Source organism: Candidatus Palauibacter sp., assembly GCF_965208055.1.
Classification (GTDB): domain Bacteria; phylum Gemmatimonadota; class Gemmatimonadetes; order Palauibacterales; family Palauibacteraceae; genus Palauibacter.
On the sequence record NZ_CBDBNY010000004.1, the window covers coordinates 113,459 to 170,409 of the forward strand.

Genomic DNA, 56,951 nt, shown 5'->3' on the forward strand with positions numbered 1-56,951 from the left:
ATTTGCTCCAATAGCCGCCGCCCGGATACCCGCCGCGGATACCCGCCGGATCACTTGCTGGCCCGCGCGTCGACCGGCATAGTGAGACCGCGTATGTAGACCGGCAACGTGTACCCGCGATCCGGAGGCTGAAATGGCAGCGTACATCGTGATTCGAACGAAGGTTCAGGACCCTGAGGCGCACAGCGCTTTCGCGGAGGCCGCGACGGCGCTACTTGCACAATCCGACGGCGAATTCGTCGTCCGGGCCCGCGAGTGCGCCACACTCGAGGGCGAGGCACCCGATGTCGTTGTCGTCCAGCGCTTTCCCGACGCCGCGTCCGCTCGGGCGTTCTATGACAGCGCCGAGCATCAGCAGGCCCTGAAGGGCGCCGGCGGCGCCTTCACCCGAGAGGTCGTGATCGTCGAGGGAGTCTAAGCCCCGGGCGCGGGCCGCGGCGCGAACGCGGCCCGCACCTCCAAGGCCGATGACGAATCAGCCGATGACCGAGCATCGCAGCAGGTTGAAGGTCGCACTGAGAGTGGCCGGCCATCTTGCAGCCATAGTGCTGATCTATCTCATGTTCTCGTTCTCGCTGTTTCTCGGGCTGCAGATTAATACGGTTTACGGGAACATTGGCATGGTCCTGTCCGCCGGAGCAGCCCTGGCATACGTCCTCCGGTGCATCCGAAACCGTTAGACTATCGGAAGCGGGATTATCCCTCGTTTATTGAATCGCCGCTCCTCAAGATCGCGCCCCCGTCGCGTTCGCCGCACGTTGACGCACAACCCGTTATGCCCGACCGTTCACAGGTACGCTGCGAACACGTGTAGTCGACCGCAGCTCAAACCGGAACGGGCATGGCGAAGAAGACCGGCAAGCCGAAGCCAGGGGACGTCGAGTCCATCCTCGAGTGGGCCGAGGAGGCCATCTCCCTCAAGAGGGACGCCCGCATAGCGGCGGATGAAGCCGTGGCGTACGCGGAGCAGGCCCTCGGATTCCGCCCCCGCGAGAGGAACGCCATCCTCCTCGCGAAGGAGGCTCGTCTGGCGCTCATCGAGTGTGAGAGTCACGCGTCCCGGGCCAAGGACCGTCGGTGGGCCGTCGAGTCGCTGGCGCCGCCGCACCGGCGGGAGGGCGCGGAGAAGGTGGTCGAATCCGTGGGACGGGCGGCCCGCGAGGCCCGGGAGCACGCCAGGCGGGCCAGGGAGGCCGTCACCCGGGCGCGCCGCCGCCGGTAGCCCCTCAAAAACCCCCGACTGTGACGACGACATGCCCCGTCTCACGATCAGCTTGAGTCATACCGGATTTCCGGCTCTGGCCGATGGCGCAGCGTCAGGTACTCCTCCATCGTTCCATGCCCAGCCTGTACCGCTCGTATTATCCCCGCGCCCCACTCAACCAACTCCATCGTGGACGTGCAAAAACTTGCGCCTGCGGCGTTGCGCCCTCGAAGCCCGGCGCTTCGGACGGCACGTCATACTTCGCGGGCAACTCATCCTTCGTCGGCGCGGGCTCGCGGATTTATTGAAGGGATACGCCGAGCGCGCGGTAGGTGGAAACATCGAGATCTTCGATCCGCCCGAGAGCAGGCGGAAGATCACCTCCCCAGTCGCGCAGGATGCCCCGAATCACTCCGCTCGCCGGATCGCGAACGATCGAGATCGTACGTTCATCGTCCGCACCGATCGTCACCGTCCCCTCGGGTCCGGTGAGCGTGATCCGATCCAGGGGCGCGCTCGGGACCGTGAAGAAGAAGTACTTGTTGCCGAACTGATCTTCCCCGGGCGTGAATGAGAGGGAGAATTGCCGGGTACCGGCGGCGAACCCATCGACTCGGTACGGCCCCGGCCCGTCCGGGAGACGCTCCACGGAAGTGACCCGGAACGCAGGCTCAATTCGTAGCTCCCCGTCGACGACCCCGCCCCAGATGACGACCAACTCGGCTTCAGACCGCGATGTCGCAAGCTGGGCATCGGTCGCGACGCTGTCCCGGTAGCTGATCACGTCCTGGAAGAAGTAGTCGCTCAGCCAGCCCTGCGCGTAGCAGTATCCCATGATGTCGCGGCGGGTCTCGGGAGAGACCACCGTGCCGTCCCGGAAGTCGTAACCCCATGCTCCGAGGCCCCCGTCCCGGTGCGGGAAGCTCGGATCGGTATTGAGAGGGTCTCCGCAGGGAGCATGAAGCAAATTCAGGTTGTGACCCACTTCATGGGCGAGTTCGGCCATCGACGGCTTACCCATGCTCACCCGCCCACCCAGCCTCGCAATCCCGCGAACGTAGCCGGACCGAGACGCAGCCGCCCCATACCAATACCCGGAGCCTCCCGAGAGGGCACGAACGCCTTCGAGTTCGAGAACGAGTCTCCACTGCCCTGCCAACTTGGTCAGATCGACGGATGTCGCATACGTCTCTCGGGCGCGCGCGCGAAAGTCGGCGAAGGGAAACGCATACCTTAGAAGGCCAACCTCCGGGCTATCGTCGGCAACCGCGTTCGTCCACGCGTAGATCGAGGAGTCAGGGGCCGCCGCCTCCACCACCGGCACCACGGTAAGCTCCATTGGAGGCACCTCAACCACCTCCACCGCTGCAACACCGGAGTCCGGATACCGAGTCTGGCTACCGTCGGCCAACGGCACCGACCCTTCCGGATCCGCCTCCACAACGAATTCGAGACCCGGTTGAATGAATTCCCCGGGGATGACCGCATTGTAGGATCGCTCGAGATCGCCTTCGTCGGCGAGCGTTGCCATTAGGGCTTCCGCCCGATGCAGGGCGGTCCGGTACACTTCCTCCCCCGAGACGTAAAGCACCACGACGACGCTGGGCGAGTAGTAAGCGTCCGGCGCGTGGCTTGTAAGGAACACCCGCAACAGTGCATCACGACCCGCGACCAGCGGAACATCCCCTGCTGGCCGCTGGATGGCCTGCGTGAAGTAAACCAGCGGGAATCGCAATCGTACATTCTGGATGTTCTCGCACAAGGGCCCGCGCACGACATCGACATCTTCGAGCCAGACCCGAAAGCCCGGAGTTGGAGGTATGCAGAGATCCGTGTCCTCGTACTCCAGAACATCCAGTTGCGTCAGACCGGTCATGCTGAACGGAAAATGCCCCTTCAGTCTTGCGTTCCCGCTGATCCGCAGGGCGGTCAGCGCGGTCATGCCGCCGAAACTGAACGGGAGTTGACCCGCGAGATCGTTATCGGTGAGATCCAGGCTCTGCAGCCCGGCCAGCCCCGCGACCGCACCCGGTATCGAACCCGTCAGGCCGTTGTCCGCCAGCGAGATCGACCGCACACGCCCGTCCTCAACCGTAAGCCCATGCCAATTCTCTCGGTCCATCTCGGAATTCCAGCCATCCGTGCGGGTCCAGGATTCGCCGCCGGCAGCGTCGAAGAACTCCCGCAGCACCAGGCGCTCCACCTGATCCGGACCACATTCATCGATCGCCGAGTCCTCGATGCCATCCAGCCATCGGCTGAACTCCTCGTCGATGGGAGCACAGAGTTGCGTCCCGTACGACGAGAACCCGGACAGTTTCTTCAGCCTCACGAGACCACGAGGAAAGAGTCCGGTGAGACCGGGATTAAATACCAGGCTAAGGGTTTCCAGATTGACGAGATTGCCGATCTCGGCAGGCAGCGCTCCTGAGAAATCATTCTCGCTGAGATACAGGCTGCCCAGGGACAGAAGTCCGCCCAGTTCGGGCACGATGGGGCCGCTCAACCCGGCCCGTTGGACTTCCAGGCGCTCCAGGAGCGAGAGCTTCCCGATCTCGGGAGGGAGGGGCCCGGTGAGCTGATTGTCGCCGAGTAACAACCGCGTCAGATTCCCCAGGTCGCCCAGTTCGGGCGGGAGCGGGCCCGTCAACCCGTTATCTGCAAGTTCGAGGGCGTCAACTCGGCCGTTCGGGCCGACCCATACACCGAACCACTCCGACAGCGGCGCCCCGGTCAGCCATTTCTCGTTCCGCTTCCAGGCATCACCTCCGGTGGCGTGATACAGGCGTTCCAGCACCTCCCGATCCTCCGATGGATCGGCAACGTTGACGGACACGGCCGCGGCCTGGGAATCCAACAGCGCCGTCACGGCCGTGGATCCGTTACGCATGGCCGTCACCAATCCCGTCGAGTCCACCGTGGCGACCGACGTGTCGGCGCTCGACCAGGCCGCGCTGACAGCGCCGGGGATGGCGTGTCCGTTCGCATCCGTGAAGTGGGCGGTGAGCTGAACCGCATCGCCGATCCTGCTGAACGCCAGTGTGCGTGGACTTACTCCAAGACCGGTCGGAACCTGCATCACGGTGACGCGCGCCTCCGCCGATTCGCGCCCGGAACGGGCCCTGACCGTCGTCGTACCGGAACCACCGGCTGTCACCAACCCCGAATCATCCACGCTGGCAACGGACGGATTCCCGCTCGACCAGCGGACGACCGCACTGGTGACGACCTCTCCAGCCTGGTTGCGCACCTCCGCGGAGAGCTGAACCACATCGTCGATGGCGGCAAACGTCACCTCGGCCGGAGTGATCGAGATCGTCAGGGACGGTACCGTCGGCGGAGGCGGTGGCGGCCGCGGAGCACCGGGAGACGTTGCGGAGTCTCCACACGAGAGCAAGAGGAGAATCATGCCGGTGCCGACGCCCGCGCCCACTGGTAAATTTTGGATGCGCTCTTTGGGGCGTTGAGTCCCCTGGCCGAGCATCCGTCTCCGTACCATCTCCCGCACCGCTGCTAAACCTGATCTGGCCATCGACGTCCCGTCCCGTGAGTTCGTAGTCGCCTCCGCCGGGCAGAGGCAGAGCGGGCGGGGCGCGCAACTACGGAACGCCGGCCGCAGCTGCCTGGTGCCCGCTAGCAAGTCATGGAAGCCTCCTTGCGAGTTGGTGAGAGGCGAGAACTCCAAGCGACTACCCCCTCGACCCGCAATATAAGCAACCGGATGCGATCTGTGGGCGACATACCTGGTTATGTTGCCGATAATCTGGCCGCAGCCGCGCCAGAGCGTGCCAAGTGCCCCCGAAGAGGAGTGACCGATGACGGAGGATTCCGCCGCGCTGAGGCAACGGATCGAGGCGCTGCAGGAAGGCATCTCCGGCCTGTGCGGAGCCATTATGCGGATCAGCGAGAGCCTCGATCTCGACGCGGTTCTGCAGGAGATCCTCGACTGCGCGCGCGCGTTGACCGGCGCCGCGTTGGGCGCGATCGCGACCGTCTCGGGAGCTTCTTTCTCGGCGAGAAGGAGGACGGACGGGAGTTCACCGACGGGGACGAAGATGTGCTCGTGCTCTTCGCGTCGCAGGCGGCGACGGCCATCGCCAACGCGCGGGCCTACCGGGACGAGCAGCGGGCCCGGGCCGACCTGCAGGCCCTGGTGGACACCTCGCCGGTCGGCGTGGTGGTCTTTGACGCCGGGACCGGCGGATCATGTCGCTCAACCGTGAGGCAAGACCGATCGTCGAGGGCCTGCGGATGCCGGACCGCTCCTTGGAGCAGTTGCCGGAGGAGATAACGTTCCGGCGGGCGGACGGTCGCGAGGTGGGGTCTGGAGTCCTCCTTCGCCTACTGCGGCGGGATACCTTCGGAGCTTCTGTTCGACCAGATGAAGGCGGCGATCGCCACCGACGGTCGCGCGGCGGGCGGTCGGCTGCTGGAGAACGGAGAGTTCCTGCGCTTCAGCCGCCACTAGGGCTTCCGGATCCGGGCCGGCCGGCCGCACCGGGCGAAGACGAAAGGGAGGAAGGTGGAGCACCCGACCGGCTACATCCGGAAGAGCTTTTTCTACAGCCGGGAGTTCGTGTCCGACGCCGACTTCAAATATGTTACATCGCTGTCGGGAGGAGTCCGCGGGAACGTTCTGGGGAAGGGGGGACGCCCGCTCCCGGCGCGCGGCGCCCGCGAAACCTGGCGGCTTCCCGTTCCGTGGGGAGAGTATCCGAGTCTTTGACGAGCGGGGCCGGGACCAGCGGCTCGAGCTCCGCGGCGTCGAGACCGGCGGCACAGCGAAAGGCGGCCGACGCCATGCTTGAGATCCGGAACCTCGTCAAGGTCTACCCCGGCCCCGTCGCCGCCCTGCAGGGAGTGTCGCTCGATGTGGGGCAGGGGATGTTCGGGCTCCTCGGTCCCAACGGGGCGGGGAAGACCACCCTCATGCGCATCGTGGCCGGGCTGCTCGAGCCCACCTCCGGCACGGTCCACTTCGACGGCGAGGACATCGTCGCCGATCCCCGCCGGATCCGGCGGCAGCTGGGCTACCTGCCGCAGGACTTCGGCTTCTACCCGCACCTCACGGGCGAGTCGATGCTGCGCTTCCTGCTCGTCCTCAAGGGGGTGGAGGCGCCGCAGGGGGTGAAGCGCCTCGCCGCGGAACTGCTCGACCGCGTGAACCTGTCCTACGCCGCGAAGCGCAAGGTGAAGGGCTACTCGGGCGGTATGCGGCAGCGGCTCGGGATCGCGCAGGCGCTGGCCGGCGACCCCCGGATCCTGGTCGTGGACGAGCCGACGGCGGGCCTCGACCCGGAGGAGCGGCTCCGCTTCTACCGCCTGCTCGCGGAACTCGCCGAGGACCGCACGGTCCTCCTCTCCACGCACATCGTGGACGACATCTCGGTGCTCTGCCCGCGCGTCGCGATCATGTACGACGGTCGCTTCGTGGCGGACACGACTCCGGCCGAGGCCCGGGGCCGCCTCGCGGGCACGATCTACCAGGGCGCGGTCGCGAAGGAGGACCTCGCCGCAGTCGACCGCGACTACCGGGTCACGCAGGCGCTCCTCATCGAGGGTCGCAACCAGGTCCGCATCCACCTGCCGGAGGGACCGCCGCCGGCCGGTTTCGAGGCGGCCGCCCCGACGCTCGAGGACGCCTACCTCCTCCTCGCCCGGGAGAAGGGAGCCCGGCCCGAGGGATCCCGGCCCGAGGCAGCCGAAGCCGCGCCGTGAACCGGTGAACACGCTCACGCGCTGGTGGGAGGTCTCCCGGCGGGAATTCAGCGCGACGTTCCGCCGTCCGGCCCACTGGGTGCTGCTCGTGATCCTGGGGCTCATGGCGATGGGGCTGTCCGAGGGGGCCGTCACGGTGTCCACGGGCAGTTTCGTGCCCGGCGCCGAGCGGCCCCACATCACCTCGGTCTACAACCAGAGCATGATCCAGGGCATCGTCATGCTTGCGGTCGCGGCCTGGTTCCTGGCGATCTCGTGCGGCATGGTCGTCATCCGCGACCTCGAACTGCAGGTGACCGAGGTCTTCCACTCCACCCCGCTCACGCCCGGGGAGTACGCGTGGGGCAAGTTCTGCGGGGCCGCGGGAGCGTTCGCGGCCGCGTGGCTGGTCTTCCTCGTCGTCCTGGGCTTCTTCGCGCACGTGGTGCAAGGGGCGGGGGGTTCGGAGACGATCGGCCCCTTCCACCCCTGGAACTACCTCTTCCCGACGCTCCTCTTCGGGGTGCCGCAGATTCTGCTCTTCGGGGGCGTCGCCTTCTTCCTCGGCGCCTGGACGCGCCGTCCGATCATCGTCTTCGCCTTCCCCATGGCGTCGGTCCTCTTCACGCTCACCTTCCTGGCCACCTGGTCGCCGGATTGGCTCTCGCCGGACGTGAACCGGCTGCTCATGCTCATCGACCCCTCCGGATTCCGGTGGCTGGACGAGACCTTCCTCGCCGTCGACCGGGGGGTGGAATTCTATAACACGCAGCCGCTGCGGCCCGACGCGGGATTCGTCATCAGCCGGGCGGTCGTCGCGCTGCTGGGGCTCGCGGCCGTAGCGGGCGCGGTGCGCAGCTACACCCGCAGGATGCTGGTCGGCGGCATTGAACTCCGCTTCCTGCGCTGGCTTCGGCGCCGGAAGGCCCCCGCCGTCGCTTCGGCCGCCGCCGCAGGCGCCGCGGGCATTGCGGGCGCAGGCTCCGCGTTGACCCCGGGCGACGCGGCGGCGACGACCCTGACGGGCCTCGGGATGACGACCCGCCCCCTCGGCTTCTGGAAGGGTGCCGGCGTCATCGCGCGGAGCGAGATTCGGGACCTCATGGTGCGGCCCGGGATGTACCTCTTCGTCCCCCTCATCCTGTTCACGGCGATCAATTCGACGCTGTTCACGATCGGTCCCTTCGCTTCGCGCCTCCTGTACACGCCGGGAGGGATGGCGGAGGCCCAGCTCAGCGATCTCAACGTCCTTCTCTGCTTCCTGCTCCTCTTCTACACCGTCGAGTCGCTGCACAAGGAACGCAGCCGCCGCCTACACGAGATCTTCGGCGCCACGGCGGTCGGCACCGGGGCCGTCATTCTGGGGAAGACGCTGGGGAACAGCGTGATGGCGGGCTTCATCCTGCTCGTAACGCTGCTCGCCAACGCGGCCCTTCTCCTCTACCACCAGTTCATCGGCGGGAGCCCCGTGGGATTCGACCTCTTCCCCTTCGTCGCCATGTGGGGCGCCGTCCTCATCCCCACGTTCGTCTTCTGGACGGCGCTCGTCACCGCCCTCTTTTCCCTGCTCCGGAACCGGTACGCCGTGTACGGACTCGGGTTGGCGCTCATCATCTACACGATCTTCGACGTGCGTGCGGGCGACGGGATGACGTGGGTGACGAACTGGCTCGGCCTGGGCGTGCTGAGCTGGAGCGACATGGGCGCCTTCACCCTCCACGGCACTCCGCTCCTCCTCAACCGCCTCCTCTACCTGAGCCTGGTGCCGCTCCTCGTGGCGCTTTCGGTGAAGTGGTACGGCCGGCAGGACTTCGACGCGGTCGGGATCATCCACCGCCTGCGCCCGAAGCCGCTCCTGCTCGGCGCCCTCCGGCTGCTGCCGCTGGCGATTCCCGCGATCGCCCTCGCGTCGATCCTCGCCATCGGGGGCGAGCGGGGCTACGAGGGGGACGCCGCGCGGGAGTGGGCCGACGACTACTGGGAGCGGAACACCGCCACCTGGACCGACTTCCGCATGCCGTCGGTCTCCCGCGTGGACCTCGGTCTCGACTTCGAGCCGAGCGAGCGCTCCGTCGCCGTGAAGGGGGAATACACCTTCTTCAACCACCGCGACCACGCGTACGAGCGGCTTCCGGTCACGGCCGGGCCGTGGGATCCGATCGCCTGGACGCTGGGCGGCGAAGCGTACGAACCCGAGGACCGCTCCAACCTGTTCATCTTCACTCCCGACGCGCCGCTGGCCCCCGGAGACACGCTGACGATCGGCTTCGAGTACGACCGCGTGATGATGGGGGGCTTGAGCCAGGGACCCGGCGGGTCGGGAGAGTTCATCCTCGAATCGGGGATCGTGCTCACCGCCTTCGGGCCCACGTTCGTCCCGGTGCCGGGCTATCTGTCCGGGATCGGGGTGGACGAGGACAACTCGGCCGAACCCCGCGACCACCCCGACGACTTCTACGAGGGAGAGACGGAGCCGCTGTTCGGCTGGGGCGGCGGGCCCTTCACGGTGCGCACCCGCATCACGACGCCCGAGGCGTTCACCGCCAACGGGGTTGGCCAACTGGTGAGCAGCGAGGTCGCCGCCGGCCGGCGCACGGTGGTCTGGGAGACGGACCATCCCGTGACGCTGTTCAACGTGATCGCCGGCAAGTACGACGTGATCGAGGGGGATGGCACGGCGATCTACCATCACCCGGAGCACGACTACAACATCGAGGAGATGTCGGCCGCGCTCGACGCGGCGCGCAGGTACTACTCCGAGTGGTTCTACCCCTTCCCGTGGGACGTGCTCAAGATCTCGGAGTTCCCCGACTACGCGAGCTACGCCCAGGGGTTCCCCACGAACATCTCGTTCAGCGAGGGGAGCGGATTCCTCGCCAGGAGCAGCCCGGTGTCGCACGTCGCGTTCATGGTCGTCGCGCACGAGGCCGCGCACCAGTGGTGGGGGAACCTGCTCGTGCCGGGCGACGGCCCCGGCGGCAACATCCTCTCCGAGGGCATGGCTCACTACGCCACGATGCTCCTGCACGAACAGGTGTACGGCGACCGCTACCGCATCGAGTTCGGCAAGCGGACGGAATCGGCGTACGGCTTCCGCCGCTTCGTCGACGCGGAGCGCGCGATGGTTAAGACGGACGGCAGCCGCGCCGGCGATGGCACCGTCACTTACGAGAAGGGCGCCTGGGTGATGTGGATGCTGCAGCAGGAGATGGGCCGCGAGAACCTCCTCGCCGGCCTCCGCGCCTTCATCGGAAAGTACAACCCGGACCCGGACTTCCCGGTGCTGCAGGACATGCTCGCCGTGCTGCGCGGCTTCGCTCCGGACACGGCGGCGTTCGAGGCCTTCACCGACCAGTGGTTCCACGATGTGGTCGTCCCGGAATACGAGTTCGAGAACGTGACGAAGACCCCGGAGCCTGGCGGCGCGGAGGGGGCCGGCACCGAAACCTGGGTCGTGCGGGGGACGGTCCGGAACGTCGGAACCGGGCACATGACGGTGCAAGTGGCGGCGACGGCGGGCGACCGCTGGTCGGACGAGGGAGACGACGCCCGGCGAACGGTGGTCGCCGCGGACTACCGCGATGCGCGCACCGAGGTAACGCTGGGCGCCGGGGAGTCCGCCGAGTTCGAGATCCGCGCCGGGTTCGACCCCGAGCGGGTGCTGGTCGACCCGGACGTGCTCGTCCTCCAACTCAACCGCGACGACGCCGTCTTCGACTTCTGAAGCCGGCTCGGGCCGACGCGTTCCCGCGGGAACGTAAATTGGTTGCCAAAACGCACACAATGTGTGACGATTGGACGATGTCCGTGCGCTTCGACTGGAACCTGGAGAAGAACCGACAGCTGGCCGAGCGGCGGGGCGTCTCGTTCGAGCGGGTCATCTCGGCGATCGAGCGTGGCGGCCTGGTGGATGTGACGGAACACCCCAACCAGGAGCGGTATCCGGGGCAGAGGATCTACGTCGTCGACATCGACCGGTACCTCTACCTCGTCCCGTTCGTGACCGCCGCGGACGGCACACGGTTCCTGAAGACGATCATTCCCAGCCGGAAGGCGACGCGGAACTACGAGAGGAGGCGGTCGCCATGAACGATCCACTGAGTCCGGAAGAGCGGGAGATCCTTGACAGGTTCGAAAGGGGCGAGTTGCGCCGCGTTGTCGGTGTCGAAGATGAAATGGAGAGCGCGCGACAGGCGGCCCGCGCCACCTTCAGAAAGACCCGGCGCGTCAATCTTCGGGTCACGGAACGGGATTTCGACCTCGCCCACGCGCGGGCGCGGGAGGAGGGGATCCCGTACCAGACCCTGCTTTCCAGCGTGATCCACAAGTACCTGTCCGGTCGCCTGACCGAGACGAGATAGCTTCGCCTATGTCACTGCCGAAACCGCTATCCACAGCCCCAGGGCGCCGAGAATGAGCGCCAGGATGCGATCGATGTACGCTCTGGCCTCCACATAACGATCGGCGACGGTGGGGGCGCTCATGCACGAGGCCAGCGTCGCGTAGAACAGGATCTCCACCAGGAGATGGTTGGCGGCGATGACAAGGCCGTTGGCCAGACTGAGCCCGGCCGGGAAGACCGCTGCGATGACGGCGGCCGCGAAGAGCACCGACTTGGGATTCGACAGGTTGATGAGGAGGCCCTGGAGGAAGGCGTCGCGGTTGGGCGCGGATCGGACGCGCGGGGGCTTTGCGGCGCTCGTCCACATCCGGTAGGCAAGATAGAAGAGATAGAGCGCCCCCGTGGCCCTCATCGAGGCGTACAGCCACGGCAGCGCCTGGAACACCAATCCCAGTCCGGCCGCGGCCAGAAGCGTCCAGGCCGCGGCCATCAAACCGAGACCGGCTCCGACGGCGATTCCCGCGGCACGTCCGGATCGGAGGGTGGCCTGGACGGCCATGAGCAGGGCGGGGCCCGGGCTCGCAATCGCGAACAACAGAGCGACGTTGAACGCGATGAGTTGTCCCGGCGTCATGCGTCGCGACGCCTCATGAACGATTCCTCCAGCGGGCCTCGTTGGCGCGGATCGCGTCCTGGACGAACACGGCCAGCCCCTCCCCGCGCTGCTCGAAGTACGCCTCGAAGCGCGGATCGGCCGTGTACATGTCGGCGAGGTTCCGGTGCATGCCGTGGCTGCACGGATAGAACCAGCGGTCGATATGAAGCCGGTGCGCCTCGGCCAGGTCCATCGCCGCGCGGCCGGCGGCCGGGGCGCCCTCGGCCATCAGCTCGGCCAGCCCGCCGAATACCGTCTCCCCTTCCTCGGTGATCCGCGTCCAGTCCTCCTTGCCGTACGCACGGGTGCGCCGCATCGACTCCTGGTAGGCATCGCTGTGACCCCAGCGCCGCTCGACCTCCTCCCGGTACTGCTCGTGGTCGAACTCCTCCAGTCCCTCGAACATCTCCGTCCTGTCCATTTCCGTTTCCTCATCAATCGCCCTCAGGGCCCGGTCGACCCCTCGGATGATGCTGTCGGTCCTCCGCTGCCGCAGGATCGCATCCCCCCGTCACGGGCCTTCGCTGCTCCTCCGCAGGTACTCGCGCTCCCGTTCTCGCGGCCTCGTAGCTGGCGGCGGTATCCCGGTTCGGGTAGCTCAACCACCAAACAGCTTGAGAGTTGAGGAATTGCGCCCGGTCGGGCTGGGTCGCAGCTTGCTCGTGCTCCCCTTCCAGTCCCCCCCACGCTGTGGTCTTGGTGCTTGGCCGTCGTGTCGAGTTCCCGGGCACCCTCGACGGCGCGCATTATCGGAATCCAACCTGAGACCGGGCGAATGACGACAAGCAAGACGACAAGCAAAGCGAATCACCGACGCATCGTCATTGCCGCCGCGGTCGGGCTGTGCGCGGCGCTGTGGACCTACGCATGCGGCGACGGTACGACGGAGCCTGGAGATGACCAAGGCACGGCAGATGCCCAAGGCACGGCCGCCGACCGGACGGCGCTGGTGGCGTTCTACGAGGCCACGGACGGGCCGAACTGGGTCCACAGCACCAACTGGTTGACCGACGCTCCGCTGATCCAGTGGTACGGGGTGAACACCGACTTCACCGGACGGGTCTCGGGCCTGTACCTCTCCGAGAACGGCCTGACGGGCCCCATCCCGCCGGAGATCGGCAACCTCGCCAGTCTGGAGAGCCTGTACCTCTCCGCGAACGGCCTGACAGGCCCCGTCCCGCCTGAGCTCGGAAGACTCGCCGGCCTGCGTGAACTGTGGCTCCACAGCAACGACTTGACGGACCCCATCCCGCCGGAACTCGGCAGCCTTGCCAACCTAGAACGCCTGTTCCTCCAACGTAACGACTTGACGGGCCCCGTCCCGCCTGAGCTCGGAAAACTCGCCGGCCTGCGAGAACTGCGGCTCCACAACAACGACTTGACGGGCCCCATCCCGCCCGAACTCGGCAACCTCGCCAACCTGACGTACCTGTCGCTCTTCTCCACCGGCCTGACGGGCTCCATCCCGCCGGAACTCGGCAACCTCGCGAATCTGGAGCATCTGGAGCTCTTCCAAACCGACCTGACGGGCTCCATCCCGCCCGAACTCGGCAACCTCGCTAGTCTGCAGGAGCTGAGGCTCTTCTCCACCGGCCTGACGGGCTCCATCCCGCCGGAACTCGGCAACCTCGCTAGTCTGCAGGAGCTGACGCTCTCCTCCACCGGCCTGACGGGCTCCATCCCGCCGGAACTCGGCAACCTCGCTAGTCTGCAGGAGCTGAGCCTCTCCTCCACCGGCCTGACGGGCTCCATCCCGCCGGAACTCGGCAACCTCGCTAGTCTGCAGAAGCTGAGCCTCGTCCAGGTGAGCCTGACGGGCTCCATCCCGCCGGAACTCGGCAACCTCGCGAACCTCCGAACCCTGCTCATCATTTACACCGATCTGACCGGACGGCTTCCCGCAAGCTTCCTGAATCTTTCGCTCGAAGTGTTCCAGATAGTCGGCAACGCGGGTTTGTGCGTGCCCGACACGCCCGCGTTCCGGGCGTGGCTGCGTGGGAACGGGACCGAAGGGGTGGGACCTTTCTGCTCTCCCGGCGTCACGCGGCTGACGAACAACAACGCTGAGGACCTGAGCCCAGCGTGGTCTCCCGACGGCAATAGAATCGCCTTCTCATCCGATCGCGACGACTCCGGTGGGATCTATGTGATGAGGGCCGACGGGGCCAACGTGGGTCGGCTGACAAATGGCGCCGACGGCGAACCTGCGTGGTCCCCCGACGGACGCAGGATCGCCTTTACATCCCTCCGGGGCTTCGACTTCTGGATCTATGTGATGCAGGCCGACGGAACCGGCGTCGTCCGGCTGACGGACAACGCGGAATGGCACGGTGAAGCCGCGTGGTCTCCCGATGGCTCAAGGATCGCTGCCGCTTCCACTCGTACCGATGGCGGAGGAACCGTCTATGGAGTGGACATCTACACGATGGACTCTGACGGGCGCAACATCGTCTGGCTGACGAACGACTCGACCTACAATACCAATGCCCCGGCGTGGTCTCCCGACGGACGCAGGATCGCCTTCCAGTCGTTCCGCGACGGTGACGACGAGATCTATGTAATGAACGCTGACGGCACCGGCGTGGTGCGCCTCACAGACGACGACGCCAGCGACCAAGCCCCCGCATGGTCTCCCGACGGGCGCAGGATCGCCTTCCAATCCGACCGCGACGGTGACGACGAGATCTACGTAATGAACGCTGACGGCACCGGCGTGGTGCGCCTCACAGACGACGACGCCAGCGATCAGGCCCCCGCGTGGTCTCCCGACGGACACAGGATCGCCTTCCAATCCGACCGCGACGGTTCCTTGGAAATCTACGTGATTGACGTGCCCGGTTCGTCCTCGCCATGAGCCCAATTCTCCTCTTCGCGTCGTGGTGCGCGCTACCGGCGAGAGTTGAACTTGGACGAGTACGCATTCCCGCTACTCAATGCCAATTCCCAGCCATTTCGGCACGTTGGAATCAGACATGAACCTCGGCAAAGAATGGCAGATCGTGCAGCCCTGATTGAACTTACGTTACTTCTTGCCGTGGTTCAGGCCTTCGGTGCTCCGCCGTAACGTCAGGGTCAAGGAAGCGAGATTACCGGCGGTATGCGGGCGGCTTCAGAACGTCTGGACACCACGCTCGCGATCTCTGAGCGGATCAAGGAGCAACTGCTCTCATGGGCTGCCGTCGCAATCCCGCAGTTCGAGTCGTTCCTCGAAAGAGAAACCCGGCAGGGAAGGAGCGCGACAGGGAGGGCCCACGCCAAAACGTTCCCGCGGGAACGTGACTCGCGGCGGTGGAGTCAAACGGCGACGCCGGCCTCGGCCCGCAGCACGAGCTCAAGTACGGTTACCATCCCGGCGGAACCGGAAGTAGCGAGGTCGAGGGGCGACTCGCCGTCGAGCAGTGGATGCGGACGCGTCAGGAAGTCGTCGATCCGTCCCACGTCGCTGCGGAATACGCGCGTCACGGCCTCGACGAGATGTTCCGCATCGTCCGATTGAAGGAGCCCGTCGAGGCTTCCCACCTTCGAGGCGGGCAGTTGGCTACATTTGGCCAGACTCTCAATGGCTTCTCTCGCGGGGATCTGCGTGGGGTATCCTAAGGCGCTCGGGAGCCGCGGGGCAGCGTGCCGGGATCGGGGCCCGGCGCCCCGGCGGACCGTGGCAGCGTGTCGACCTCGACATCGGTCGCGCTGGCGGCGCGCGGGAGGGCGGCCCGTGCCTCGAGCCTCCCGACGGCGGCGGAGATCGCCCGACCCGTGGCGTCCCGCGTTCCGAAGCTCCTCAGGACCTCGCGGAGCCGGGGCAGCGCTTCCACGGCGTGGATCTCGGCGAGCGCGTTCGCCGCATGCTTGCCGGAGGATCCCTCGAGCGCGTGGCCGAGCGCGGCGATGATCCCCGCCCTGTATCCGCCGTCGTACGCCTTGAGACGCACGAAATCGCCGCCGAGCGCCGCCCGTACCGTCTCGACCAGTTCTTCTTCGCCCAGTTGCCTCAACGCGCCGGCGACCCCGTCGCGGAACCGCAGGCCGGCGGCCTTCCGCGCGTCACCGAGCAACGGGACGAGAGATGCGACCGCACCGGGGTGCCGAATCTCGGCGAGCGCCTCGACGGCCCGGGATCCGAGCACCGTGTCCTCGTCCCGGAGCACATCGGCGAGGGCCGGGATCGCCGCGGGGTCCCCCAGGCGCCCGAGTGCGGCTGCCGCGTCGCGTCGCGGTCCGTCGCCTTCCCAGAGGACGTACTTGTCCCGGATCCGGCCCCCGGGCGCGCGCAGGCGCCGGATGTGGACGGGGACGTCGTCCGGCTGCGCCTGTCCGTTGTGACCGTCCCAGCAGATGTGCCGCAGGATCTCGCCGAAGAGGTCGAACAGCGTCCGGAGCTGCGCGAGGTCCTTGATTGCCCTCTCCGCCCGGAAGTGGAGTTCGTCCACCCCGTCGGGGAACTTGCTGAACCACCCGCCACGACCCTTGACGGACAGATGGATCTTCGGTTGGGCCTGGATGCCGGCGCGGATCTTCCGGTTGTCGAAGAGACGCCGCAGGCGGCGCGGCGCATCGCCCTTGATCACGAAGTCCCGGTCGAACCGGGGATGGCCGACCTCGATGTCCTGCAGCCCGATCGCCTTCCCCAGCCCGCTCAGGAGGCCGGCCCGGTAGATCTCGAACCTGAACCCCTCCGGATTGAAGTAGGGGGCGCGGATCCTCGTGAACGTCTGGTTCGTCTTGCCGTCGCCCGATGTGTACGTGTCGAGGGTGATGATCCAGTCGCCGGTTGGGGCCTGGACGGCGAACGGGCTGAAGAGGCCTCCTTCGTGGAACTGCCCGTCCACGTCCTCGGCGAGCTGCCGCCACACGTCTCTCCGGCTCGGTCCGAACAGGGCCTTGAGGAGTTTCATCGCAATCGTACCACCGGGTGCTTGACCTTCAGGTCGGTTTTTCGGTGCAGGTCATGTACGGTTACACACAGCCAGCGATTCTCGTCCACGGAATACGTGACGCGCAGGCGGGGCGCGGCGCCCTTGCCGGCTGGCTCCAGCGGCAGCGCCGGGTCCGCCTCGTTGAGGCACAGGCAGAAGGCCCGTTCGCCGGCGGTCTCCGGCACGAAATAGCGGGAGCCGTTGCTGCGCTCGGTCCAGTCGATCGGACGCCCGGCCACGCGTCCGACCTCGCAGATGAAGAGGTTGATGTGCTGCTGGCCGTCGAAGCCGGGGGCGTAGTAGCGCGTCGCGAAGTTGTCGACCGTCGGGAAGCACGTGCCGCCGGGGATGAGCAGTTCGTACTCGGCGTCGGTCTCGGCGCCGGCGTCGTCGCCACCGGGCAGGACGCGAAGCGCGTAGTCGTGGTAGATGAAGTCCTCGACGTGCGCGCCGCCCGCGAAGATGCACGCGCCGCGGGCGACGGCCGCGAAGGGGAGCCACTCGCGCACCTTGTCCCGGCCGAGCACATCGCCCACGACGTTGCGCACCTCCGGCAGGAGCGTCGACCCGCCCTCGAGGATCACATCATCGATGCCGTCGGGGAGGACGCCGTGCCGGGTCCGCAGCTCGGCGAGCAGCGCGTCGAGCAACTCCCGGATCCGCGCGTACAGGCCGTTGGCGGCGAGCAGGTCGCTCAGGACGGGATAGTCCAGCCTGCCGTACGATTCGTTGCGGAAGGTGAAGTCGCCCTCGTTCCCCGCGCTCGCGAGCAGCTTCACGCGCTCGGCCTCCCAGCGGAGCGCGACCTCCCATTCGGGCCAGTCGTGCAGAGCCGAGGGAACGAACCGCTCCAGAATCCAGCGGTCCACGTCGTCTCCGCCGAGTTCCACCGCCTGCTTGGCCAGCACTTCCGCGCGCCCGGTCTCCACGGTGCGCGCGCCGTGGGTCCTCACGACGGCGGCTTCCATCGATCCGCCGCCGAAATCGAAGGCGACGAGGGTGGTGGGGCGCCCGACATCGACGCCGTAGCCGAGCGCCGCCGCGACCGGCTCGTCGAGCGTGCGGAACACGATCCCGGTCGGCCTCCGCCGCAGGCGCGCCCACACGCGCGCCCACCAGCCGCGGTGCTTCAGCCTCCGGATGATCGCCTGCAGCTCGGCCCGGTAGGTCTCGTAGAAGCCGCTCGGCGTGGCGATCGTGATGTCGGTGACTTCTTCGCCGAATCGCGCCTCGAGGGCGCCGATGACCTCCCGCAGGAAGAGCGCCGCGATGTCCTGGGCGGTGAAGATCCTTCCGCCCGCGCGCGCCAGGGCCCGCCCGCTCTCCGTGCCGAGGTAGCGCTTGAAGCCGCGCGCGAAGCCCGTGGCCTGTCCGTCCCAGTTGTAGGTGACGGCCGCCTGCCCGATGAGGACTTCCTCGCCGTCCCGGTCCATGACGCACACGCACGACGGCATGACCGGCGTCTGCGTGACGGGCTCGAGTTTCGCGAGGTCCGGCAGGTTCAGGATGCGCGGCCGGCCGGACCGGTCTTCGCAGATCGTGGTGTTGGACGTGCCGAGATCGATGGCCCAGTGCGTCGACATGGCAGAGATCTTGCGGGCGTCCGGGGGGCGGGGGAAAGGTGGCGTCCCTGCGCCGAGATTTCGCGCCGTTGCCCAAGCGGGCCGCGGCGGCCACACGGTGGCTAGTTCACTCGGAACGTCACCCACTGCGAGACCCAGACCGCGGTCACCTTGTCGCGGTTCTTCGCCGGACTGAACCTCATCGCCGGGACGACCCGGCCCGCCGCCTCGTCGAGCAGCGGGTTACCGGAGGATGTCTTGGTCTCGAACTGCTCGACGATCCCGTCCCCCGACAGGTAGATCCAGAGTTCGACGCGCCCTTCGATCCCGGCGTCCCTCAGCGCCCGCGGGTATTCCCGCTCCAGCACCTGCAGAACTTCGGCTGCGTTCAGGAGGACGGGGGGCGTGTCGTAAGGGATCAGCGTCGGCCGGCCGGACGGGTCGGGGACCCGGGGACGCGGAGGCAGACCCCTGGGAACCCGATCCGGGGTCGTCGGCGCGATCGTGATGTCCGGGGAGATGTCGACGGAGGCGACCCTCGGTCTGGCGGGACGGGCGATCGCTTCCGGCGGAGGCGGAATCCTGACCTCCGGCGGGAGCCTGATCGACTCGATCTCGTTCGTGACGCTCCCCAGGTCCGCGGCCTCGAACGGCTGCACGAGGACGAAGAGTCCCAGGTGAAGAAAGACCGCGGCCACCAAACCGATCCGTGTGCAATGCGGGCTGGCGCGCTTGAACCTGTCGTTCGCGGTGAGCCGAATGCCGGTGTCTTCCATCAGAATCACCTCCCGGTTCCGGGCGGCCTCTTCAGAAGCCCCCGCGCCCGCTTGCCCCTCCGGATTGTCCCCGCCACCACATCTCTGACGGACGTTCCCGCGGGAACGTCACTTTTCGGCTCGATCAGCTCCAGGGGAAGGGGGATTGGCTCGTGGGATGGAGCCGGCCTTCGGCGAACCGTCCGTAGCGGAAGGGTTCGAGCAGCGCCTGCGGGCTGCCCATGAGTTCCTTCGCAACCAGCGCGCCGACGCCGATCATCTTGTAGCCGTGATTGGAGTCGGCGATGAAGTAGACGTTGTCGGCGAAGGTGTCGAACACGGGGAAGCTGTCCGGCGTGAAGCTGCCGATGCCGCCGGACGGCTCCCGCTTCATGAGATGGTTCCGGCCCTCGAAGCGCTTCTGGCAGAAGGCGAGCGCGGCGGTCCACAGGCGGTAGAAGTCCTCGCCGACGACGAAGTCGGGGGAAAGAGGACCGTAGGGGTCGACCGCCACCTCCGAGCCGGGCTTCTCGATCTCATGGGGCATGGCGCCGCCCTGCACGCCGCGGAAATGGAAATCCGGCTTGTAGTAGATCCCCCAGGGGCCTTCGTTCACGAGCCCGCGCTCGTCGCGGAGCGGCTCGTCGGTGTCGACGTGCACGACCGGCGGCAGGCGGCCCGCGTTGTCGGTGAGGGTCCCCGGATCGACGTCCAGCGTGCCCTCCTGCAGCGCCCAGTAGCTCCACGTCGGCACGTCGTGCAGGGCGCCGTCGTGCAGGGCGCCGTCGTGCGGGGCGCCGTCCGGGTGGGCGCCGTCCGGGCGCGCGCCGTCGGGACGCCGAACCCGCGTGACGGCGGGGAGGTCGAGCATGGCCCACTGCCGCTGAACCCATGGACCGGTGGCCACCACGACGCGCTCGCAGGCGATGGAGCCCTGGTCCGTGACCACGGCGGTGACGGCGCCCGACGCATCCCGCTCGAACCCCTCGTGTAGGGCGCCGGTGCGGAGGCGGACGCCCTCGGCGGCGGCCCTGGCCCACAGGCGTCGGAGGGAGGCCATGTTGTTCGCGTACCCGCCGCGGTGCTCGTGCAGCACGCTGGTGATGCCGCGCGCCTGCCAGTCGTCGAAGATGCGCCGCATGTATGCGTGCGATGCCCGGGCGCCCTCGATGAACGTCGAGTCGTAGCCGATGGCCCGCTGCTGCTCGTGGATCGAAGCGACGTCCTCCCGCATCGCCTCGTGGCTGATCTGCAGGTAGCCGACCGGGTGGTACGAGAACCCCGCGGCGTCGCTCTCCCACACGGCCACCGAGTGGGCCATCAGTTCGCGCATGGCGGGCTGGAAGTAGTTATTGCGGATGACGCCGCACGCGATGCCCGACGCTCCGCCCCCGATCCCGGTCTTGTCGATGATCAGGACGTCGCGGCCGCCGCCGCGTCCGGACGCCCGGAGTTCGGAGGCCAGGTGCCAGGCCGTCGAGAGGCCGTGGATGCCCGCGCCGATGATCACGTATTTCGCCTGCGCCTTCGCCGGCCCGTTCGCGTCGCCGTTCGCGTTCCCGCGGGAACGTTTCATCTAGAGTTCGACGACCCGTAGCATCTTCCGCACATTTCCGCCTCCGAGTGCGTAGATCGCCTCGGCATTCGTGTTCATCGGTCGTCTCCCGGCGAAACGCCGTGGCCGCGTCCCGCTTGCCTGAAAGACCCTCGTCGCGTCCTTCTGGTGTTACGCGCACAGACCGCCCGGCGTTCCGCGCGCCGGTCTTCGGCGCTACCGGGAGCGGTCGAAGAACACCCGTTCGGCCAGTCCCCGGAACACGTTCCAGCTCAGGAGTCCGGCCTGCAGCGCGCGCGCCACCGGAAGGCGGTCGAACCCCCAGCGCGCGGCGCGTTTCAGGGCATGGTTCGGATACGCGCGGCGCACGACGTCACCGGGGTGGGGGACGCCGGGCCGGGGGGCCCCGTCGCCCGAGCCGCCCCCGTCGCTCGATCCGTCCACCTCGAGGTGGTCCGCGATCGCGTCGGCGGCGAGCTTGCCGAACCGGTACGCCTGGTGAATGCCGCCGGCGGTGAGCGGCGACACCATGCCCGCCGCGTCTCCGACGAGCAGGACCCGGTCCGCGTGGAAGTTCCTGAGCAGGCCGCCGATCGGGATGACGCCGCCGCGCTTCTCCAGCACCCGCCTCCCGGAAAGCCCGAACAGGCCGTCGATCTTGGCGCTGAAGCGGCGCATGTCCGCGCGGCGGTCGCGATGGAGCGCCAATCCCACCTGCGTGGCCCCGACGCCGGGCACGACCCACCCGATGTAGCCCGGCGCGCACTCGGGATCGATGAAGCAGTGCAGGCAGTCGCCGTCACCCTCGCGCGGTTCGTACTCCCACTCGACGCCCTTGAGGAGCCGGCGGTTGCGGTCCAGGCCGAAGCTCTCGGCCACTCCGGAGCGCGCCCCGTCGGCCCCGACGAGAAACCGGCAGGTCACGCCGGAAGCCGCGCCGGAACCCGCGAGCGTCAGCGGAATTGAGCCTCGCATCGAGCCTCGTGTCGGGCCCGCCGCCGCCGTCGACACGACGCCCTCGTAGGGGGCGCCGAACCGGATCTCGGCCCCGGAGCGGAGGGTCTCGTCGACGAGATGGCGGAGAAGCCCCGCGGTGTCGGTCGCCATGAAGAAGTAGGAATCCCGCTCCAGTTCGACGAAGCGGTGGCTCGGATCGTAGACCCGGACGCGCTGGATGCGGCGGACGAGCGACGCGGGGGCCGCCCATTCCTCCCACGCTTCCCTGACGAGGATCCCGGTCGTGTGGATGCGCTCGCCCGGTTCCGACTGCCGCTCCAGGACGAGAACGGAGAGATCGCGCTCCGCCGCCCGCCGCGCGCAGGCGAGCCCCGCGAACCCGGCCCCCACCACGACAAGATCGTAGTCCGCGGCCCCGCCTGGCGTACCGATGGCCATCAGCGTCTCCCTCGCCGGTCCAGGAGACGTTCCCGCGGGAACGTCGCGGTGGGCTCAGCAGCCGCAGGCGATCTCCGTGCCGGCCCGCGCCTCGTCCCCCTCGGTGGCGTGGCCGTCGCGCTTCCACCAGTCGAGGCCGCCCATGAGTTCGCGCACCTCGAAGCCCAGCGTGAGAAGCTTGAGCGCCGTCTTCGTCGACGCGTTGCAGCCGATCCCGTCGCAGTAACAGATGTAGAGCTTCGACCGGTCGAGCGCCGCCGTCGTCTCGGGGCCGATCGCCCTGTGCGGCAGGTTCACGGCGCCGGGGATGCGCTCGCGGGCGTACGCGTCGGCGGAACGGCCATCGACCACGACGATGGGGTCTCCGCGGTCCAGCGCTTCCTTGACGTCCCACGCGTCGGTCTCGAAGGCGAGCTTCTGCTTGTAGTGGTTCATCTGGTGGTTCATCTAATCGTTGTACCCCGGCGGACGACGCAGTGCAAGTACGGTTCGGTTCCGCGGTCCGGTCTCGACCGTCCGGTCCTCGGGTCCGGTCGCAGATGCCGGGCGGTGGCTACGAGCGGGCGAGGTCGGCCCGCCAGCGGGACAGGCGCTCCGGGCTCAACGCGAACGTCCCGAGGTTCCACTCCGGGCCCCGCTCCGGGGCGCGGTCCGTGCACCAGTCCGCCAGGATGCGCCCGATCACGCCGCAGAACTTGAAGCCGTGTCCGGAGAAGCCCGCCGCGACGTAAACATCCTCGTGGTCCGGGAGCCGGTCGAGGATGAAGTGTTCGTCGGGGGTGTTCGTGAACATGCAGGCCATCATGCGGCGGGTGGGGCCGTTCGCCTCCGGAAACCAGGCCTCGAGCGGCTCGCGCAGGACGGCCTCGTCCTCCGGATGACACTCCCGGTCCAACAGCGTGGGGTCGGCCACCTGCTCCCGCCTGTGGTTGAACCTGCCGATCTTGAACCCCTTGTCGCCGACGTTCGGGAATCCGTAATAGCCGCCGGACGGCGAAATCAGGACGAAAACGGGGAACCGTGCCGGGTCGAAGGGGGCCGCGCGCAGGGGCTCGGTCCACAGCACGACCTGCCGCTCGGGTCGACACAAAGGACGGAGTTCGGGCAGGAGGTGGCCCGCCCACGCGCCGGCGGTGAAGACGAGCTTCTTCGCCCGGTACGAGTCGCTCGCCGTGCGTACCCGGAAGCCGGCGCCGTGCCGCTCCCATGTCCGGACGGCCGAGTGCGTGGCGATCTCCGCGCCGAGCGCCCCGGCCGCCGCGGCGTAGGCCCGGATCGCCGCCTCCGAACGCACGTAGCCGGCGTCGGGCTGAAAGATGGCCCGCATGGAGTCGGGGAGGCGGTAGCCGGGGAACCGGCGGTTCACCTCCGCCGCATCGAGTTCCTCGAAGGGAAGGCCGTGCTCGCGGCACGCCCGCCGCGAGCCCTCGACGATCCAGCTCTCCGGGCGCCCGATGTCGAGGCCGCCCGTGATGCGCAGGATCGACTCGCCCGAAACGTCCTCGAGTTCCCGCCAGCCGCGGTACGCGGCCCGCACGAGCGGCACGTATTCGGCGCCCGCGAAGTAGGCGAGCCGGATCATGCGGGTGAATCCGTGCGAGGAACCGAACGTGTGCGGAATGCCGAACCGCTCCAGCCCCAGCACGCGGCAGCCGCTTCGCGCGAGGTGATAGAGCGCAGCGCTGCCCATTCCCCCCACGCCGATCACGATGACGTCGTACACGGTCTCCCTGTTCATCCGCCACGGGTCTCATGCCACGGGTTCATTCCGCGCAGGCCGTACGCCTCGTAGAAGGGACGGCGAAACATATCCACATCGAGTACACTGTGACTCTCTGCCCGGGCGAGATCCCCGGCAGTGAGGGCACGGCCGCCTGTCGAACCCGGAACCCGGACGCGTCCCATGAACGTCTTCATCAACCTGCCGGTGGAGGATCTTGAGCGCTCCCGCGCCTTCTTCACGGCGCTCAGCTTCGCCTTCGACGACGATTTCTGCGACGAGGCGACCCTCGGCATGGAGATCGGCGGCACCTGCTACGTCATGCTGGTGACGCGAGAGAGGTTCGCCACCTTCACCTTGCGCCCGCCCGCGGACGCGCGCGAGACAACGGAGGTGCTGGTCTCGCTCCAACTCGAGAGCCGCGAGGCGGTGGACGCCTTCATGGAGACAGCCGTCGCGCACGGAGCGGAGGCACTGCGGGACCCGCAGGACTACGGCTTCATGTACAGCCGCGATTTCGCGGACCCGGATGGACACATCTGGGAGCCCTTCTGGCTGGACCTCGACGCCGCCAAACGGGGCGAGGCTGTGTAGCATGGCCGCCGAGATCCAGGAATCCACCTATATCGTACTGCTATCTATGGAACGTGATCGAGGGAACGGATGAAGAAGTCGATCTACAAGGACCTGGTGGCGGCTTCTTCGCGCCCGTTGCTGCTCTCCATCCTGGCGGGCGGCGATTCGTACGGCTACGAGATCATCAAGCAGGTGAAGCGGCTCTCCGCCGGCGACCTGGAGTGGTCCGGCGGGATGCTCTACCCCCTCCTGCACCGGCTGGAAAAGGACGGCCTCATCGAAGGCTACTGGGAGCTCGCCGAGGAAGGACGACCGCGCAAGTACTACAGCCTGACGGCCCGCGGGGAAAAACAGTTGGCGACCGACCGGAAGAGCTGGCGGGCCGTATACGGGACTCTGGAACTGTCCTGGCGAGGCGGCCGTGCACCGGCTGGATGACGGAAATCCGGAGCTGGCGACGGGGCCTTGAGCGCAGGGGATGGTTCTCACGCCGATTGGCGTGTTCAACCTCGTTCGTCCCATCCCGGTCGCGGTCGACGCCGAATTCGTCGTGCACGGGCACCTGGGTCCAGCCTATTGGACATGGTCGGCCTCCTTGGCACTCGCGTCCGTCGCCCTGTGGCTGCGCGACCGCGAGTGGGCCTCTCCCCCACCGAAGCCGTCGCCGAGACCGTCGCCGAGACCGTCGCCGAAGCAATTGCTGGCGTAACCGGGGTTTCTCGAAGAATGATCGGGCTGTCGGCGGTGACGCTCCCCCCGGACCAACTCCTCGCCGCCTTCGCCGCGGAGCATTTCACTCCCCTGCTCGACGCGCCCTCCCACGATGCCGGGAGTTGACCCGGGTCGGCGTCAGTTGTCACCCCTTTGAGCGTGTTCCGCCACCGCCGAAGGTGTGCAGGTCTTGGACCGGGCCGTTCTGTCAGTTCGGCGGTGCGGCGCAGTGGACTGGTCTGCCTGGAGGGTGAAGTCCCGCGTTAGCCTCGCACCCCGTCGCGGGTCAGTCCCGTGACCCGAGGTTATGCTGCACGCCCCGGTCCACCACCTCCACCGAAGGAGAATCGCATAGCGTCGTAACGTGGCCGTCTTGGCTGGTTACGGTCTCGTTCGTGTCGGCGGAGATCCACGAGTTCGAGCGGACGGCCGCGTGTTCCTCGCCCGTCTCATCGATGGCGCGCAGATGGAGAAACTGCATCGAGGACGGTTCCATCTCTTCGCAATGATAGGTCGTGCGGCCGTCGTAGGTGTGCCACCAATGCAGATCCTCGCCCCAGGTCAGCATGTAGGGCCGAAGGGGGTACATCGTCGCGTCTCCGAGGATGCGGCCGACTAGGGTCCCGTTCACGTCGAGACGCCATGCGTAGCCGCCCTCGTGCTCCGTAGCCACGAGAGTAAACCGGTATTCTTCGCCGTCCTCCCACTCGTAAGGCAACATGATGCGCGCGCCGCGCGATTCGTGATTGTCCGTCTCCGCCAGCGCGATGGATGGAACGCTATCGTATCCGGGCGCGTTCCATATGCTGAAGTTCACCACCCGGCCCTGCCGCTCGCCGTAGTAATGCCCGTCAGTCTGGAGGCCGACGTACCCGCCGGCCGGGCCAGCGTCAAACTGGAACGCATAGTAGTGAAGCAATCCCTTATCGTGGAGCGATTCCGGCGGGGATTGAATCGGCTTCATCGTCCACGTCGCACCGGCGTAGGTGCCTTCCGGCATCAAGTAGTCCGAATAGGTGTTCGACGGGGACCACTCCACCGGAGGCGGGGGAGGCGGAGGCGGAGGGGGAGGTGCCACGGGCGGCGGTGGTGGTGGAGACGGCCCAACGCGCGCCGTCTCGCCGCCGCACGCAACCATCAAAAATAACAGCACGAGCGCCGCTCGTCCTCGCCACTGCTCCGGCATCGACCCACCTTACCACATGATTTATGCCCAAAATCATAGGATATGGTCAATCGACAACCGATAGCAACCCGCGCGCCTCCCAAGTTGGGGGGGGGAGCTAGCCGAGCGCAGCATTCACCATCCGCGCCAAATGCACTTGGACGGCGCCTTGTACGGATGGCGCGTCTTCACGCGCGTTGACGCCAAGCAGGAGGTGTGCCTGCGCGTCCCTCTATTCCTACTGTACGGGCTCCTCCTTAACCTGCCGCCGGTTCGCCGCATCGCTGGAGGCGGGGCCGGGGCTCAACGGGGAAGTCCGTGACACCCGAGGGACGGGGACGATGGAGACCACGAACCCAAAGCGCATAGCGCGCCGAGCCTTCCTCGGCGCCGCAGCGGGCCTCGCGCTCGCGGCCACAGGTGTGGCGGGTCGCTTCCGGGCGCCGGCCACGCGGCGCGCCCAGGCCGACCTGTTCGTCATCAACATGCTCGGGGGCATCCGGAACCCGAATCGGCGGGGCTCGCGCGGTCCTCTGGGCGAACATCCCCCGGACGGGCCGCTCACGCTGGACGAACGGGCGCTTGCCGACGCGCTCGTCTCGGGGACGGCCGCCGTCAACACCACGATCGGCTACGTGGCCGGCCCGCAGGACCCGTTCGAATACTCCGTCGGCGACGTCGCGCGCTGGAACCGGATCATCCGAAACCATCCCGATGCCCTCCTCAAGGTCCGGGCTGCGGGCGACATCGAACGGGCCGAGCGGGAAGGCGGGGTCGGCATCATCCAGGGCTTCCAGAACGCGGCCATGATGGGGGACGATGCGGCGCGGGTCGGCGTGTTCGCGGGGCTCGGGGTCAAGATCATCCAGCTCACCTACAACGGCGCGAACCAACTCGGGCACGGATCGATGGTGCCGGAGAACGGCGGGCTGACGGGCTTCGGGCGAGACGTCGTCGCCGAACTCAACGCCACCCGGACGCTCGTGGACCTCAGCCACAGCGGCGAGCGGACCTGCTTCGACGCGATCGCCGCCTCCGCCGCGCCGGTCGCGATCACGCACACGGGCTGCCGGGCGGTGACGGACCTGCCCCGCAACAAGACGGACCGGGAGTTGCGGCTCGTCGCCGAGGGCGGCGGGATCGTCGGGATCTACTTCATGCCCTTCCTCGCGGCGGACGGCATGGCCGTGGCGGAGGATGTGGTGCGGCACATCGAGCACGCGGTGGGGGTGTGCGGCGAGGAACACGTCGGCATCGGCACCGACGGCGGGACGACGGCCGTGGACGATCTCGAGGCGGCCTACGAAGCGACGCGGCGAGAAGTCGAAGCGCGGCGCCGAGCGGGGATCAGCGCCGCCGGCGAGCGTCCCGGCGTCGTGCCCTTCATCCCCGATCTTCAGGGGCCGGACCAGTTCCGGCGGCTTGCCGGCATGCTGCGTGCCCGCGGGCACTCGTCGGAGCGCATCGAGAGAATCCTCGGGCTGAACGCGCTGCGTGTCATGCGCGACGTATGGGGAGAGTGAGAATGTCGGACACGGACACCCGTGGGCGCCGGGGGGCGAAGGCGGCGCTGGGGGCGAAGGCGGCGCTGGCGGCGAAGGCGGCGCTGGCGTCGCTCTGCGCGCTGACCGTTCCCCTCGCTGGCCAGTCCCGGAGCGGGGAACCGCCTCGGAATCCGAACGCGGAGTCCGAGACGACGGTCTATGAAGGCGTGTCCATCCTCGCTGGCACCGGCGCGCCGATCATGCCGGACATGTCCATCGTGGTCCGCGACGGACGGATCGCGGCGGTCGCCCGGACGGACGAACTGTCCCTCGAACACTGGCCCGAGGCCGAAATCGAGGATGCGCGGGGGCTGTTCGTCATCCCGGGACTCATCGAGAGCCATACGCACCTCGCCACGCGCGCGGACCGGGCGGCGGCCGAGTTCGAACTCAACCGCTTCATCTATGGGGGCGTGACGACGGTGCGGGACATGGCGGGCGACGTGCGCGCGCTCGCGGAACTGCAGCGGGCGGCGCTGGTGGGCGAGATCCCGGCTCCGGACATCCACTACGCGGCTCTGGTGGCGGGCGAGTCCTTCTTCGTCGATCCGCGCACGCGGGCCTCCTCGATGGGCGAAGTGCCCGGACGCGTCCCCTGGCTGCAGATCGTCGATGACGCGACCGACCTGGCGGAGACGATCGCGCTGGCCCGGGGCACGTGGGCGACGGGACTCAAGACCTACGCCTCGATCGAAGGTCCCCTCCTCGCGCGGATCGCGGCGGAGGCCCGGCGCCAGGGGATCCCGGTCTGGTCCCACACGCACGTCGGCCCGGCCCTTCCGATGGACGTGGCCCGCGCCGGGGTCGCCTCGATGTCCCACGTGTGCAGTCTGGCGAGCGCCGCGATCCCGGACGAGGTGGTGGCGGAGGCGCTGGCCGGACGCCGTTCCGGCAGGGTCGACGTGGACCTGGACGATCCGCGTATCGACGCGGTGCTCGAGGAGATGAAGCGCCACGGCACGGTGCTCGACGCGACGCTGAAGGTCGGCTTCTTCCGCGAGGAGATGATGGCCGCGGGGGACAGCCTCGCCACGCCACCCGCGCGGACGCCCGACGTCCCGGAAGGGCCGGACGCCCCGCCTCCCGATCCGCGCCGGCGAGGCGTTCGAGCCGCGTGCAGTGCCGAGGAGAGCGTCGAGTTGACCCGCCGCGCCCACGCGGCCGGCGTCCTGATCTCGACCGGAACCGATGCGCCGCCGGCCCCGGGCGCCGAATGGCCGGCGCTACACGATGAGTTGGCCTACCTCCACGACCGCGTGGGCATGCCCATGGAGGATGTGATCCAGGCGGCGACCCGCAACGGCGCGCTGGCGCTGGGCCTCGAGGGGGAGATCGGGACGGTCGAGGCAGGGAAGTACGCCAACCTCGTGTTCCTGGAAGAGGATCCGACCGCGGGGGTCGAGAACCTCAGGTCTGTCAGCTTCACGCTCAAGCGCGGCCACCGCTTCGATCGAGACGAATTCGAACTCGGAACGCAGCCCGACCGCCGGCCGTAGGGCGGGGGCGCAACGCGTGGCCGGTTCGCGATGTCAACGGGTCGGGCGGCCGCAAGAGCACGGAGGGGTCTTGTCATGACGCGATTGCCGAGGCGGATCGGAGTCTGGGGCGCGATCGCCGTGGCGGCCGCAGCCTGCGGCGGCGACGGGCCCGCGACCGACACGAACATTCCCGCTGTCCCCACTTTCGAGGGGACGGTCGATCTCGAGATCGGCGAATTCGAGGGGGATGACGCGTACCTGTTCAGCCGTATCGCTGCCGTGGCGGCGGATCCGCGGGGGCGAATTCTCGTCGTCGACCGGGGCGTGCACGACGTCCGCGTCTTCGATCCGGACGGTGAGTTCCTCTTCCGTGTCGGCGGGGAAGGGGACGGCCCGGAGGAGTTCAGGGGTCCGTGTTGCCTCGGGTTCTCCCCAGAGGGTGAACTGTGGGTGCGGCAGGAGGCGCGCTACACGGCGTTCGAACTGGGCGATGAGGCCGCCACCTACCTCCGCGTCGAGCGGCGACCGTTCGGTGGCCAGGGAGGGGCCGCGCCGGTCACGTTCGACGCCGACGGGAGGCTTGTCGACATCGGCTCCCTGTCGGGTTCCGGCGATGCGTTCGTCCATGGACGCGTCCACGTGAACGCGGACGGGAGCGCGGACACCGTTGTACTGCGGGAGCCGGAAGCCGCGGCGGCAGGCCACCGGACGGTGGTCATCGACATGAGCGGGTTCGCGGAGGGCCTCAGCGGCACCGCCCAGTTGTACCTGTACCAGCCATTCGGGCCGCTGTGGCTGAGGGGCCACGGGCCCGGGGGCGTCTGGGCGAGCGCCTCGCGTTCCGTCTATGAGGTCGAAGTTCACGCCGCCGACGGGTCCGTGATCGAGATTATCGGTCCGTCCGATCCGGGCCCCGGCCTCAGCGCCGAGGAGCGGGACATCGCCCGGAGCCGCCTCGAGCGGGACATGGAGCGGGGTAACCTCGACGAGCCCGCTTTCGGGATCCCGGAGACCAAGGGGCCGCTCGCCGACCTCTTCTTCGACCGGGCGGGCCGACTGTGGGTCGAGAAGGCCGCCGCCGACGGCGCGGAGATGGTCGAGGCGGACGTCTACGAGGGGGCGACCCTCGTCGCCCGCTACCGCTGGCCGAGCCGCGTGAATCCGGGTGCGGCGCCCTGGGCCACGGAAACGGCCCTCTACGGTACGACGACGGACGAACTCGGCATCCAGCGCGCGGCCCGCGTCCGCTTCGAACCCAATCCGTGATCAACCCGGCTTGGGCGTCCGCCGAGCAGGACTACGGCGGCCTGCGAGTGATCGATCCGTTTGCCGAACTCCGCTGAATGAAGGTCGGGCCGGGCGGGCGCATCCTCATCGGCATGCTCGCCGGCGTCGTTCTGGGCGCGGTCCTCGGCGAACGCGTCGCGGCGATCCAGCCGCTCGGCGACCTGTTCATCACTCTCCTCGTGCTGGCCGCGGCCCCCCTCGTCTTCTTCAACCTGCTCGCGGGCCTCACCTCGCTGGTGGACATGCGGACCCTGGGGCGGCTCGCCGGCAAGACCGTCGGCTATTTCCTCACGACGGAACTCGTCGCGCTCTCGCTCGGGCTGGGCGCCATCGCGCTCCTTCGCCCCGGAGACGGGATGCGGCTCGCGGAGCAGGTGCCGGAGACGGTCGCGGAGACGGCGGGCGAGGCTCCGTCCGTGGCGGACGTCCTCCTCGACATGATCCCGACGAACGTCTTTCGCGCGTTCGCCGATGGGAACGTGGTGCAACTCGTCGTCCTCGCGCTGATGCTGGGGATCGCGACCATGGCGCTCGGGGACGGCCCGCGCGCTCGCCTGGCCACGCTGTTCAAGGACCTGGCGGGGCTCTTCCGGCGGCTCGTCCACATGATTCTGTGGATCGCGCCGGTGGGCATCGGCGCCCTCGTCGCGGTCACCGTGGGTCGCTACGGGGCGGAGTTGATCGGCCCGATGGCGCGCTTCCTCGCGGGAGTGTGGGGGGCGCAGATCGTCATCGTGGCCGGGTACATGCTCCTCCTTCGCTTCTTGAGCGACACCCGTCCCTGGCCCTTCCTGCGCGCCACCGGTTCACTGTGGGCCACGACCGCCGCCACGACGTCCAGCCTCGCCTCGCTCTCGGTCGGCCTGGAAACGGCCGGGCGGCTCGGCCTCCCGCGCCGCGTATACTCCTTCGTCCTTCCCCTCGGGGCGCAGCTCAACAAGGACGGGACCTCGGTCATGCTCGCGGCCGTTCTACTCTTCACGGCCCAGGCCGCCGGCGTGACCTTCTCCCCGGCGGACTTCGTCACGATTCTCCTCCTGGGGCTGCTGCTCTCGCACGGCACGGGCGGGGTTCCCGGCGGAGGTTTCGTGGTCGCGCTCATCTACGTGCAGGCGCTCAACCTGCCGATCGAGGTCGCGGCGATCGTCGGCGGCATCTACCGTCTTGTGGACATGAGCAATACGACGGTGAACATCATGGGCGACATGGTCGGCGCGTCTCTCGTCGCCCGTTCCGAGGCGAGGCGGGCATAACGTGAATCCGGAGGCGCCATGAACCCCGACGTGAGAGCGCTCTTCCCGGGGGCGAGCGAGCAGCCCTACTTCGACATCTCGGCGAACTCGCTCATGGCGGAGCCGGTGCGCGCTGCGATCGAGCGGCACCTGGCCGGGAGAACGTCGGGACGTGGCGACAAGACGGCGATGGTCGCGACCGTCAATCGCGCGCGGTCCTCGTTCGCGTCGCTGATCGGCGCGAGTTCCGATGAGGTCGCGATCACGAAGAACGTCTCCGACGGCCTCAACCTGTTCGGCGCGAGCCTTCCGTGGCGGGAAGGGGACAACGTCGTGTTGTGTCCCGCGCTCGATCACCCGAACAACATCTACCTCTGGTACAGCCTCGTCCGCACGCACGGGATCGAGGTGAGGCCGGTCGCGCCGGAGGATGGCCACATCCCGGTGGGGGCGATGGCCGCGGCGATGGACGAACGCACGCGGCTCGTGACGATCCCCAGCATCACGTTCGCCCCGGGGTTCGTGACCGACATGAAGGCGATCGCGGCGGAGGCCCGGAGGGTCGGTGCGCTGACGCTGGTGGACGCGGCGCAATCGGTCGGCGCCCACCACACGGACGTCGGCGATCTGGGCGTCGACGCGCTTGCCGTCGCGGCGCAGAAGGCCCTCCTCTCCGTGTACGGGTTCGGCTTCCTGTATGTGCGGCGCGAGGTGGCCGAGACGCTGACGCCGGTACACGTGGCTCGCTTCGGGATCGAACTCGACGCGCACGAGACCGCGTACTCGGACGACGAACTCCGCTTCCGGGCGGGCGCCCTCCGTTTCGACGTGGGCAACTACAACTATCTGGGCGCGGCGGCGACCGACGCGGCGCTGGACCTCCTCTCGGCCTGGGGCGTCGAGCGCGTCGAGATGCACGTGTGCGGCATGGCGGCCGACCTGGCGAACGGCCTTCTGGACCTCGGCCTGCCGGTCGTCGGGGGGAGGCCGGGACCCCGCCTGGCGCACATCGTGTCGGTCGGCGAGAGCGGCGGCGGACGCCATTACACGGCCGACGACCCCGCCATGAACTCGCTGTACGACCACCTCTCTGCCGCCGGCATCCGCCTCGCGATCCGCACCGGCATGCTCCGCTTCTCCATCGCCGTCTACAACGACGAGACCGACATCAACCGCGTCGTGGAAGCGGCGCGCGAATGGTGTGCGATGACCGGGTATCTTCCAACGCCCGACAAGGCCCCCGGTACTCTTGGGTGAACCGCCCCGCTCGAGTTCCGCACTACAACTGTCGCCACGTCTCGATCCGGTCTCGTAGCGCCCCGACGAACTCGGAAAGAGTCCCGTGTTGCGTTTCAACGCGCCCGGCAATGCGGGCTATTTCAGGCGGGGTCCGGTCGAGAGCTTGCGCCAAGCTCGACAGGGCGGCCCGCGCGGCCTGTGCCGCAACGCTTTGCTGCACGGTTCCTCCAATCGAACGCTGCAGGTGGTCCATCCGATCAACGAGATCAGATTGTGAGATACCGAGGTGGTTTGCGTAGTCTGCGGGGCGCGACCGGATCGCTTCCCACAACCACTGCTCCGGCATTACTTCGCCAGGCAGAAACAACAGCCGGGCCCTCTGCCCGACCTCGTCGCCGGCCGCTCTCAGCGCACCTTCCAAGTCACGGGCGTCACCATCGAGCACAAAGATGAAATCGGCAAGCTTCTTAAACATGCCAAGCGTTCGGATATGACCTGGAAACTCGTCCTTGCCGGTGTCTCGTCCCACTACAACATCTTCGTGTCGCAAGCCGATTTCGACGTTCAGTCGGTCCAGGATCCCGCGGATTATGCCTTCCGCGATGGCGTCCTCGCACAGGATCGAGAGCTGGTTCCGAGACTGTCCGTACAGCGCCTTTTGGAAGATGTCCCGGTGGAGCGGAGCTCGCCGCACCTCACCCGTTACGTCATCTCGCTGGAAGAAAATGCGCGCTTCGGGCGGTACGCTCTCGATGACGACGGAACTGTGAGAGGCCACCACGATCTGTAGATTCTGCCGCAGGGCGCTGCGCTGCAGTTCGAGCATGACCTGCTGCTGCGTGTACGGGTGGAGTCCCGTGTCGATCTCGTCGATCAGGACGAGGGCATTCCGAAGCTCGGAAATATCCTTCGAGATGCGCAGAATTGTGCGCTCGCCTGATGACATGTGGAACTCCGAGTAGCGCGTATCCTCGGTGTCGTCGAGTTCCGCAAAGAGGAGGTCCCGGGTTGGGCGATCGCTGATCACGGCGAGGCTCCGGTAACGCCACGGAAGAATCCGATGCGCAAAGACTAGGAAGTCGGGGGTCAGCGTCTCGGACTCGACCTGCCCTCTGCCGAGCTGGAGGACGCTGCGGACCTCGGACGGGTTGGTGAGGTTGGCCAGCGTCCGCAGGTATACATCCCGCTCCGGCTGTGCACCACCCTTCCGGCCCATGAAGCTCCGATTCCAGCGCTTCCCCCGACGCCACGCCATTGAGAGGCGCTCACTCCTGTGCAGGTAGTAGAACTCGAGCTCCGTCGGCTGAAGCGTATCCGACGAAACTGCGAACTGTCCGCTGGTGAAATTCGGGAACAGGCTGCTGGGAACGAACTCTCTCGCGCCCCGGCCCGGCGGACGGTAGGCACAGGCGCACGAAAAAAGCACAGTCGATTTTCCGCAGCCGTTGGGGCCGGCGAGTACTGACACCGGGTATGAGAACGGAACTCGGAGATCACGCACGTTGCGGAGTCGCTTGATCCGAACTTCCTCCAGAGTATCACTGCGGTCCGCGCTCCTGGCCCGCAGCGCGTCCCATACTTCACGCAATTCTCGGTCGATCAGAGACACCGTCGCCTCGGCTTGGACGCTGCTTGGTTGATCCTGGTCATCTGCCCTCCGCCTGTTCAGCTTGGAACATGTAGGCTGTTCCGCGCCCTCGGGCTAAGATAAGCCTTCCACGGGCGCCTTGCCCGCGCCGGCCGGGGCGGGATGAGCGGCAAGGATGCTATCTTTGGGACGGTGCCGTGCCGGGGAGGTCGAAAGCCAGTATTGGAGACGGAGTCGTTCCATGCCAAGTTGGGAAACCCGTGCGGCGGTTGAGCGTGACCCGGAACGGGTCAGCGGAGCCTGGGTGTTCGCAGGAACAAGAGTCCCCGTACGCGCCCTCTTCGAGAACCTGAAGGAGGGAGCCTCGATCGAGCAGTTTCTCGATTGGTTCCAGGGTGTTGAGCGGTGGATGGTCGAGCGCGTCCTCGAACATGAACTTGAAGCGCTGGCAGACTCTGCGCATGGATAGCGTTTCCCCCGATTTGCCGAAACTCGATCGACGTGCGTTCATGGCCGCGGCCTCGGCGCTGGGGCTGGGAGCCACGGCGCTTCCGGCGGCCCTCTGGGCGCGCACCGGAGATGGGCAGGAGGCGCTGACCAAGGCCGACATCTCCGCCGCCGCGCGGGTCGCCGGGCTGGAGTTCACGGACGAGGAACTCGATCTCATGGTGGAGGACCTCAACGGGACGCGAGAGAGCTACGACGAGTTGCGCACGGTCGAGATCCCGAACTCCGTCGTCCCCGCGCTCCACTTCGAACCCGCGCTGCCGGGTTTCCGCTATCCGGCGGGGTCCAGCGTCTTCCGCTACACGCGCCCACGGGGGCTCGAGCGACCGGCGGACCTCGACGCGCTCGCGTTCGCGCCCGTCACGGAGTTGGCCGAACTCGTCCGCTCCCGCCAGGTGACGTCGGCCGAACTCACGGAGATGTACCTGGGACGGCTGAAGGCGCACGGGGAGACGCTCGAGTGCGTGATCACGCTCACCGAGGAACTCGCCCTGCGGCAGGCGGCGCGCGCGGACGCGGAAATCGCGCGCGGATACTACCGGGGGCCGCTGCACGGGATCCCGTGGGGGGCGAAGGATCTCCTCGCCGAGGATTCCTACCGCACGACCTGGGGCGCCAAGCCGTACGAGGACCAGCACATCCCCGATGACTCCACCGTGGGCCGGCGGCTCGAGGAGGCGGGCGCGGTGCTGGTGGCGAAGCTCACGCTGGGCGCGCTCGCGCAGGGAGATCGCTGGTACGGCGGGCAGACGAGGAATCCGTGGAACCTGGAGCAGGGGTCCAGCGGGTCGTCCGCGGGCTCTGCTTCGGCGGTGGTCGCGGGGCTCGTCGGGTTCACGATCGGGAGCGAGACGCTGGGTTCGATCGTCTCTCCCTCCACCCGCTGCGGCGCCTCCGGGCTCCGGCCCACCTTCGGGCGCGTGAGCCGGGCGGGGGCGATGGCGCTCTCGTGGTCGATGGACAAGCTGGGGCCGATCTGCCGCAGCGTGGAGGACTGCGCCCTCGTCCTGCAGGCGATCCACGGCGCGGACGGGATCGACCCCACGGCGCGCGATGTGGCGTTCGACTGGGACCCGGACCGGCCGCTCACCGACCTCCGCGTCGCCTGGGTGCCCCCGGCCTTCGAGGCGGAACGGGAGGACGAGGAGTGGAAGGCGTTCGACGAGGCCTCGCTGGAAGTCGTGCGCGGGCTCGGGATCGACCCGGTGCCGCTGGAGCTCCCCGACGACATCCCGTATCGGGCGATGCGGATCATACTCAGCGCCGAGGCGGGGGCCGCCTTCGACGAACTCACCCGGAGCGGCCGGGATGACCTGCTCGTGCGGCAGACGCGCGGCGCGTGGCCCAACACCTTCCGCAAGGCGCGCATGATCCCGGCGGTGGAGTACATCCAGGCGAACCGGCTGCGCACGATCGCCATGCACCGCTTCGAGCGGGCGATGGAGGGGATCGATGTCGTCGTCACGCCGAGCTTCGGGGGGTCGATGCTCCTGCTCACGAACCTGACGGGGCACCCGCAGGTCGTGATCCCCAACGGGTATCGCTCGGAAGATGGAACGCCGACGAGCGTCTCGTTCGTCGGCAAGCTGTTCGGCGACGCGGAAGCGCTGCGGCTCGCCAAGGCGGTGCAGGACGCGACGGAACACCACCTGCGGCGTCCGCCACCGTTCTCGTGAGCGCCGCAGCCGCGGACGGGACCGGGGCCGGAGCCGCGAACGGGGCGGGGAGGATGATCGACCTCCGCAGCGACACGGTGACGCGCCCGACGGAGGCCATGCGGGCGGCGATGGCGGCGGCGCCGGTGGGGGACGACTGCTACGGGGACGACCCGACGGTGCTCGAACTGGAGCGGCGCACCGCGGAGATCCTCGGCAAGGAAGCCGCCATGTACGTGCCGACGGGCACGATGAGCAACCAGCTCGCCCTGCGCGCGCACACGGAGCCGGGCGACACCGTGCTCATCGGCCCCGGAGCGCACATCTGGTTCGGCGAGGGGGGCGCGCCGTCGCCGATCTCCGGGGTCGTCATCCGGCCGCTCGAGGGCGACCGCGGCATGTTCGACGCGGCGACGCTGCGGGCGGCGCTCAACCTCGACATGGGGACCGTGCGCGCGCGCATGCAGTCGCCCGTGCGGCTGGTCTGCGCCGAGAACACGCACAACGGGGCAGGCGGCGCCGTGTGGCCCCTCGACCTCCTGCGCGAGATGCTCGCCGCCGCGCGCGAGGCCGGTCTCGCCACCCACCTCGACGGCGCCCGGCTGTGGAACGCGACCGCGGCCAGCGGCATCCCCGAGGCCGAATTCGCGGTGGGCTTCGACACGGTGAACGTCTGCTTCTCCAAGGCGCTCGGCGCCCCGCTGGGTTCAGCCCTCGCCGGCCCGGCGGACCTCATCGAGCGCGCCCGCCGCTTCAAGCAGCTCTATGGCGGAGGCTTCCGGCAGGCGGGGATCGTCGCCGCCGGCGCCCTGTACGCGCTCGAACACCACCGCGAGCGGCTCACACGGGATCACGCCCGGGCGAGGAGGCTGGCCCGCGGACTCGCCGCGATCCGCGGCCTGGAGGTCGACGTCGAAGGCGTGGAGACGAACATCGTCCGCTTCCGGACGACTGCGGTCGACGCGCCGGAGTTCGCCGGGCGCTGCCGGGAGGCGGGAGTCCTGCTGAACGCCTACAACCGGCGGGATCTGCGGGTCATCCCCCACCTCCACACGACGGACGGCGATGTGGCGGACGCACTGGAGGTCTTCCGCCGGGCCGCCGCCTAACAGCCCTCGCCGAGCTGCCCTCGCCAGCAGCCCTCGCCCTAGCTGCCCTTGCCGAGCGCGACGGCGACTTCGGCCTCGATCGCCTGCGTGATCTCGTCCGACCGATCCGAGCCGAGCAGGACCGCGATCCAGCGGGTGGACTCGTTCGTCCCCAGCACGATGCGGAACATCACCGTGAGCGGCACCGACAGCAGCATCCCCACAGGTCCCAGGACCCAGCCCCAGAAGACGAGCGAAGCGAAGACGACGAGCGTCGACAGGCCCACGCTGTACCCCATGACCTTGGGCTCGATGAGGTTGCCCCAGACGACGTTGACGACGAGGAACCCGGCCGCGGCGGCCACCGCCGTCCCGACCCCCATCGTGAGCCACGCCACCACCACCGCGGGCACGGCCGCGATGAAGGACCCGATGTTGGGGACGTAGTTGAGCAGAAACGCGAGCACTCCCCACAGCAACGGGTAGTTGACGCCCAGCACCGCCATGAGCCCCGCGACGCAGAGGCCGGTTCCGATGCTGACGATGGTCTTCAGCACGACGTAGCGCCGGACCGCGGTCCCGACCTTCTCCCAGTTCTCCCGCGCCTCCGTCGCATCGGCCTCGCCGAAGGCGACCCGAACCTTGGTGGGGAATCCCGAGATCTCGAGCAGCATGAAGACCATCGTGAGGATGATCAGGAACCCGTTGGCGAGGATGAACCCCAGGTTCTCGACGAGCTCCCGGATGAGGCCGAGCATCCAACTCGGCGAGATCGAGATGAGTTCGTCGGCATCGAGCACGGGCGATTGGAGCCCGAACCGCACCATGTAGTCGCTCAGCGTGGCCTCCACCGCCTCGATCTGCTCCGCGAAGAGCCTGTCGAGTTGCGCCTCCGTGCGTCCGAGTTCGACGACGGGGGTCGCGATCAGGCCCCCGGCCACCGTCCCGAGGGCGAGGATGACGAGCACCAGGGCGAGGACCGCGACGGACTTGGGAATCCGGTGGTTCGTCATCCATCGGAGCGGCGTGGAGCACAGGATGGTGAGAAAGAGCGCGAGCACGAAGGAGACGATCAGCGGCGCGGCGGCGCGCATCCCGGCCACGATGATGACGAAGGCCGCCAGGTTCAGGAGGATCCGGTGTACTCGTGTCGCGTCGTCGCGCATGGAACGAGGGTGCGGGCCGGAGCGGATCGGGGCAACCCCGAAGATCGCCGCATCGTCGTTGCAGTGCGCGCCTTTCCGCGGATACTTTCGACCGTTCCCTCGTGACCGCGAAAGAGAGAAGCGCTTGATCGAACCGAAGATCCGTGTGCTCGTGGCCAAGCCCGGGCTCGACGGCCACGACCGGGGTGCGAAGGTGATGGCCGCTGCCCTCCAGGACGCGGGGATGGAGGTCATCTACACGGGACTCCACCAGACGCCGGAGATGATCGCCGCCACCGCGCTCCAGGAGGACGTGGATGTCGTGGCGCTCTCGATCCTGTCGGGGGCGCACATGACGCTCTTCCCGCGCGTGAAGGCGCTCCTCGATGGCCAGGGGATGGACGGGGTGCTCCTCACCGGGGGAGGGATCATCCCCGCCGAAGACGTGGAGGCGCTGACCGACCTCGGCGTCGGCCGCCTCTTCGGTCCGGGAACCTCCACCTCCGAAGCGGTCGCCTACATTCGCGCGTGGTTCGAGGAGAGCGGGCGCGAAGCCTCCGGGGCGACAGGCTAGCCGCGGCCGGTGGGCGATAACGACGACAGCCGGATGGGCGCGCTCGTGGCCGAACTGCGCGAGCTCGAAGCCCGGATCCAGCGCGGCGGCGGGGAGGAGCGCGTGGCTCGGCAGCACGCGCAGGGCAAGCTCACGGCCCGCGAGCGGGTCGACCTCCTCATCGATGATGGCGGCGGCTTCCTCGAGATCGGCCTCCTCATCGCGCACGACCGGTACGACGGCAAGGCGCCGGCCGCCGGCGTGGTGACCGGGGTGGGCGAGGTGTGCGGGCGCGAGGTCGTCGTCGTCGCGAACGACCAGACGGTGAAGGCCGGAAGCTGGTGGCCCGAGACGATCACGAAGATCCTGCGGGCGCAGGAGATCGCGATGCGGTGCCGCGTGCCGATCGTCTATCTCGTGGATTCGGCCGGCGTGAACCTGCCGTATCAGGGCGGGGTCTTCCCGGGGCAGTACGGCGCCAGCCGCATCTTCTACTACAACTCGATCATGCGACACTACCTCGAGGTGCCGCAGATCTCCGCCGTGATGGGCCAGTGCATCGCGGGGGGCGCCTATCTTCCCGCCCTTTCGGACGTGATCGTGATGGTGGAGGGGACGAGCTTCATGGGTCTCGGAGGCCCGCACCTCGTGAAGGGGGCGACGGGGCAGGAGGTCGAAGCCGAGGAACTCGGCGGGGCGCTGATGCACAACCGCGTGAGCGGCGTGGCCCACTACCGCGTGGAGGACGACAACGCGTGCATCGAGAAGGTCCGTTCGCTCGTCGCCGGACTCCCCGCCGGCCTCCGTCCGGGCCCCGCCATCGAAGCCCGGGACGCGGCGCGCCCGGCGGAGGAGGCCTACGCGCTCCTGCCCGGCGACCACCGCCAACCCTTCGACATGGAGGCGGTCCTCGAGACGATCCTCGACGAGGGTCCATTCGAGGAGTTCCAGGCGGACCGCGCGCCGGAGATGCTCACGGGAACGGGGCACATCGATGGCTTTCGGGTGGGGGTGATCGCGAACCGGCGGGGCATGTTCCGGGGCGAGGCCGGCGAACCGCCGAAGTTCGGCGGGATCGTGTACACGGAGAGCGCGGAGAAAGTGGCCTACTTCATGGACCTCTGCGACCGGCACGACGCGCCGCTCGTCTTCGTGCAGGACGTGAGCGGGTTCATGGTCGGACCGAAGGCGGAGCAGTCCGGGATCATCCGGGCGGGCGCGCGCATGGTCGAGTCCATGGCGACGGCCCGCGTGCCGAAGATCGTGCTAACGGTCAACCACGCGAGCGGGGCGGGGTACTATGCGATGGCGGCGCAGGGGTTCGATCCCGACTTCATCTTCACGTGGCCGACGGGGCGGATGGCGGTGATGGAGGGGGAGGCCGCCGTCCAGGCCGCGTTCGGACGCAAGCTCGAGGAGGCGGCGGGGGGAGACCTGGATGAGGAAACGGCCGCCGCGGTCGAACGGACGCGGAAGAATTACGAGGAGCAACTCGATGCGAAATACGCGGCGGCGCGCGGGTTCGTGGACGCGATCCTGACGCCGGAGGACACGCGGGCGGTTCTCTCGCTCGCACTGCGCTGTTCCCTCGGCAACCCGGGCCCCCATCTCGGACCCTTCACCCTCCCGGACAGCCTGTGAACGAACGACCTGGGGCGACGGAAGCCCTCGCGCTCGAAGACGCATCCGCCGCGGTGGGACTCGAGGAGCGGCCGCTCCCGGCCCGCGCCGGGCTCCATGGCGACCGCCGGGTGCGCGTCGCCTCCGGGCAGGGGTTCTGGGGAGACTGGCAGGAGGCGCCCAAGCTGCAGGTGCGGCGCGGCGCGATCGACTACCTGATGCTCGACTACCTGGCCGAGATCACGATGTCGATCATGCAGAAGCAGCGGGACCGGGATCCGGCCGCCGGCTACGCGCGCGACTTCGTGCCCCTGATGGACGATCTCATCCCCGACCTCCTCGAGAAGGAGATCCGCGTGGTCTCGAACGCGGGCGGGGTGAACCCGGAGGGGTGCCGGGCCGAACTCGGATTCGCGTTCGCGGACGCGTCGCTGCCGCGCCGGCCCCGGGTGGCGGTGATCACGGGCGACGACCTGATGGACTCGCTCGACGACCTCCTCGCCGCGGGACACGAACTCCGCCACATGGAGACGGGCGAGCCGCTCTCCGCCGTCCGCGACCGGGTGGCCGCCGCGAACGCGTACCTCGGCGCCGAACCGATCATCGAGGCGTTGCGGCAGGAGGCGGACATCGTCGTGGCCGGGCGCTCGACGGATACCGCGCTCACCTACGCGCCGCTCATGCACGAGTTCTCCTGGCCGGCCGACGACTGGGACCGGCTCGCGCACGGGGTCGTCGCCGGACACATCAACGAATGCGGATGCCAGGCCTCCGGCGGGAACTCGCTCGTCGACTGGCGGGAGATCGACCTCACGCTTCCCGGCTATCCCATCATCGAAGCGGAAGCGGACGGGACCTTCGTGGTGACGAAGCACCCGGACCTCGGCGGGCGGGTGACCTGGGCCACCGTCGCGGAGCAGGTCGTGTACGAACTCGGCGACCCGCGGGAATACATCACGCCCGACGTGATCGCGGACTTCTCGACCATCCGTCTCCGCGACCTGGGGAAGGACAGGGTCCGGGTCGAGGGCGTGGCCGGCCGGGCGCGCACGGACAAACTCAAGGTTTCCATCGCCTACCACGATGGCTTCAAGGCCGTGGGCGACCTTACCTACGCCTGGCCCGACGCGGTGGACAAGGCGCGGCGCGCGGACGAGATCCTCCGGGGTCGCCTGCGGCACCTGGGGCTCGAGTTCGACGAGATCCGAACGGAACTCGTCGGCGCCGGCGCGTGTCACGGGCCGCTGGCCGGCGCCCCCTCCGACGACCTGCCCGAGGTCACGCTGCGGGTCGGCGTCCGCAGTCCGGACCGCCACGCCGTGTCACGCTTCAGCCGGGAGATCGCGCCCCTCATCCTCGCGGGTCCGCCCACCGTCACGGGCTTCGCGGGCGGCCGTCCCCGGGTGCAGGAGGTCGTCGCCTACTGGCCCGCGCTCATCGACCGCGGGATCGTGGAATCCAACGTGAAAGTGGAGACGATGGAACTGTGAGGCTGGAACTGTGAGGCTGGAACCGTGAGAGTGCGCCTGAGAGAGATCGCGTTTGCCCGTTCGGGAGACAAGGGAGACACGGCGAACGTGGGTCTTATCGCTTTTCAACCTTCCATTTATCCGTTTTTGGTGAAGGAAGTTACGGCCGAACGTGTGAAGTATCACTTCAAGGGCATCTGCGAGGGCGAAGTCGAGCGTTTCGAGCTTCCCAACCTGCGGGCGCTCAACTTCCTCCTCCACCGCGCGCTGGGAGGGGGCGGGACCGTATCGCTCATGCTCGATGCCCAGGGGAAGACGTTCGCCACCGCCCTTCTGAGGATGGAGATCGACGTGCCGGACCATCTCCTGAACCGGCCGGCGGACTGAGCCACGGTTCGGGGACTCCGAGGCGACCATGTTCGAATACCTCGAGATCGAGATCGACGAACGGACCGGCGTGAACCGGATCCGTCTCGACCGCGCGGACCGCCGCAATGCGCTGAGCGGGGCGCTCGTCGCGGAAATGAAGGGGGCGCTCGCGCTCGCCGAGGCGGACGCCCGGGTGCGCGCGATCGGGATCGGTGGACGCGGCCCGGACTTCTGTGCGGGCGCCGACCTGGCGGAAGTGCAGGCTTCGGTCGAGGAAGGGGTCATGGCTAGCCTGCGGGAGGCGGAAGCGCTGGGCGAACTCTTCACGCTCCTGAGGAAGCTCTCGAAGCCGGTCGTCGCGATCGTGCACGGCCGCGCGCTGGCCGGCGGGTGCGGCCTCGCGACGGCGTGCGACCTCGTGCTCGCGGCGGAGAGCGCCCGCTTCGGCTACCCGGAGGTGCGGCTCGGCTTCGTGCCCGCCATGGTGACGGCGATCCTGCGCCGGAACCTGGGAGAGAAGCGGGCCTTCGAGTTGATGTCGCTCGGGGACACGATCGATGCCGCGGAGGCGTCGCGGCTGGGCCTCGTGAACCGGATCTACGCGGACGCGGAGTTCGAGGCGGAAAGCTCGCGCTTCCTGGCCGAACTCGCCGGGCGCAGCGCCTCCGCGCTCGCGCTCACGAAGAAGCTGCTATACGGCACGGAGGGGCAGAGCTTCGAGGCCGCGGTCGCGACCGGAGCCCGCGTGAACGCCCTCGCCCGCATGACGGACGACTGCCGGGCGGGGATCGACCGGTTCCTCAACCGCGGCGGAACCCGGGAGAACCGGGAGACAGAGGAGACGGCATGAGCGAGCGGCGCGTGGCTTCGGCGGCGGGGTCGGCCTTCCTGTGGCGGGTCGGGGCGCTCGCCGCCGGCGCGTCGGGCATCGTCCTCCTCACGACGGACGGGGCGCCGCTCACGCTCGCCGTCCTCCTGCTGATCGCGGCGCTCGCCGCGGCGGGCGTCCTTCTCGGGAGCGGCGCGCACGAAGCCGCGCACGAAGCCGAAATCGAGGGCCCGCTCGACCTGAGCGCGCGCCTCGGCCTCGGGCTGCTCGGCGGATTGCTCGGCGCCGCGGTCTCCGCCGCGGCGCGCTCGGTGGTGGCGACGTTCGGCTCCATCGGAGCGCTGAGCATGGGACTGACCTCGGGGTGGACCGGGGCGGAGTTCCTGTCGCACCTCGGAAGCGGCGCGGTCTGGGGCCTCATGCTCGGGGTGCTCTACACCCGCCTGTCCGGGTCGCCGGCCTCTCGCGGCGCGCTGTTCGCCCTGGCGCCCACCCTCTACGTCGTCATCCGACTCGCCGTCGGCGAGCCCGCGCTCGACTTTGCGAGGGGGGAACTCCCTCTGGTGTCTGCGCTCGCGCTCTACGCGGGGCGGGGCGTGTTCGCCGTCTTCTCCATCCTTGCGGTCCACGTGCTGTGGGGGGCGATCGCCGGCGCGACGCTGGGCTGGGGAGAAGCGGGCGACGAGACGCCGGTCGCCCGCCCGATCGACGAGTGAACCGCGATTGGTGGCTGCGGCTGCAGATCGGACTCGGCCTGGCCGGGGGCGCCACCTGGTTCATCGGCGCGCTCACGGAGCAGGACTTCGTGGCCGGCGCGGGCTGCGGCCTCCTCGTGGCCGCCGTCGTTCTCCGCCTGGGACGAACGAAAGCCTGACCCGGCCCCCGCCGGCCCCCCGCCCCGCGGGTGCGGCCGGCGGCGCTCGCGCCGACTGACCGTTGATCTCCCGTTGATCTCCCGTTGATCGGACCGCGCATCGAAGGGTGTGAATACCGACGAAAGCACCCGCGCGCGTCGCGCCGCGGGCACCCTCCAGGACGCGCGTGACCTCCTGAAAGACCGGTTCGGCTACGACGACTTCCGTCCCGCGCAGTCGCGCGTGGTGGAAGCCGTCCTCAGCGGCCGGGACACGCTCGCGGTGCTTCCGACCGGCTTCGGCAAGTCCGTGTGCTTCCAGATCCCGGCGCTGCTGCGTCGGCGGACGACGCTCGTCATCTCGCCGCTCATCTCGCTCATCGAGGATCAGGTCGCCGGCGCCGCGCGCCGGGGCATGCGGGTGCTCGGCTGGACGAGCGCCACCCCGCGGGAGGAGGTGAACGCGGCGCTCGAGCGCGCCCGTCGCGGCGAACTCGACCTCCTGTACCTGGCGCCCGAACGCCTGGAGAACCGCGCGGTCTGCGATCGCCTGCGCGAAGTCGGGGTGGGGGGCATCGCCGTCGATGAGGCGCACTGCGTTTCCCAGTGGGGGCACGACTTCCGCCCGTCGTACCTGCGGATCGGGCGCGCGAGGCGGCGGATGGGGAACCCGCCGCTGACGGCTCTCACCACCACCGCGACGCGGCGGACGCGGCGCGAGATCGAGCGGTTCCTGGGGATGGAAGGAGCGATCCGCATCTTCGTGCCCTCGAACCGCCCGAACCTCCGCTACTCCGTTGAGATGGCCCCCGATGCGCGCGAAGCCTATCGGCGCGTGCGGCGCGAGGTGGCGGCGTGCCGGGGGGCGTCGGCGGTCGTCTATGCGCGCACGCGCGGCCTGAGCGCGCAGCTTGCGATCGCGCTCTCGAGGACGGGGGTGCCCAGCGCGCCCTACCATGCGCGTCTGCCGATCGAGCGACGCCAGGCGACGCAGCGGGCCTTCCTGGACGGGAGCATTCGCGTGGTCTGCGCCACGACCGCGTTCGGCATGGGGATCGACCACCCGCATGTGCGTCTCGTCGCGCATCTCGGCGCCCCGGGGTCGCTGGAGGAGTACGTCCAGGAAGCGGGTCGCGCCGGCCGCGACGGCGAACCGGCGCGCTGCGCGATGGTCGCGATCCGCGAGAATCGCCGCCGCGCCCTTCCGTTCGGCCGGCGCGAGCGCCCCCGGCCGGGCCGCCCGCCGCCCGGCTCCGACCGGGCCGCCGTCGACGCCGAACGGCGCGCCGCGATGGGGGCCTACATCGAGACCGCCGCCTGCCGCCGGGCGGCGATCGCCGCCTACTTCGGCGAACGCGCTCCGGTCTGCGACGGCTGTGACAACTGCGACGGCGCCCGGACCGCGTCCGCGCACCCCGCTGAACGGAGCGTCAGAACGACCACGACACGCCGAAGATGGCGATCACGGGGAGGGAAGCGAGCGGAGCGGGGCGCGTGAGGGGCTGGTCGGACGTGGTCTGATAGAAGAGCGCGTCCCGGCGATCCAGCGCGTTGAGCACTCGCACATAAGGGGCGATCACGACGGACGAGCGGCCGATGCTCGCGACCCAGCGTCGCGAGATCTCCGCGTCGAGCCGGAGGTACGAGTCCTCCGGCGCCCCCGAAAGCACCGGCAGGGGATCGTCACCGCTCGGGGCGTCCGTCTCCCCGGGTCCCGCGGTCACGGACGCGAAGGACAGACCGGCTCCGTACGCGAGCCGGATGCCGAAGTCGAACTCGCGGACGTCCGAGGAGAGTCCGCCGCTCAGGAGTTGCCGGCCCACGACCGGCGTCTCTTCATCCGGATCGTTCGTCCACACGAACGCGATCGAGTAGCCGATCCAGCCCCGGACCGGGCCCTCCTTTGCCTGCAACCACAAGTCCCCGCCCCAGGAGTAGAGTTGATTGGCGTCGGGGAGATCGTCGAAGGACTTCGCGTAGGCCTCGATACCGACATCGACGCCGTTCTCGAGCGAGTCCTCGAATCCGAGTACGAAATGGGAGGCTCCGGCGATACTGGACCCGGGCGTCGACGGCGGGAGCTGGCCGGGATCCAGCGTGGGCAGGATCTCGCCGATGGTGGGTCCGGTGAGGTCTCCGGAGAGGATGGATTCGGGTCCGCGCACCACCTGAAAGAACCTCCCGGCGGAGAGGCGGATGTCCGCCGCGTCCGTGATGTGCCAGGTGACGGTGCCCCGCGGCGCGAACTTCGCGCGGCGGGAGGGCGCGAAATAGCTGGCCCGGACCCCTCCCCTCACTTCGACTTCCGGGGCCAGCTCCCAGATGGCCTCGCCCCACCCGGCCACCACGTCGGCGCGCCGCACGGCGTGGGACACGTCGTGCGCCGTTCTGCCGCCGAGGACCGTCCGCCGGTCCACCACGGTCTCGTAGGAGTCGAAGCCGCCGCCCGCGGCCCAGCGAATTTCGCGGCCTCCCGACTCGAACAGCGCCTCGGTGCGCGTGCGAACGGTTCGGGCGATGACGTCCGCGAAGGAGACCTCGAAGTCCAGTTCCTTGTCGCGCGGCAAGGGCAGACCCGTGCCGAACCGTCCGTGAGCGCCTCTCAGCGTGAACGTGCCGTCGGCCAGCGGGAGGCGGTAGCTCGCGGACCCTGCGAGGTTGCCCCAGTAGGCCGACTCCACCGCCCCGGTGTCCTCGAGCCGTCCGATGTCGAGCAGCACGGACTCGCGGTTCCAGAACCCCGTGGCCGCGAACTTTCCGGGCCCCAGACGATAGTCGAGCCGGCCCAGGAGGTCGCCGTACCCGTACGGCATTGCCGGCTCGTTCGTGATGATGGGATAGCCGAGTCCGTGAAGCGCCCGGCCGCTGAGGAGCACGCGCCCCGCCGGTCCGACCGGGCCCTCCGCCCGCAGCGTGCCGCCCAGGAGGTCGGCCGCGCCGGCGACGCGGAAGTTCTCCGCGTCTCCCTCCCGGATCTTGAGGTCGAGGACGTAGGAGAGTCCCCCGTCGTAGCGGGCCGGCGTCCCGCCGATGTAGAGGGATGCCTCGTCCAGCACGCCGTCCGGAAACGCGTCCAGGAGGCCGCTGAGGTGGAACGGCGCGTAGACCGGCGCGCCGTCGAGCAGCACGAGCTTGAGGTCCGACGCGGCGCCCCGCACGTAGAGCACGCTCGTCGGGTCCGCGGGATCGATGCCCGGCTCGTCCAGCGTCAGACCCGCCTCCGCCACGCCGGGGGACGAATCCAGCGCGCGGAGTTCCGTTTCTCCCTCATCGCGGAACCCGGCGCGGGTGAGGCCGGGAGCGGGCAGCCGCCGTGCGACGATGTGTGCGAACAGGCTCGGCATCGCGACGGGCCGCCGCTCCAGGGCCAGATCGAGCGGGACGCCGTCGCCCGCGGGGACTACGACGCTGGTCGCGAGCGGGTCGCGATCCAGCGCCCGCGCGACGAGAAGGATGGGTCCGGGCGGAAGCCCGTCCGCCCGGTAAAAGCCGTCGTCGTCCGTAATCAGGAACCAGGAAAACGCGGGAAAGCGGATTTCCACCGAAGCGGCCGCGATCGGCGTCTGGGTCTCGGCGCGCAGCACACGGCCGAAGACGGCCCCGACGGCCGGCACGTCTTCCGAGGGAGGGGGGGGCGGGGGATCCTGAGCGAGCACCGGCGGGGTGACGAAACCGGTCGAAGCCGCGCCGAGCAGCAGGACGAATCGCCACCGATGGGAGACGGGCCCCGACCTTCGGTACATGGGCTTCGTCATCCCGGATCCACCCCTCGAGGCTCGCTCAGATCGTCAGGTCGCCGTCGTCCGCTCCTGCGGGCGGGCGCTACCTGCGCTGCTACCCGTCGGTGCCGAGAAAGATCTCCACGGGACTCGCAGCCGCCGAATCCGTGCGCCGCAACTCGCCACCCTCGAGGCGGACGACTTCACGCTCATCGATGACTACAGAACCGATCGCGGCGTCCCGCGGCAAGGTTACGCGGATCTCATCCGCCGCTCCCGCGACTTCGATGACGCCCGGCTCCACATGGAAGCTCGCGTCACGGGCCGCCACGGTGGCCGTCTCCCCGTCGGACAGTTCGACCGTCAACCGCGTGCCTTCGTGCCCGCCGACGACCATGATGCGCACGGCGCCCTCGCGGGGGGCCACCGACACGCGGGAAGGTCCGGCGTCCCCGGCGACCTGGGAGTCGTCCGCGATCCAGGCCGCAACCGCATCGAGGCCGTCGTCGACCCAGCCCTTTACCGGCGATCCCGGCACCGCGTAGGCGCCCGCGGCGACGAGAAGCGTGACCCCCGCGGCCACCGCGACCGAGCGCCGGCTCAGCCTGGCCCAGCGTCGCGCCCTTGCGTTCGCGAGAGGCATCGGCGCCCTGCGCGCGGCCTCCCGCAGCGCCGCCGGCATCTCGATCCGCGATTCCGGCACCGCGAGCAGGTCGAGCGCCGCGGTGGCACGCCGCGTCGCAAAGCGCATTTCGTCGCTGCGCGCCGCGCACTCCGGGCACGACGCCAGGTGCGCCTCGACGGGTCTCCGTTCTGCTGTGGTCAGCTCACCGTCGAGCAGAGCGAGCAGCGCTCCGTCGCCGACATGTAGCTGTTCACGCGTAGACATACTCAATCCTCACTATTTTCAACGCAGATTTCCAGTCGCATCCCGACCGGTCACCCATCGTCCCCCCCTCACCGGCCCCGACCGGTCTCGTCCTCCACAGTCCGCGGATCCAGCGCCTCCGTGAACCGGCGCAGCGCCCGCGCGAGCAGCGTTCCCACCGACCCCGGCGCGACTTCGATCGCCTCGGCGATCTCGGCGTACCGGAATCCTTCCTCTCTCATCAACAGCAACCGACGGTCGCGTTCAGGCATCTCCGCCAGCGCGGCGCGCACCGCCGCGACCCGTTCAGCCCGCAAGACCGATTGGTCCGGCAACTCCACCGGATCGTGCGCGAGATCCGCCTGTCGGTAGCGCTGCGACAGCAACCGCCGCCGTCGCGCGCTCATGCGAGCGTCGTCCCGCACCAGGTTCGTCGCCACCGTAAACAGCCAGCGCCGTACCTCCTCGTCCGGAAGAGGCTGCTCCAACAGCCGAATGAACGCCTCTTGTACGACGTCGTCCGCAAGGTCGGCGTCACCCACCATCCGGTTGACATACCGAAGGAGTGGGGTCCAGTGGCTGTTGTATGCCGCCTCGAAGTCCACGGTACTCCCTTCCACACCGTTGCCGGTACGCGAAGAGCGCCGCGGGCTTGCACCCTTGCCATCCATAGGGTCAACGCCTGCCGGGGCCCGATCGTGACGCGTCCGGGGTCACTCGACGTTTGGGCGGGAGGCCCGCCTCCGGTACGTTAGGCGCGCGGCGTCCCGAAGTCACAGCCCGCCCGCCGCCGGGCCACGCACACGACCTTGTCGCGCGTACTTGTCGCGCATACCTGTCGCGCATGCGAGACAGGCCGCTCGCGGCGCCGACCGCACGCCCGAACCGAGGAGTCAATGGGAGACCCGAGTTTCTACCTGGAAGACCACCATGAGATGATCCGCGACATGGTGCGGGAGTTCGCCGAGGCGGAGATCGCTCCCGTCGCCGCCCGCTACGATGAGTCGGAGGATTTTCCGTGGGACACCGGCGCCCTCATGTCGGAACTGGGGCTGTTCGGAATCCCCTTCGAGGAGGGACTGGGCGGCGCCGGCATGGATCTTCTCGCGGCGTCGATCGCCGTGGAGGAACTCGCCCGCGTGGACGCCAGTCATTCAATCATGGTCGGGGCGCACACGAGTCTGGCCGCGACTCCGATCGGGCGCTGGGGCACGGAGGCGCAGAAGGAACGCTTCCTCCGACCCCTCGCGAGCGGCCGCGTGCTGGGCGGATTCGGGCTCACGGAGCCGGGGTCGGGTTCCGACGCGGGGGGCATGCGGACGATGGCCCGGAAGGTCGGCGACCGCTGGGTCATCAACGGGAGCAAGACGTGGATCACGCACGGCGGCGTGGGCGAAGTGTTCGTCGTCGGCGCCCTCACGTCGCCCGACAAGGGCTCGCGCGGCATCACGGCGTTTATCCTCACCAAGGAGACGTGCGATCTCGAAGATGCCGCGCGCGTGGGGTTCGGCCATTCGGCGGACCTCGATCCGATGCCGGGGTTCAGCGCCGGGCAGAAGCTGCGCAAGCTGGGCTGGAACGCGTCCGACACGCGCGAACTCACGCTGGAGGATGTGGAAGTGCCGGAGGAGAACGTGCTCGGCGAGGTGGACCGGGGCTTCCCCATCTTCCTCGACACCCTCGACGGCGGACGGGTCGGGATCGCCGCCCACGCGATCGGGATTGCGCAGGGCGCCCTCGACCAGACCGTCCGCTACACCGGCGAGCGGAAGCAGTTCAAGAAGAAGATCCACGACTTCCAGGGCGTCCGCTTCATGCTTGCCGAGGCGCAGACGCGCATTCACGCGGCGCGGCTCATGATGCACCAGGCCGCGCGCCTCCGGATGGCGGGGGCGAGGCACAAGAAGGAGGCCGCCATGGCCAAGCTCTTCGCCTCGGAGACGGCGATGGACGTGACGACGATGGCGGTGCAGCTGCACGGCGGGTACGGCTATTCGCGCGAGTATCCCGTCGAACGGATGATGCGCGACGCCAAGATCACGGAGATCGGCGAGGGGACGAGCGAGATCCTGAAGATCGTGATTTCGCGGGAGATGCTGCGCGAAGCGGGCTCCCTCGATTAGTTTGGGGGGAGAAGCTTCAGCCGTGCGTCACGATCTGGACACGATCTGTTAGCGGAAACCGGGCAGTAAGAAGAGATACACGGACCCCCGGGCAGTGGCCGGCGGTTCGCAGCGAAGAATCGAGTCTTACAGGATGCCAGCCCTCTGGTAGCACAATCGGGCGCGGCGAACCCGCGCGCGTGCTGACGTAACGTGCGCCGCGAGATCGTCGTAAACGCCACGACCCGCGAGAAACGGGTCGCGATCGTAGAAGACCGCAAGCTCGTCGAACTGATGTACGAGCGGCCCGACGAGCGCCGCATCGTCGGCGATATCTATCTCGGCGTGGTCGAGGCGATCGTGCCCGGACTTCAAGCCGCCTTCGTCGACATCGGCGCCGAGAAGGCCGGCTTCCTGCACGCCTCCGACCTGCAGCCCGACGAAGATCCCGATGATGAGGGCAACGGGGGACGGGAACGAAACGGGGGGCGTCGACGGGCGCGCGGCGAGAACGCTCCCCGCATCGAGGAAGCGATCCGCAAGGACCAGACGCTCCTCGTCCAGGTCGTGAAGGAGCCCATCGGCACGAAGGGGCCCCGCGTCACGACGCAGGTCTCGCTCCCGGGCCGCTTCCTCGTGTATATCCCGGACTCGTCCAACATCGGCGTCAGCCGCAAGATCGGCGACCGGGAGACGCGCGCCCGCCTGAGAAGCATGGTGCGGGACATCCTCGGCGACGACGGCGGCGTCATCGTCCGGACGGTCGGCGAAGAGTTGACGAAGGAGACCTGCGAGCGGGAACTCAAGTCGCTGCGCAAGACGTGGCAGAAGGTGCGCCGCCGGCAGAAGGGGATGAAGGCGCCGGCCCTCGTGTACCAGGACGCGCGCCTGACGTCCGGCATCATCCGCGACCTGTTCAGCGACCGGATCGATGAGCTCACGGTGGATTCGGCAGACCTGTACCACGAGATCCGCTCCTACCTGGGACAGGTGGACCCGGATCTGCTCGAGCGCGTGAGCCGGTACGAGGGCGCGGCGCCCATCTTCGACGAGTTCGGGATCGAGGAGGAGATCCGCCGCGCGTTCCGCCGCACCGTCCACCTGAAATCCGGCGGCCATGTCGTGATCGAGCAGACCGAGGCCCTCGTCTCGATCGACGTGAACACGGGGCGCTACACCGGTCGGCGCGACCCGGCGAAGACCATCCTCAAGACGAACCTCGAGGCGGCGGGAGAGATCGCCCGCCAACTGCGTCTGCGCGACGTGGGCGGGATCATCGTCATCGACTTCATCGACATGAACGAGGAGGAGTCGCGCAACAGGGTCGTGCAGCAGATGAAGACCCTTCTGGGACATGACCGCGCGCGCTCGAAGGTGTTCGGCATCTCCGAGCTTGGCCTGCTGCAACTCAGCCGGCAGCGCGTGAGCCCCAGCCTGCACCAGCGGATGATGGAACCGTGTCCGTACTGCGAGGGCGCGGGGAGAATCCTGGCTTCCGAGACGGTGGTGCGCCGCCTGGAACGGGCGCTGGACCGGGTCGCCGCGGCCGGCCGGGAGAGCGGGATCACGATCCTCACGCATCCGGTGATCGCCCTCCACCTGCTGGAGCGCGAGCGGGAATTCCTGGGCCGAATGAGGGACAGCGGCAAGATCGCGATCGAACTGCGCGACAATCCGCTGCTCGGTCTCGACGAGTTCCGGCTCCTCGCCCACCCGGCCGACTCCGACGTGACGAAGAAGTACATTTCGAGCTAGCCCCGGCGGGCCCCGGCGACGCGTCGAATCCACGCCGTTTTGTTTGACACATCGGCTTGGCTCCGGTAATCTCAGCGGCTCGCAATTCGTGGAATTCCAGTGGTGATCTGACGATATGTACGCGATTTTCAAAGCCCAGGGGAAGCAGTTCCGCGCGGTGGAGGACGCCGTGCTCCGCATCCCCTCCCTCGAGGCGGAGCCCGGGGATACGGTCAAGTTCGATGACGTGCTGCTCGCCGAGCAGGACGGGGACGTCCATGTGGGAGCCCCGTGCGTGGCGGGGGCCTCGGTCGCGGCGGAAGTCGTGAGCCACGGGCGCGGCGACAAGATCATCGTCTACAAGATGAAGCGGCGGAAGGGCTACCGGCGGAAGCAGGGCCACCGCCAGGGTTACACGGAGATCCGCATCGTCGGCATCGATCTGCCCGACGAGCCGCGGGAAGCGGCGGCGAAGCCGGCGGCCGCGGCTCCGAAGGCTGAAGCGGCTCCAAAGGCCGGAGCGGCGCCCGCGCCCGAAGCCGCTCCGGAAGCCGAAGCCGCCCCCGCCGCCGAGTCGTCGCCGGTGGACATCACTCCGATGGCACGGGAGCTGGCGGAAGAGCACGGACTCGACCTGGGCGCGATCGAGGGAACGGGCAAGGACGGCCGCATCCTCAAGGGCGATGTGGACAGGGCCATTGCGGCGAAGGAAGGCGACTGATGGCGCATAAGAAAGGTGTCGGCTCCAGCCGCAACGGACGCGACTCGAACGCGCAGTACCTCGGCGTCAAGAGATACGGGGGCGAGCGGGTCACGGCGGGCCATATCCTCGTTCGGCAGCGGGGAACGCCCTTTCACCCGGGTCGCAACGTCGGCCGGGGGAAGGACGACACGCTGTTCGCGCTCGCCGACGGAGAGGTCGAATTCCACCGCCGGCGAGGCCGCCGCTTCGTCAGCGTCGTGACACCGGGGACGCCGGGAGCATAGCCCGCCGCGCGCTCGCAGCCGCACCGCCACCGGCTGCAGCCGCGCCGGGCGGCCCCGGCGTCCTCAGACTTTTGTCGGACCCCCTCGGCAGCCCCCTTAGGAGCCCCCTCAGGAGCCTCTGAACTCGGGCTTCCGCTTCTCCAGGAAGGCGCCCACGCCCTCCGCCATGTCGTCGGTCGAGAAGAGGAGCGAGAACCAGCTGCGCTCGAACTTGAGCCCCTCATCCAGCGGCATCCGCCGCGCGGCGAGGATCGACTCCTTGGCGGCCTGAAGCGCGACGGGGCTGCGGCTCGCGATGTTCGACGCGAGTTCCATCACATGCTCGTCCAGTGCCTCCGGGGCGACCGCGGCTTCCACGAGCCCGATCTGCTCCGCCTTCTCGCCCGAGATCAGCTCGCCGCTCATCACAAGCCGCATCGCCCAGCCCTCACCCACCAGACGCGGGAGCCGCTGCGTGCCGCCGGCGCCGGGGATGAGTCCGAGGTTGATCTCCGGCTGGCCGAGCCGGGCCGAGGTCGAGGCCACGCGCATGTCGCACGACATGGCGAGTTCGCAGCCGCCGCCGAGGCAGAAGCCGTTGATCATCGCGATGACGGGCTTGGGGAAGGACTCGATCGCGCTGTACATGTCGCCGCGCGTCATGCTGCGGTACTGCTCGACCGGACGCGCGTCCTTGAACTCCGAGATGTCGGCGCCCGCGATGAAGGAGCGGTCGCCGGCCCCGGTGATGACGACGACGCGGACATCGTCGTCGCCCGCGAGGCGGTCGAGCGCGCCGAAGATGGCGCAGCGGACGGCGCCGTTAAGCGCGTTGAGCTTCTCCGGCCGGTTGACCGTGAGCTTGGCGATATGTCCGTCGAGTTTCTCGACGATAAGGACGTCACTCATGACGACTCCGATGCTTCAGGTTGGCTGGTTTTGGACGTTCCCGGCGGCCTGAGACGGTCGCCGATCGAACGGTATCACGCGAGACCCCATGGGGCTATGCGCCGGCGTCCCCCGCGGCTTCACTCCACCAGCGCTTGACGCAGGGCTTCTCTCACGGCGACGCCGTCTTCCTCGGACAGTCTGCCGATCCTGCGGAGAATCAGGTGTTCATCGAGCGTGAAGAGCTTGAGGCGAACCTTGCATGGAACCCGGAGACCGGCTTCGCGCCAACGCCGTATCGATACATCGCTGGCCCACTCCGCATGCGTCGACGTGATCATCGCCAGAATCGATTGCCGATGCCGGGTGTGGAAGCTCGCCGAGGAAACGACGAGTGCGGGCCGTCGCCGGGATGCGTCCTTGTCCGTGAACGGGAAGGGGACTACGACCACATCGAGCGACTCACAGGTCACGCCATGCTTCCTCGTCTTCGGGTGAGGTCCATTCGGTCATGGTTTCCGAGAGACCGCGCAGGTAGCCATCGGGACCCGGCGTCACCTTGCGAACGACCAGGTGTTCACCCGCGATCTCGAAGGCGAGTATATCACCCTCGATCAAGCCAGCCTCATCGCGGATCTTCTTGGGAATCGTTGTCTGACCCCGCGCTGTGATCCTGGACAGATTCATCCCGTACTCCTCCGCGGACCTCGCTTACGTTTCTGATTATACCGAAAATAAGTAACTCTGATCCACGATGCACATCCCCCGAGAACGACGGGACTCGGGACCGCCTCCCTCTGGCGGTGCGCAGGCTCAGGCCAAATGCGTGGTGCGGCCGCCGACGACGGTGCGGACGACTTCGATCTCCTTGATCGCGTGTGGGTCGGCCGTGTGGGGATCGTCGCCGAGGATCACGTAGTCCGCGAGCTTCCCCGCGGTGATCGAGCCCTTGATGTGCTCCTCGAAGGAGGCGTGAGCCCCGTTGATCGTGCAGATGCGGAGCGCCTCGGGGACGGAGATCTTCTGGCTCGGCCCCCATTCGCGTCCCTGCATGTCCGTGCGCGTGACCATGCTCTGGATCGCCATCAGCGCCTCGAACGGCCCCGGCGGGTAGTCGGACGCGCCCGCCACCGGGATGTCGTAGTCGAGGAAACGCCGGTGGGCGAACATCCATTCCATCTTCTCGGGTCCGTACTCGCCCCACTTGTTCCCATGAAAGTGGATGTAGGTGTAGAAGGGCGTGGGGATCGCGCCGATGTCCTTGATCCTCTGCAGGAGTTCGTCGTCCACCAGCGAGCAGTGCTCGAGCCGGAAGCGGGGGTCGGCCTGCGGCATCTCGCGCTGGACTCGCTCGTAGGCGTTGAGACACATGTCGATCGTCTTGTCGCCGTTGGCGTGGATCCCGATCTGGAAGCCGGCGCGGACGGCATCGTCCACCGCCTCGTGGATATCCTCCTGACTCATGGTGCTGATGCCGTAGTCGTCCGGGCGCCCGACGTACGGGGTGCGCATCGCCATCGTGCGCTCCGAGGCGGAGCCGTCCGCGCTGTACTTGACGGCCCCGATGCGCAGGTTCTCGTCGCCGAAGCCGGTACGGATCCCCGCCTGCTTGAGCGCCGCGAACAGGCCGCCGCCCCCGGAGGGGAAGTAGTACATGCGGAAGCGGAGGTCCCCCGCGTCGTAGGCGTCCTGCAGCGCGGTCAGGCCCTGGCTGCTGCCGCCCGTCTCGTGCACGGAGGTAATGCCGGCCGCGGACATCAGTTGTCCGATGAGGGCGACGCCGGCCTGGCGGTCTTCCCGCGTGCTGCCGCCGGGGACGAGGCGCTGCAGCGGGCGGCGCGCGAGTGACGCCACCTTGCCCGTCAGTTCGCCGTTCTCGCGGTAGAAGTGCCCGCCGGGCGGGTCGGGCGTGTCCACGGTGATCCCGGCCAGTTCGAACGCCCTCGAGTTGTAGACGCTCGTGTGCCC

At 68.5% G+C, this 56,951-nt stretch carries 50 protein-coding genes (1 of these 50 cut by a window edge); 29 read left to right on the top strand and 21 right to left on the bottom strand.

What is annotated here, in order from left to right; genetic code table 11:
* Positions 1–133: 133 nt before the first annotated feature.
* Together ACOGXI_RS00830 and ACOGXI_RS00835 are read left to right on the top strand one after the other, a co-directional pair.
* On the top strand, positions 134–418 hold the full coding sequence (locus tag ACOGXI_RS00830) for a DUF1330 domain-containing protein (protein WP_419937012.1): 285 nt from the start codon (positions 134–136) through the stop codon (positions 416–418).
* A 423-nt stretch (positions 419–841) separates the two neighbouring features.
* Entirely contained in the window at positions 842–1,222 is a 381-nt protein-coding gene (locus tag ACOGXI_RS00835; RefSeq protein WP_419937013.1) for a hypothetical protein, read from the top strand.
* 283 nt (positions 1,223–1,505) lie between these two features.
* Here the strand turns inward: ACOGXI_RS00835 and ACOGXI_RS00840 are convergent, their stop codons facing one another.
* On the bottom strand, positions 1,506–5,096 hold the full coding sequence (locus tag ACOGXI_RS00840; RefSeq protein ID WP_419937014.1) for an Ig-like domain-containing protein: 3,591 nt from the start codon (positions 5,094–5,096) through the stop codon (positions 1,506–1,508).
* 908 nt (positions 5,097–6,004) lie between these two features.
* Between ACOGXI_RS00840 and ACOGXI_RS00845 the strand changes: the two genes are divergently transcribed.
* The 4 genes from ACOGXI_RS00845 to ACOGXI_RS00860 all read left to right on the top strand — a co-directional run bounded on the left by ACOGXI_RS00845 (position 6,005) and on the right by ACOGXI_RS00860 (position 11,262).
* The gene (locus tag ACOGXI_RS00845; RefSeq protein ID WP_419937015.1) at positions 6,005–6,922 is read left to right on the top strand and encodes an ABC transporter ATP-binding protein; all 918 of its coding nucleotides are present in this window, start codon (positions 6,005–6,007) and stop codon (positions 6,920–6,922) included.
* A 4-nt stretch (positions 6,923–6,926) separates the two neighbouring features.
* Positions 6,927–10,625, top strand: a complete 3,699-nt coding sequence (locus tag ACOGXI_RS00850) for an ABC transporter permease/M1 family aminopeptidase (protein WP_419937016.1) — start codon at positions 6,927–6,929, stop codon at positions 10,623–10,625.
* A gap of 77 nt (positions 10,626–10,702) precedes the next feature.
* Positions 10,703–10,990 (top strand): toxin, encoded by a 288-nt coding sequence (locus ACOGXI_RS00855; protein ID WP_419937017.1) that lies wholly within the window; start codon positions 10,703–10,705, stop codon positions 10,988–10,990.
* Positions 10,987–11,262: an antitoxin gene (locus ACOGXI_RS00860; protein WP_419937018.1), complete on the top strand. Its 276-nt coding sequence runs from the start codon at positions 10,987–10,989 to the stop codon at positions 11,260–11,262. Before ACOGXI_RS00855 ends, ACOGXI_RS00860 begins: the two co-directional genes overlap by 4 nt.
* A 6-nt stretch (positions 11,263–11,268) precedes the next feature.
* On the opposite strand, the gene ACOGXI_RS00865 is transcribed toward ACOGXI_RS00860, so the two are convergent.
* Together ACOGXI_RS00865 and ACOGXI_RS00870 are read right to left on the bottom strand one after the other, a co-directional pair.
* Positions 11,269–11,877: a LysE family translocator gene (locus ACOGXI_RS00865; protein ID WP_419937019.1), complete on the bottom strand. Its 609-nt coding sequence runs from the start codon at positions 11,875–11,877 to the stop codon at positions 11,269–11,271.
* Positions 11,878–11,890: 13 nt separating this feature from the next.
* Entirely contained in the window at positions 11,891–12,319 is a 429-nt protein-coding gene (locus ACOGXI_RS00870; protein WP_419937020.1) for a TipAS antibiotic-recognition domain-containing protein, read from the bottom strand.
* A 354-nt stretch (positions 12,320–12,673) separates the two neighbouring features.
* Between ACOGXI_RS00870 and ACOGXI_RS00875 the strand changes: the two genes are divergently transcribed.
* Positions 12,674–14,752: a leucine-rich repeat domain-containing protein gene (locus ACOGXI_RS00875; protein WP_419937021.1), complete on the top strand. Its 2,079-nt coding sequence runs from the start codon at positions 12,674–12,676 to the stop codon at positions 14,750–14,752.
* Between the two features lie 440 nt (positions 14,753–15,192).
* On the opposite strand, the gene ACOGXI_RS00880 is transcribed toward ACOGXI_RS00875, so the two are convergent.
* The 8 genes from ACOGXI_RS00880 to solA form a co-directional block, all read right to left on the bottom strand.
* Positions 15,193–15,417: an antitoxin Xre/MbcA/ParS toxin-binding domain-containing protein gene (locus ACOGXI_RS00880; protein WP_419937022.1), complete on the bottom strand. Its 225-nt coding sequence runs from the start codon at positions 15,415–15,417 to the stop codon at positions 15,193–15,195.
* Between the two features lie 74 nt (positions 15,418–15,491).
* On the bottom strand, positions 15,492–16,790 hold the full coding sequence (locus ACOGXI_RS00885; RefSeq protein ID WP_419937023.1) for a HEAT repeat domain-containing protein: 1,299 nt from the start codon (positions 16,788–16,790) through the stop codon (positions 15,492–15,494).
* Positions 16,787–18,394, bottom strand: coding sequence for an Hsp70 family protein (locus ACOGXI_RS00890; protein WP_419937024.1), 1,608 nt, complete (start codon positions 18,392–18,394; stop codon positions 16,787–16,789). Before ACOGXI_RS00890 ends, ACOGXI_RS00885 begins: the two co-directional genes overlap by 4 nt.
* A gap of 101 nt (positions 18,395–18,495) precedes the next feature.
* Positions 18,496–19,149, bottom strand: coding sequence for an energy transducer TonB (locus ACOGXI_RS00895; RefSeq protein WP_419937025.1), 654 nt, complete (start codon positions 19,147–19,149; stop codon positions 18,496–18,498).
* Between the two features lie 124 nt (positions 19,150–19,273).
* Positions 19,274–20,704 (bottom strand): NAD(P)/FAD-dependent oxidoreductase, encoded by a 1,431-nt coding sequence (locus ACOGXI_RS00900; RefSeq protein ID WP_419937026.1) that lies wholly within the window; start codon positions 20,702–20,704, stop codon positions 19,274–19,276.
* Between the two features lie 195 nt (positions 20,705–20,899).
* Positions 20,900–22,078, bottom strand: coding sequence for an NAD(P)/FAD-dependent oxidoreductase (locus tag ACOGXI_RS00905; RefSeq protein ID WP_419937027.1), 1,179 nt, complete (start codon positions 22,076–22,078; stop codon positions 20,900–20,902).
* Between the two features lie 54 nt (positions 22,079–22,132).
* Positions 22,133–22,525: a rhodanese-like domain-containing protein gene (locus tag ACOGXI_RS00910; RefSeq protein WP_419937028.1), complete on the bottom strand. Its 393-nt coding sequence runs from the start codon at positions 22,523–22,525 to the stop codon at positions 22,133–22,135.
* A gap of 106 nt (positions 22,526–22,631) precedes the next feature.
* Entirely contained in the window at positions 22,632–23,816 is a 1,185-nt protein-coding gene (solA, locus tag ACOGXI_RS00915; protein ID WP_419937029.1) for an N-methyl-L-tryptophan oxidase, read from the bottom strand.
* Positions 23,817–23,981: 165 nt separating this feature from the next.
* On the opposite strand from solA, the gene ACOGXI_RS00920 reads away from it, so the two are divergent.
* Positions 23,982–24,392, top strand: a complete 411-nt coding sequence (locus ACOGXI_RS00920; protein ID WP_419937030.1) for a VOC family protein — start codon at positions 23,982–23,984, stop codon at positions 24,390–24,392.
* 69 nt (positions 24,393–24,461) lie between these two features.
* A complete protein-coding gene (locus ACOGXI_RS00925; protein WP_419937031.1) occupies positions 24,462–24,812 on the top strand; it encodes a PadR family transcriptional regulator in 351 nt (116 codons plus the stop codon).
* Between the two features lie 559 nt (positions 24,813–25,371).
* On the opposite strand, the gene ACOGXI_RS00930 is transcribed toward ACOGXI_RS00925, so the two are convergent.
* Entirely contained in the window at positions 25,372–26,085 is a 714-nt protein-coding gene (locus tag ACOGXI_RS00930) for a DUF3472 domain-containing protein (protein ID WP_419937032.1), read from the bottom strand.
* Positions 26,086–26,591: 506 nt separating this feature from the next.
* On the opposite strand from ACOGXI_RS00930, the gene ACOGXI_RS00935 reads away from it, so the two are divergent.
* The 5 genes from ACOGXI_RS00935 to ACOGXI_RS00955 all read left to right on the top strand — a co-directional run bounded on the left by ACOGXI_RS00935 (position 26,592) and on the right by ACOGXI_RS00955 (position 33,048).
* Positions 26,592–27,773 (top strand): dipeptidase, encoded by a 1,182-nt coding sequence (locus ACOGXI_RS00935; protein ID WP_419937033.1) that lies wholly within the window; start codon positions 26,592–26,594, stop codon positions 27,771–27,773.
* A gap of 2 nt (positions 27,774–27,775) precedes the next feature.
* The gene (locus ACOGXI_RS00940) at positions 27,776–29,290 is read left to right on the top strand and encodes an amidohydrolase family protein (RefSeq protein WP_419937034.1); all 1,515 of its coding nucleotides are present in this window, start codon (positions 27,776–27,778) and stop codon (positions 29,288–29,290) included.
* Positions 29,291–29,365: 75 nt separating this feature from the next.
* Positions 29,366–30,538 carry a 6-bladed beta-propeller gene (locus ACOGXI_RS00945; protein WP_419937035.1) on the top strand — a complete coding sequence of 391 codons (1,173 nt, stop codon included), beginning with the start codon at positions 29,366–29,368 and terminating at the stop codon, positions 30,536–30,538.
* Positions 30,539–30,615: 77 nt separating this feature from the next.
* Positions 30,616–31,812 (top strand): dicarboxylate/amino acid:cation symporter, encoded by a 1,197-nt coding sequence (locus ACOGXI_RS00950; protein ID WP_419937036.1) that lies wholly within the window; start codon positions 30,616–30,618, stop codon positions 31,810–31,812.
* A gap of 18 nt (positions 31,813–31,830) precedes the next feature.
* The gene (locus ACOGXI_RS00955) at positions 31,831–33,048 is read left to right on the top strand and encodes an aminotransferase class V-fold PLP-dependent enzyme (RefSeq protein ID WP_419937037.1); all 1,218 of its coding nucleotides are present in this window, start codon (positions 31,831–31,833) and stop codon (positions 33,046–33,048) included.
* 22 nt (positions 33,049–33,070) lie between these two features.
* On the opposite strand, the gene ACOGXI_RS00960 is transcribed toward ACOGXI_RS00955, so the two are convergent.
* Positions 33,071–34,639, bottom strand: a complete 1,569-nt coding sequence (locus tag ACOGXI_RS00960; protein ID WP_419937038.1) for an AAA family ATPase — start codon at positions 34,637–34,639, stop codon at positions 33,071–33,073.
* Between the two features lie 220 nt (positions 34,640–34,859).
* Here ACOGXI_RS00960 and ACOGXI_RS00965 point away from each other — a divergent pair, with 220 nt between their 5' ends.
* From ACOGXI_RS00965 to ACOGXI_RS00975, 3 genes are read left to right on the top strand one after another with little or no spacing between them, the layout of a single operon-like run.
* A complete protein-coding gene (locus tag ACOGXI_RS00965) occupies positions 34,860–35,087 on the top strand; it encodes a DUF433 domain-containing protein (protein ID WP_419937039.1) in 228 nt (75 codons plus the stop codon).
* Positions 35,088–35,100: 13 nt separating this feature from the next.
* Entirely contained in the window at positions 35,101–36,801 is a 1,701-nt protein-coding gene (locus ACOGXI_RS00970) for an amidase family protein (RefSeq protein WP_419937040.1), read from the top strand.
* Positions 36,798–37,889 (top strand): threonine aldolase family protein, encoded by a 1,092-nt coding sequence (locus ACOGXI_RS00975; RefSeq protein ID WP_419937041.1) that lies wholly within the window; start codon positions 36,798–36,800, stop codon positions 37,887–37,889. Before ACOGXI_RS00970 ends, ACOGXI_RS00975 begins: the two co-directional genes overlap by 4 nt.
* Before the next feature lie 38 nt (positions 37,890–37,927).
* On the opposite strand, the gene ACOGXI_RS00980 is transcribed toward ACOGXI_RS00975, so the two are convergent.
* A complete protein-coding gene (locus tag ACOGXI_RS00980; RefSeq protein ID WP_419937042.1) occupies positions 37,928–39,034 on the bottom strand; it encodes an AI-2E family transporter in 1,107 nt (368 codons plus the stop codon).
* Positions 39,035–39,161: 127 nt separating this feature from the next.
* Between ACOGXI_RS00980 and ACOGXI_RS00985 the strand changes: the two genes are divergently transcribed.
* The 8 genes from ACOGXI_RS00985 (at position 39,162) to ACOGXI_RS01020 (ending at position 46,204) form a co-directional block, all read left to right on the top strand.
* Positions 39,162–39,587, top strand: a complete 426-nt coding sequence (locus ACOGXI_RS00985; RefSeq protein ID WP_419940130.1) for a cobalamin B12-binding domain-containing protein — start codon at positions 39,162–39,164, stop codon at positions 39,585–39,587.
* 9 nt (positions 39,588–39,596) lie between these two features.
* Positions 39,597–41,207 carry an acyl-CoA carboxylase subunit beta gene (locus ACOGXI_RS00990; RefSeq protein ID WP_419937043.1) on the top strand — a complete coding sequence of 537 codons (1,611 nt, stop codon included), beginning with the start codon at positions 39,597–39,599 and terminating at the stop codon, positions 41,205–41,207.
* The gene (locus ACOGXI_RS00995; protein WP_419937044.1) at positions 41,204–42,676 is read left to right on the top strand and encodes an acyclic terpene utilization AtuA family protein; all 1,473 of its coding nucleotides are present in this window, start codon (positions 41,204–41,206) and stop codon (positions 42,674–42,676) included. The genes ACOGXI_RS00990 and ACOGXI_RS00995 overlap by 4 nt, the downstream gene beginning before the upstream one ends.
* Positions 42,677–42,706: 30 nt before the next feature.
* A complete protein-coding gene (locus ACOGXI_RS01000; protein ID WP_419940131.1) occupies positions 42,707–43,042 on the top strand; it encodes an AtuA-related protein in 336 nt (111 codons plus the stop codon).
* 28 nt (positions 43,043–43,070) lie between these two features.
* Positions 43,071–43,874, top strand: coding sequence for an enoyl-CoA hydratase/isomerase family protein (locus ACOGXI_RS01005; RefSeq protein WP_419937045.1), 804 nt, complete (start codon positions 43,071–43,073; stop codon positions 43,872–43,874).
* Entirely contained in the window at positions 43,871–44,569 is a 699-nt protein-coding gene (locus tag ACOGXI_RS01010) for a hypothetical protein (RefSeq protein WP_419937046.1), read from the top strand. Before ACOGXI_RS01005 ends, ACOGXI_RS01010 begins: the two co-directional genes overlap by 4 nt.
* Positions 44,566–44,727 (top strand): hypothetical protein, encoded by a 162-nt coding sequence (locus tag ACOGXI_RS01015; RefSeq protein WP_419937047.1) that lies wholly within the window; start codon positions 44,566–44,568, stop codon positions 44,725–44,727. The genes ACOGXI_RS01010 and ACOGXI_RS01015 overlap by 4 nt, the downstream gene beginning before the upstream one ends.
* A gap of 109 nt (positions 44,728–44,836) precedes the next feature.
* Positions 44,837–46,204: a RecQ family ATP-dependent DNA helicase gene (locus tag ACOGXI_RS01020; protein ID WP_419937048.1), complete on the top strand. Its 1,368-nt coding sequence runs from the start codon at positions 44,837–44,839 to the stop codon at positions 46,202–46,204.
* Here the strand turns inward: ACOGXI_RS01020 and ACOGXI_RS01025 are convergent.
* The 3 genes from ACOGXI_RS01025 to ACOGXI_RS01035 all read right to left on the bottom strand — a co-directional run bounded on the left by ACOGXI_RS01025 (position 46,137) and on the right by ACOGXI_RS01035 (position 49,913).
* A complete protein-coding gene (locus tag ACOGXI_RS01025; RefSeq protein WP_419937049.1) occupies positions 46,137–48,461 on the bottom strand; it encodes a carboxypeptidase regulatory-like domain-containing protein in 2,325 nt (774 codons plus the stop codon). The two genes, ACOGXI_RS01020 and ACOGXI_RS01025, sit on opposite strands and share 68 nt — an antisense overlap.
* A gap of 79 nt (positions 48,462–48,540) precedes the next feature.
* Positions 48,541–49,314 carry an anti-sigma factor family protein gene (locus ACOGXI_RS01030; RefSeq protein WP_419937050.1) on the bottom strand — a complete coding sequence of 258 codons (774 nt, stop codon included), beginning with the start codon at positions 49,312–49,314 and terminating at the stop codon, positions 48,541–48,543.
* Between the two features lie 68 nt (positions 49,315–49,382).
* Positions 49,383–49,913 (bottom strand): sigma-70 family RNA polymerase sigma factor, encoded by a 531-nt coding sequence (locus ACOGXI_RS01035; protein ID WP_419937051.1) that lies wholly within the window; start codon positions 49,911–49,913, stop codon positions 49,383–49,385.
* Positions 49,914–50,189: 276 nt separating this feature from the next.
* On the opposite strand from ACOGXI_RS01035, the gene ACOGXI_RS01040 reads away from it, so the two are divergent.
* The 4 genes from ACOGXI_RS01040 (at position 50,190) to rpmA (ending at position 54,116) form a co-directional block, all read left to right on the top strand.
* Positions 50,190–51,416: an acyl-CoA dehydrogenase family protein gene (locus tag ACOGXI_RS01040; RefSeq protein ID WP_419937052.1), complete on the top strand. Its 1,227-nt coding sequence runs from the start codon at positions 50,190–50,192 to the stop codon at positions 51,414–51,416.
* 192 nt (positions 51,417–51,608) lie between these two features.
* Positions 51,609–53,150, top strand: coding sequence for an Rne/Rng family ribonuclease (locus ACOGXI_RS01045; RefSeq protein ID WP_419937053.1), 1,542 nt, complete (start codon positions 51,609–51,611; stop codon positions 53,148–53,150).
* Positions 53,151–53,265: 115 nt separating this feature from the next.
* Positions 53,266–53,850 (top strand): 50S ribosomal protein L21, encoded by a 585-nt coding sequence (rplU, locus tag ACOGXI_RS01050; RefSeq protein WP_419937054.1) that lies wholly within the window; start codon positions 53,266–53,268, stop codon positions 53,848–53,850.
* On the top strand, positions 53,850–54,116 hold the full coding sequence (gene rpmA / locus ACOGXI_RS01055) for a 50S ribosomal protein L27 (RefSeq protein WP_419937055.1): 267 nt from the start codon (positions 53,850–53,852) through the stop codon (positions 54,114–54,116). Before rplU ends, rpmA begins: the two co-directional genes overlap by 1 nt.
* Positions 54,117–54,224: 108 nt before the next feature.
* Here the strand turns inward: rpmA and ACOGXI_RS01060 are convergent, their stop codons facing one another.
* The 4 genes from ACOGXI_RS01060 to ACOGXI_RS01075 form a co-directional block, all read right to left on the bottom strand.
* Positions 54,225–55,004 (bottom strand): enoyl-CoA hydratase/isomerase family protein, encoded by a 780-nt coding sequence (locus ACOGXI_RS01060; protein ID WP_419937056.1) that lies wholly within the window; start codon positions 55,002–55,004, stop codon positions 54,225–54,227.
* 119 nt (positions 55,005–55,123) lie between these two features.
* Positions 55,124–55,456 carry a type II toxin-antitoxin system PemK/MazF family toxin gene (locus tag ACOGXI_RS01065; RefSeq protein WP_419937057.1) on the bottom strand — a complete coding sequence of 111 codons (333 nt, stop codon included), beginning with the start codon at positions 55,454–55,456 and terminating at the stop codon, positions 55,124–55,126.
* Positions 55,446–55,670 (bottom strand): AbrB/MazE/SpoVT family DNA-binding domain-containing protein, encoded by a 225-nt coding sequence (locus tag ACOGXI_RS01070; RefSeq protein ID WP_419937058.1) that lies wholly within the window; start codon positions 55,668–55,670, stop codon positions 55,446–55,448. The genes ACOGXI_RS01065 and ACOGXI_RS01070 overlap by 11 nt, the downstream gene beginning before the upstream one ends.
* 126 nt (positions 55,671–55,796) lie before the next feature.
* Positions 55,797–56,951: the 3' portion of an amidohydrolase gene (locus ACOGXI_RS01075; RefSeq protein ID WP_419937059.1), read on the bottom strand. 552 nt of this gene lie beyond the right edge of the window; only the last 1,155 of its 1,707 coding nucleotides appear in the window; its start codon lies off the right edge, out of view — the gene reads right to left on this strand; the stop codon is at positions 55,797–55,799.

What these genes read in the sequence shown, in the direction of transcription:
- ACOGXI_RS00860 (WP_419937018.1), top strand. Translation starts at nt 10,987, where the DNA reads ATGAACGATCCACTGAGTCCGGAAGAGCGGGAGATCCTTGACAGGTTC.
- ACOGXI_RS00965 (WP_419937039.1), top strand. Translation starts at nt 34,860, where the DNA reads ATGCCAAGTTGGGAAACCCGTGCGGCGGTTGAGCGTGACCCGGAACGG.
- ACOGXI_RS00920 (WP_419937030.1), top strand. Translation starts at nt 23,982, where the DNA reads ATGAACGTCTTCATCAACCTGCCGGTGGAGGATCTTGAGCGCTCCCGC.
- ACOGXI_RS01010 (WP_419937046.1), top strand. Translation starts at nt 43,871, where the DNA reads ATGAGCGAGCGGCGCGTGGCTTCGGCGGCGGGGTCGGCCTTCCTGTGG.
- ACOGXI_RS00885 (WP_419937023.1), bottom strand. Translation starts at nt 16,790, where the DNA reads ATGAAACTCCTCAAGGCCCTGTTCGGACCGAGCCGGAGAGACGTGTGG.
- solA (WP_419937029.1), bottom strand. Translation starts at nt 23,816, where the DNA reads ATGAACAGGGAGACCGTGTACGACGTCATCGTGATCGGCGTGGGGGGA.
- rplU (WP_419937054.1), top strand. Translation starts at nt 53,266, where the DNA reads ATGTACGCGATTTTCAAAGCCCAGGGGAAGCAGTTCCGCGCGGTGGAG.
- ACOGXI_RS00930 (WP_419937032.1), bottom strand. Translation starts at nt 26,085, where the DNA reads ATGCCGGAAGGCACCTACGCCGGTGCGACGTGGACGATGAAGCCGATT.
- ACOGXI_RS00840 (WP_419937014.1), bottom strand. Translation starts at nt 5,096, where the DNA reads ATGGCTCCGCACAGGCCGGAGATGCCTTCCTGCAGCGCCTCGATCCGT.
- ACOGXI_RS00945 (WP_419937035.1), top strand. Translation starts at nt 29,366, where the DNA reads ATGACGCGATTGCCGAGGCGGATCGGAGTCTGGGGCGCGATCGCCGTG.
- ACOGXI_RS00925 (WP_419937031.1), top strand. Translation starts at nt 24,462, where the DNA reads ATGAAGAAGTCGATCTACAAGGACCTGGTGGCGGCTTCTTCGCGCCCG.
- ACOGXI_RS00940 (WP_419937034.1), top strand. Translation starts at nt 27,776, where the DNA reads ATGTCGGACACGGACACCCGTGGGCGCCGGGGGGCGAAGGCGGCGCTG.
- ACOGXI_RS00905 (WP_419937027.1), bottom strand. Translation starts at nt 22,078, where the DNA reads ATGGCCATCGGTACGCCAGGCGGGGCCGCGGACTACGATCTTGTCGTG.
- ACOGXI_RS00855 (WP_419937017.1), top strand. Translation starts at nt 10,703, where the DNA reads ATGTCCGTGCGCTTCGACTGGAACCTGGAGAAGAACCGACAGCTGGCC.
- ACOGXI_RS00830 (WP_419937012.1), top strand. Translation starts at nt 134, where the DNA reads ATGGCAGCGTACATCGTGATTCGAACGAAGGTTCAGGACCCTGAGGCG.
- ACOGXI_RS01060 (WP_419937056.1), bottom strand. Translation starts at nt 55,004, where the DNA reads ATGAGTGACGTCCTTATCGTCGAGAAACTCGACGGACATATCGCCAAG.
- ACOGXI_RS00890 (WP_419937024.1), bottom strand. Translation starts at nt 18,394, where the DNA reads ATGTCGACGCACTGGGCCATCGATCTCGGCACGTCCAACACCACGATC.
- ACOGXI_RS00910 (WP_419937028.1), bottom strand. Translation starts at nt 22,525, where the DNA reads ATGAACCACCAGATGAACCACTACAAGCAGAAGCTCGCCTTCGAGACC.
- ACOGXI_RS00845 (WP_419937015.1), top strand. Translation starts at nt 6,005, where the DNA reads ATGCTTGAGATCCGGAACCTCGTCAAGGTCTACCCCGGCCCCGTCGCC.
- ACOGXI_RS00950 (WP_419937036.1), top strand. Translation starts at nt 30,616, where the DNA reads ATGAAGGTCGGGCCGGGCGGGCGCATCCTCATCGGCATGCTCGCCGGC.
- ACOGXI_RS00865 (WP_419937019.1), bottom strand. Translation starts at nt 11,877, where the DNA reads ATGACGCCGGGACAACTCATCGCGTTCAACGTCGCTCTGTTGTTCGCG.
- ACOGXI_RS00955 (WP_419937037.1), top strand. Translation starts at nt 31,831, where the DNA reads ATGAACCCCGACGTGAGAGCGCTCTTCCCGGGGGCGAGCGAGCAGCCC.
- ACOGXI_RS00935 (WP_419937033.1), top strand. Translation starts at nt 26,592, where the DNA reads ATGGAGACCACGAACCCAAAGCGCATAGCGCGCCGAGCCTTCCTCGGC.
- ACOGXI_RS00980 (WP_419937042.1), bottom strand. Translation starts at nt 39,034, where the DNA reads ATGCGCGACGACGCGACACGAGTACACCGGATCCTCCTGAACCTGGCG.
- ACOGXI_RS01005 (WP_419937045.1), top strand. Translation starts at nt 43,071, where the DNA reads ATGTTCGAATACCTCGAGATCGAGATCGACGAACGGACCGGCGTGAAC.
- ACOGXI_RS00875 (WP_419937021.1), top strand. Translation starts at nt 12,674, where the DNA reads ATGACGACAAGCAAGACGACAAGCAAAGCGAATCACCGACGCATCGTC.
- ACOGXI_RS01070 (WP_419937058.1), bottom strand. Translation starts at nt 55,670, where the DNA reads ATGAATCTGTCCAGGATCACAGCGCGGGGTCAGACAACGATTCCCAAG.
- rpmA (WP_419937055.1), top strand. Translation starts at nt 53,850, where the DNA reads ATGGCGCATAAGAAAGGTGTCGGCTCCAGCCGCAACGGACGCGACTCG.
- ACOGXI_RS01030 (WP_419937050.1), bottom strand. Translation starts at nt 49,314, where the DNA reads ATGTCTACGCGTGAACAGCTACATGTCGGCGACGGAGCGCTGCTCGCT.
- ACOGXI_RS00900 (WP_419937026.1), bottom strand. Translation starts at nt 20,704, where the DNA reads ATGAAACGTTCCCGCGGGAACGCGAACGGCGACGCGAACGGGCCGGCG.
- ACOGXI_RS00835 (WP_419937013.1), top strand. Translation starts at nt 842, where the DNA reads ATGGCGAAGAAGACCGGCAAGCCGAAGCCAGGGGACGTCGAGTCCATC.
- ACOGXI_RS00895 (WP_419937025.1), bottom strand. Translation starts at nt 19,149, where the DNA reads ATGGAAGACACCGGCATTCGGCTCACCGCGAACGACAGGTTCAAGCGC.
- ACOGXI_RS01040 (WP_419937052.1), top strand. Translation starts at nt 50,190, where the DNA reads ATGGGAGACCCGAGTTTCTACCTGGAAGACCACCATGAGATGATCCGC.
- ACOGXI_RS01025 (WP_419937049.1), bottom strand. Translation starts at nt 48,461, where the DNA reads ATGACGAAGCCCATGTACCGAAGGTCGGGGCCCGTCTCCCATCGGTGG.
- ACOGXI_RS00870 (WP_419937020.1), bottom strand. Translation starts at nt 12,319, where the DNA reads ATGGACAGGACGGAGATGTTCGAGGGACTGGAGGAGTTCGACCACGAG.